45 protein-coding genes, 9 tRNA genes, 1 rRNA gene and 1 pseudogene (1 of these 56 running past the window's edge) are annotated in these 57,671 nt (G+C 45.7%); 5 read left to right on the top strand and 51 right to left on the bottom strand.

Going from position 1 to position 57,671, the window contains the following annotated elements; all coding sequences use genetic code 11:
- From eno to H509_RS0122820, 6 genes are all read right to left on the bottom strand, one after another.
- Nucleotides 1-1,274: the 5' portion of a phosphopyruvate hydratase gene (gene eno, locus H509_RS0122845; RefSeq protein WP_028547106.1), read on the bottom strand. 13 nt of this gene lie to the left of the window's left edge; the window shows 1,274 of its 1,287 coding nt (coding positions 1-1,274); it begins with the start codon at nt 1,272-1,274; its stop codon lies off the left edge, out of view.
- Between the two features lie 64 nt (nt 1,275-1,338).
- A complete protein-coding gene (gene gpmI / locus H509_RS0122840) occupies nt 1,339-2,877 on the bottom strand; it encodes a 2,3-bisphosphoglycerate-independent phosphoglycerate mutase (protein WP_028547105.1) in 1,539 nt (512 codons plus the stop codon).
- 1 nt (nt 2,878) lies between these two features.
- Entirely contained in the window at nt 2,879-3,631 is a 753-nt protein-coding gene (tpiA, locus tag H509_RS0122835) for a triose-phosphate isomerase (RefSeq protein WP_028547104.1), read from the bottom strand.
- Between the two features lie 44 nt (nt 3,632-3,675).
- The gene (locus H509_RS0122830) at nt 3,676-4,857 is read right to left on the bottom strand and encodes a phosphoglycerate kinase (RefSeq protein WP_028547103.1); all 1,182 of its coding nucleotides are present in this window, start codon (nt 4,855-4,857) and stop codon (nt 3,676-3,678) included.
- 368 nt (nt 4,858-5,225) lie between these two features.
- A complete protein-coding gene (gene gap / locus H509_RS0122825; protein WP_028547102.1) occupies nt 5,226-6,230 on the bottom strand; it encodes a type I glyceraldehyde-3-phosphate dehydrogenase in 1,005 nt (334 codons plus the stop codon).
- Nucleotides 6,231-6,270: 40 nt separating this feature from the next.
- Nucleotides 6,271-7,326 (bottom strand): sugar-binding transcriptional regulator, encoded by a 1,056-nt coding sequence (locus H509_RS0122820; RefSeq protein WP_028547101.1) that lies wholly within the window; start codon nt 7,324-7,326, stop codon nt 6,271-6,273.
- A gap of 539 nt (nt 7,327-7,865) precedes the next feature.
- Here H509_RS0122820 and H509_RS0122815 point away from each other — a divergent pair.
- Nucleotides 7,866-7,940, top strand: a tRNA-Arg gene (locus H509_RS0122815).
- A 440-nt stretch (nt 7,941-8,380) separates the two neighbouring features.
- Nucleotides 8,381-8,974 (top strand): ATP-dependent Clp endopeptidase proteolytic subunit ClpP, encoded by a 594-nt coding sequence (clpP, locus tag H509_RS0122810; protein ID WP_028547100.1) that lies wholly within the window; start codon nt 8,381-8,383, stop codon nt 8,972-8,974.
- A gap of 721 nt (nt 8,975-9,695) precedes the next feature.
- Here clpP and H509_RS28510 read toward each other — a convergent pair.
- From H509_RS28510 to H509_RS26405, 10 genes and pseudogenes are all read right to left on the bottom strand, one after another.
- Nucleotides 9,696-9,950, bottom strand: a pseudogene (locus H509_RS28510) (hypothetical protein); the annotation flags it as partial.
- Between the two features lie 269 nt (nt 9,951-10,219).
- Entirely contained in the window at nt 10,220-10,765 is a 546-nt protein-coding gene (locus H509_RS0122800) for an NADPH-dependent FMN reductase (RefSeq protein WP_036698733.1), read from the bottom strand.
- Nucleotides 10,766-10,969: 204 nt separating this feature from the next.
- Complete coding sequence (locus tag H509_RS0122795) at nt 10,970-12,370, bottom strand: MFS transporter (RefSeq protein ID WP_425414257.1); 1,401 nt, start codon at nt 12,368-12,370, stop codon at nt 10,970-10,972.
- A gap of 337 nt (nt 12,371-12,707) precedes the next feature.
- Nucleotides 12,708-13,754: an ABC transporter substrate-binding protein gene (locus H509_RS0122790; RefSeq protein WP_028547096.1), complete on the bottom strand. Its 1,047-nt coding sequence runs from the start codon at nt 13,752-13,754 to the stop codon at nt 12,708-12,710.
- 36 nt (nt 13,755-13,790) lie between these two features.
- Nucleotides 13,791-14,615, bottom strand: coding sequence for an ABC transporter permease (locus tag H509_RS0122785; RefSeq protein ID WP_028547095.1), 825 nt, complete (start codon nt 14,613-14,615; stop codon nt 13,791-13,793).
- Nucleotides 14,612-15,466 carry an ABC transporter permease gene (locus H509_RS0122780; RefSeq protein ID WP_028547094.1) on the bottom strand — a complete coding sequence of 285 codons (855 nt, stop codon included), beginning with the start codon at nt 15,464-15,466 and terminating at the stop codon, nt 14,612-14,614. Before H509_RS0122780 ends, H509_RS0122785 begins: the two co-directional genes overlap by 4 nt.
- On the bottom strand, nt 15,463-16,434 hold the full coding sequence (locus H509_RS0122775; RefSeq protein WP_028547093.1) for an ABC transporter ATP-binding protein: 972 nt from the start codon (nt 16,432-16,434) through the stop codon (nt 15,463-15,465). Before H509_RS0122775 ends, H509_RS0122780 begins: the two co-directional genes overlap by 4 nt.
- A gap of 414 nt (nt 16,435-16,848) precedes the next feature.
- Nucleotides 16,849-17,592, bottom strand: coding sequence for an SIMPL domain-containing protein (locus tag H509_RS0122770; RefSeq protein ID WP_028547092.1), 744 nt, complete (start codon nt 17,590-17,592; stop codon nt 16,849-16,851).
- 536 nt (nt 17,593-18,128) lie between these two features.
- Nucleotides 18,129-18,911: a hypothetical protein gene (locus tag H509_RS0122765; RefSeq protein ID WP_028547091.1), complete on the bottom strand. Its 783-nt coding sequence runs from the start codon at nt 18,909-18,911 to the stop codon at nt 18,129-18,131.
- A gap of 129 nt (nt 18,912-19,040) precedes the next feature.
- On the bottom strand, nt 19,041-21,872 hold the full coding sequence (locus tag H509_RS26405; protein ID WP_084159357.1) for an endo-beta-N-acetylglucosaminidase: 2,832 nt from the start codon (nt 21,870-21,872) through the stop codon (nt 19,041-19,043).
- 299 nt (nt 21,873-22,171) lie between these two features.
- Here H509_RS26405 and H509_RS28270 point away from each other — a divergent pair, with 299 nt between their 5' ends.
- Together H509_RS28270 and cls are read left to right on the top strand one after the other, a co-directional pair.
- Nucleotides 22,172-22,408 (top strand): hypothetical protein, encoded by a 237-nt coding sequence (locus H509_RS28270; RefSeq protein WP_157277911.1) that lies wholly within the window; start codon nt 22,172-22,174, stop codon nt 22,406-22,408.
- A 101-nt stretch (nt 22,409-22,509) separates the two neighbouring features.
- On the top strand, nt 22,510-24,075 hold the full coding sequence (cls, locus tag H509_RS0122755; RefSeq protein ID WP_028547090.1) for a cardiolipin synthase: 1,566 nt from the start codon (nt 22,510-22,512) through the stop codon (nt 24,073-24,075).
- Nucleotides 24,076-24,163: 88 nt separating this feature from the next.
- On the opposite strand, the gene H509_RS0122750 is transcribed toward cls, so the two are convergent.
- From H509_RS0122750 to hprK, 23 genes are all read right to left on the bottom strand, one after another.
- On the bottom strand, nt 24,164-24,430 hold the full coding sequence (locus H509_RS0122750) for an HPr family phosphocarrier protein (RefSeq protein WP_028547089.1): 267 nt from the start codon (nt 24,428-24,430) through the stop codon (nt 24,164-24,166).
- A 265-nt stretch (nt 24,431-24,695) separates the two neighbouring features.
- Nucleotides 24,696-25,628: a DNA-binding protein WhiA gene (whiA, locus tag H509_RS0122745; protein ID WP_028547088.1), complete on the bottom strand. Its 933-nt coding sequence runs from the start codon at nt 25,626-25,628 to the stop codon at nt 24,696-24,698.
- A 7-nt stretch (nt 25,629-25,635) separates the two neighbouring features.
- Entirely contained in the window at nt 25,636-26,622 is a 987-nt protein-coding gene (locus tag H509_RS0122740) for a gluconeogenesis factor YvcK family protein (protein WP_028547087.1), read from the bottom strand.
- 12 nt (nt 26,623-26,634) lie between these two features.
- Nucleotides 26,635-27,531, bottom strand: coding sequence for an RNase adapter RapZ (rapZ, locus tag H509_RS0122735; RefSeq protein ID WP_028547086.1), 897 nt, complete (start codon nt 27,529-27,531; stop codon nt 26,635-26,637).
- A 28-nt stretch (nt 27,532-27,559) separates the two neighbouring features.
- A complete protein-coding gene (locus H509_RS0122730; RefSeq protein WP_028547085.1) occupies nt 27,560-28,513 on the bottom strand; it encodes an ROK family glucokinase in 954 nt (317 codons plus the stop codon).
- Nucleotides 28,514-28,747: 234 nt separating this feature from the next.
- On the bottom strand, nt 28,748-29,704 hold the full coding sequence (gene trxB, locus H509_RS0122725; protein WP_028547084.1) for a thioredoxin-disulfide reductase: 957 nt from the start codon (nt 29,702-29,704) through the stop codon (nt 28,748-28,750).
- A 102-nt stretch (nt 29,705-29,806) separates the two neighbouring features.
- Complete coding sequence (locus tag H509_RS26400) at nt 29,807-31,840, bottom strand: tetratricopeptide repeat protein (protein ID WP_051287540.1); 2,034 nt, start codon at nt 31,838-31,840, stop codon at nt 29,807-29,809.
- 152 nt (nt 31,841-31,992) lie between these two features.
- Nucleotides 31,993-32,943 (bottom strand): ribose-phosphate diphosphokinase, encoded by a 951-nt coding sequence (locus H509_RS0122715; protein WP_028547083.1) that lies wholly within the window; start codon nt 32,941-32,943, stop codon nt 31,993-31,995.
- A gap of 316 nt (nt 32,944-33,259) precedes the next feature.
- Nucleotides 33,260-33,982, bottom strand: a complete 723-nt coding sequence (gene hisIE / locus H509_RS0122710; protein ID WP_028547082.1) for a bifunctional phosphoribosyl-AMP cyclohydrolase/phosphoribosyl-ATP diphosphatase HisIE — start codon at nt 33,980-33,982, stop codon at nt 33,260-33,262.
- Nucleotides 33,979-34,737, bottom strand: coding sequence for an imidazole glycerol phosphate synthase subunit HisF (gene hisF / locus H509_RS0122705; protein ID WP_028547081.1), 759 nt, complete (start codon nt 34,735-34,737; stop codon nt 33,979-33,981). The genes hisIE and hisF overlap by 4 nt, the downstream gene beginning before the upstream one ends.
- A 107-nt stretch (nt 34,738-34,844) precedes the next feature.
- Nucleotides 34,845-35,585: a 1-(5-phosphoribosyl)-5-[(5-phosphoribosylamino)methylideneamino]imidazole-4-carboxamide isomerase gene (gene hisA / locus H509_RS0122700; RefSeq protein ID WP_028547080.1), complete on the bottom strand. Its 741-nt coding sequence runs from the start codon at nt 35,583-35,585 to the stop codon at nt 34,845-34,847.
- Between the two features lie 79 nt (nt 35,586-35,664).
- A complete protein-coding gene (gene hisH, locus H509_RS0122695) occupies nt 35,665-36,276 on the bottom strand; it encodes an imidazole glycerol phosphate synthase subunit HisH (RefSeq protein WP_028547079.1) in 612 nt (203 codons plus the stop codon).
- Nucleotides 36,277-36,279: 3 nt separating this feature from the next.
- Nucleotides 36,280-36,891, bottom strand: a complete 612-nt coding sequence (gene hisB, locus H509_RS0122690; protein ID WP_028547078.1) for an imidazoleglycerol-phosphate dehydratase HisB — start codon at nt 36,889-36,891, stop codon at nt 36,280-36,282.
- Nucleotides 36,892-36,978: 87 nt separating this feature from the next.
- Nucleotides 36,979-38,265: a histidinol dehydrogenase gene (gene hisD, locus H509_RS0122685; protein WP_028547077.1), complete on the bottom strand. Its 1,287-nt coding sequence runs from the start codon at nt 38,263-38,265 to the stop codon at nt 36,979-36,981.
- 60 nt (nt 38,266-38,325) lie between these two features.
- Nucleotides 38,326-38,967 (bottom strand): ATP phosphoribosyltransferase, encoded by a 642-nt coding sequence (gene hisG, locus H509_RS0122680; protein ID WP_028547076.1) that lies wholly within the window; start codon nt 38,965-38,967, stop codon nt 38,326-38,328.
- 16 nt (nt 38,968-38,983) lie between these two features.
- The gene (locus H509_RS0122675) at nt 38,984-40,204 is read right to left on the bottom strand and encodes an ATP phosphoribosyltransferase regulatory subunit (protein WP_028547075.1); all 1,221 of its coding nucleotides are present in this window, start codon (nt 40,202-40,204) and stop codon (nt 38,984-38,986) included.
- 357 nt (nt 40,205-40,561) lie between these two features.
- Nucleotides 40,562-41,740, bottom strand: coding sequence for an acyltransferase (locus H509_RS26395; RefSeq protein WP_036698730.1), 1,179 nt, complete (start codon nt 41,738-41,740; stop codon nt 40,562-40,564).
- A gap of 124 nt (nt 41,741-41,864) precedes the next feature.
- Nucleotides 41,865-43,037 (bottom strand): acyltransferase, encoded by a 1,173-nt coding sequence (locus H509_RS0122665; RefSeq protein ID WP_028547074.1) that lies wholly within the window; start codon nt 43,035-43,037, stop codon nt 41,865-41,867.
- A 101-nt stretch (nt 43,038-43,138) separates the two neighbouring features.
- Complete coding sequence (locus H509_RS0122660) at nt 43,139-44,392, bottom strand: polysaccharide deacetylase family protein (protein WP_028547073.1); 1,254 nt, start codon at nt 44,390-44,392, stop codon at nt 43,139-43,141.
- A 227-nt stretch (nt 44,393-44,619) separates the two neighbouring features.
- A complete protein-coding gene (locus tag H509_RS0122655) occupies nt 44,620-45,138 on the bottom strand; it encodes an acyltransferase (RefSeq protein ID WP_028547072.1) in 519 nt (172 codons plus the stop codon).
- On the bottom strand, nt 45,131-45,787 hold the full coding sequence (gene ppaX, locus H509_RS0122650; protein WP_028547071.1) for a pyrophosphatase PpaX: 657 nt from the start codon (nt 45,785-45,787) through the stop codon (nt 45,131-45,133). The genes H509_RS0122655 and ppaX overlap by 8 nt, the downstream gene beginning before the upstream one ends.
- Before the next feature lie 2 nt (nt 45,788-45,789).
- Nucleotides 45,790-46,848 (bottom strand): prolipoprotein diacylglyceryl transferase, encoded by a 1,059-nt coding sequence (gene lgt, locus H509_RS26390; protein WP_051287539.1) that lies wholly within the window; start codon nt 46,846-46,848, stop codon nt 45,790-45,792.
- Nucleotides 46,849-47,029: 181 nt separating this feature from the next.
- Nucleotides 47,030-47,968 carry an HPr(Ser) kinase/phosphatase gene (hprK, locus tag H509_RS0122640; protein WP_028547070.1) on the bottom strand — a complete coding sequence of 313 codons (939 nt, stop codon included), beginning with the start codon at nt 47,966-47,968 and terminating at the stop codon, nt 47,030-47,032.
- A 407-nt stretch (nt 47,969-48,375) separates the two neighbouring features.
- On the opposite strand from hprK, the gene H509_RS0122635 reads away from it, so the two are divergent.
- A complete protein-coding gene (locus H509_RS0122635; protein ID WP_051287538.1) occupies nt 48,376-50,178 on the top strand; it encodes a fibronectin type III domain-containing protein in 1,803 nt (600 codons plus the stop codon).
- Nucleotides 50,179-50,358: 180 nt separating this feature from the next.
- Here H509_RS0122635 and H509_RS0122630 read toward each other — a convergent pair whose 3' ends face one another.
- The 12 genes from H509_RS0122630 to H509_RS0122575 form a co-directional block, all read right to left on the bottom strand.
- Complete coding sequence (locus tag H509_RS0122630; protein WP_028547068.1) at nt 50,359-51,480, bottom strand: ABC transporter ATP-binding protein; 1,122 nt, start codon at nt 51,478-51,480, stop codon at nt 50,359-50,361.
- A 111-nt stretch (nt 51,481-51,591) separates the two neighbouring features.
- Nucleotides 51,592-52,710: a PucR family transcriptional regulator gene (locus H509_RS0122625; protein ID WP_028547067.1), complete on the bottom strand. Its 1,119-nt coding sequence runs from the start codon at nt 52,708-52,710 to the stop codon at nt 51,592-51,594.
- Nucleotides 52,711-52,987: 277 nt separating this feature from the next.
- Nucleotides 52,988-56,176, bottom strand: a complete 3,189-nt coding sequence (locus tag H509_RS0122620; protein WP_028547066.1) for an FG-GAP-like repeat-containing protein — start codon at nt 56,174-56,176, stop codon at nt 52,988-52,990.
- 264 nt (nt 56,177-56,440) lie between these two features.
- Nucleotides 56,441-56,516, bottom strand: a tRNA-Lys gene (locus H509_RS0122615).
- Between the two features lie 5 nt (nt 56,517-56,521).
- Nucleotides 56,522-56,607 (bottom strand) — tRNA-Tyr (locus H509_RS0122610).
- 9 nt (nt 56,608-56,616) lie between these two features.
- A tRNA-Phe gene (locus tag H509_RS0122605) sits at nt 56,617-56,692 on the bottom strand.
- Between the two features lie 67 nt (nt 56,693-56,759).
- Nucleotides 56,760-56,836: transfer RNA gene (locus tag H509_RS0122600), tRNA-Asp, on the bottom strand.
- 15 nt (nt 56,837-56,851) lie between these two features.
- Nucleotides 56,852-56,927, bottom strand: a tRNA-Thr gene (locus H509_RS0122595).
- 6 nt (nt 56,928-56,933) lie between these two features.
- A tRNA-Val gene (locus tag H509_RS0122590) sits at nt 56,934-57,009 on the bottom strand.
- A gap of 25 nt (nt 57,010-57,034) precedes the next feature.
- Nucleotides 57,035-57,111: transfer RNA gene (locus H509_RS0122585), tRNA-Met, on the bottom strand.
- Nucleotides 57,112-57,148: 37 nt separating this feature from the next.
- Nucleotides 57,149-57,237: transfer RNA gene (locus H509_RS0122580), tRNA-Ser, on the bottom strand.
- Between the two features lie 118 nt (nt 57,238-57,355).
- Nucleotides 57,356-57,671, bottom strand: a 23S ribosomal RNA gene (locus H509_RS0122575); the annotation flags it as partial.

Below are 57,671 nucleotides of genomic sequence, written 5' to 3'. Positions count from 1 at the left end.
TTGTAGAAAGATTTCAAGCCGTCATAGCGAGCAACTTTACCCAACTCGTCTTCGATGCGAAGCAATTGGTTGTATTTCGCCACACGGTCCGTACGGGACGGAGCACCTGTTTTGATTTGGCCTGCATTTGTTGCAACAGCGATGTCAGCAATTGTGCTATCTTCGGACTCACCGGAACGGTGGGAGATAACTGCTGTGTAACCAGCGCGTTTAGCCATTTCGATAGCGTCAAATGTTTCAGTAAGTGTACCGATTTGGTTAACTTTAACCAAAATGGAGTTACCGATGCCTTTTTCGATACCTGTAGCAAGACGCTCTGTGTTTGTAACGAACAGGTCGTCACCAACCAATTGAACTTTGTCGCCCAATTTCTCAGTGAGCAATTTCCAACCATCCCAGTCATCTTCAGACATACCGTCTTCGATTGTAATGATTGGATATTTTTCAACCCAAGAAGCAAGCAGGTCAACATACTCAGCGGAAGTGTAGGATTTGCCTTCACCAGCAAGTGTATATTTACCGTCTTTGTAGAACTCAGTGGAAGCAACGTCCATACCCAAGAATACGTCTACACCTGGTTTGTAACCAGCTTTTTCGATCGCTTCGATAATTGTAGTGATAGCTTCTTCGTTAGAGCTCAAGTTCGGAGCGAAGCCACCTTCGTCACCTACAGCTGTGTTCAAGCCTTTGGATTGCAATACAGCTTTCAAGTTATGGAAGATTTCAGCGCCCATACGAAGTGCTTCTTTGAAGTTAGGAGCACCTACAGGAAGTACCATAAACTCTTGTACGTCGATGTTGTTGTCGGCATGCTCGCCACCGTTGATGATGTTCATCATTGGAACTGGCAATTGTTTTGCGTTGAATCCACCCAAGTAAGTGTACAAAGGTACATCCAGTGCGTGTGCAGCTGCACGAGCTACAGCCATAGATACTGCAAGAATTGCGTTTGCACCCAATTTGCCTTTGTTAGGCGTGCCATCCAATTCGATCATCAGACGGTCAATAGCTACTTGATCCAAAGCGTCCATACCGATTACTTCTGGTGCAATGATGTCGTTTACGTTTTTAACTGCGTTCTCAACACCTTTGCCCACATAGCGGCCTTTGTCGCCATCACGAAGCTCTACAGCTTCATGAGCGCCAGTGGATGCGCCGGAAGGTACGATAGCACGGCCAAAGCCGCCAGATTCCAATTTAACTTCAACTTCTACTGTAGGGTTGCCGCGGGAGTCCAGGACTTCGCGAGCGTATACGTCCATAATCATTGTCATGATCGATACATCTCCTTTTATACTAATGTAATCTATTATCCCACATGTCGGGTGGACATGTCTGTTACTTTTTCAACATCGACTTACCTGTCATCTCTTTTGGCTGCGGCAATTGCATCAAATCCAAAATGGTTGGTGCAATGTCAGCCAGGATGCCATCTTCGCGCAGCTCGATATCATTCGAAGTGACGATAAATGGTACAGGGTTCGTTGTATGTGCTGTGAACGGGCGACCTTGCTCGTCGAATACCATATCAGCGTTGCCGTGGTCCGCCGTAATCAAGCAGACGCCACCTTTCGCTAATACCGCTTCTACGACTTTGCCCATACATTCATCCGTCGCTTCAACCGCCTTGATAGTTGGTTCCAGCATACCGGAATGACCAACCATATCAGGGTTCGCAAAGTTCAGAATAATTGTATCGAACTGGTCAGAATTAATCTCGTTCACTGCTGCTTCCGCAACTTCATAAGCACTCATCTCAGGCTGCAAATCATAAGTAGCGACTTTAGGCGAGTTAATCAAGACACGTTTCTCACCTGGAAGCTCTACATCACGACCGCCGCTGAAGAAGAATGTAACGTGCGGGTACTTCTCAGTCTCTGCAATACGGAGTTGTTTCTTGCCATGTTGGACAAGAACTTCACCAAGCGTATTATCAAGTTCTTTCGGAGAGTAGGCTACATATCCGCCAACTGTCTCCGAGAAGAGCGTCAAGGCTACAAAGTGCAAGTTTCTAGGGAACTTAGGTCCACGGTCGAATCCACGGAAATCTTCGTTCGTAAATACTTGCCCCAATTGGATCGCGCGATCTGGACGGAAGTTCAAGAACACGACTGAGTCGCCGTCTTGCACCAGACCAACCGGTTGCTCATCCTCACCAACAATGACAGTCGGCATTACGAATTCATCGTATACCGAACGTTGATAGGATTCTTCTACAGCTGCGATTGGATCGTGGTATTTAGGTCCGTCACCGTACACCATGGCACGATAAGATTTCTCAACGCGTTCCCACCGTTTGTCGCGGTCCATTGCATAATAACGGCCTTGAACCGTTGCAATCTGACCCACACCAACTTCAGCAATCTTCGCTTGCAGCTTCTCAATGTAACCACGGGAGCTGTCAGGTGCAACGTCACGGCCATCCAGGAAGGCGTGAATGTACACTTCTTTCAGCTCTTCGCGTGCGCACAAATCAAGCATCGCAAGCGCATGATCAATATGGCTGTGAACCCCGCCATCAGACAACAAGCCGTAAATGTGCAGTGCCTTGTTGTTTTCTTTTGCATACTTAACAGCACCAAGAAGCGTTTCGTTGGAGAAGAAATCCCCTTCGCGAATCGATTTAGTAATTCGCGTCAAGTCTTGGTAAACGATGCGGCCGGCACCAATATTTAAGTGTCCAACCTCAGAATTCCCCATTTGCCCTTCTGGCAAACCTACAGCTTCACCGCAAGCGGTCAAAGTTGTATGCGGAAATGTGCTCATATAACGGTCGTAGTTCGGTTTGTTCGCTTGTGCAACGGCATTGCCAACAAATGTGTCGCGAAGTCCGAATCCATCCATGATGATAAGAGCTACAGGTCTAGGTGCGGACATCTTACTTCGCTCCTTCCACCAATGAGATGTAGGAAGCCGGTTGCAAACTTGCGCCGCCTACCAATGCGCCGTCAATATCACTTTCTGACATATATTCATGTACATTTTCAGGTTTAACGCTGCCGCCGTATTGAATACGAACCGCTTGTGCAACTTCTTCGTTGTACAGGCCAGCTACTACGCTGCGGATGTAGCTGATTGTCTCATTTGCATCCTTAGCTGTAGAAGATTTGCCTGTTCCGATCGCCCAAATCGGCTCATAAGCAATAACAACTTCGCGTGCTTGCTCAGCGGAGATGCCTTTGAATGCACCTTCTGTTTGAACTTTGCACACATCGTTTGTCTTGCCGGATTCACGCTCTTCCAGCGATTCGCCTACGCAAACGATTGGTGTAATACCATGACGGAATGCAGCGTGAACTTTCTTGTTCACGATCTCATCCGACTCTGCGAAGTAAGCGCGGCGCTCCGAGTGACCAATGATCACATAATGAACACCCAAGTCTTTTAACATAACGCCGCTAATTTCACCTGTGAAGGCGCCGTTATCTTCAAAGTGCAAGTTTTGCGCGCCAACTTTAATGGATGTGCCTTTGAACGCTTCAACAAGCGCAGGCAGGTTCGTGAAAGGTGCGCAAATTACACTCTCTACGCCTTCCACTTCCGCATGACCTTTGATTGCTGCTGCGAACTCAAGTGCTTCCGGCACAGTTTTAAACATTTTCCAGTTACCTGCGATGATCGGTTGTCTCACCTGATTCACTCCTTCGCACGGGGACAGTTTTACGCTGTCGACCTTTACTTATCGTTTAATGCCACTACGCCTGGCAATACTTTGCCTTCCATGAACTCAAGGGAAGCGCCGCCGCCTGTGGAGATGTGGTCCATTTTGTCTTTTAAGTTAAATTTCTCAACAGCCGCAGCAGAGTCGCCGCCACCGATAATTGTGTAAGCTGCTGTTTCCGCACAAGCATTAGCTACCGCACGAGTACCGTGGGAGAAAGGCTCGATCTCGAATACGCCCATAGGTCCGTTCCATACAACAAGCTTCGAGTTTTTAATAACATCGGCATAAATCTCACGTGTTTTCGGTCCGATGTCGATACCTTCCCAATCAGCAGGAATGCTGTCGATATCTACGTTCTTTGTGTTAGCTGTAGCGCTGAAATCGTCAGATACAACGATGTCAACTGGCAGATAAAGATTTTTTCCAAGCTCTTTTGCTTTCTCAATAAAGCCAAGGGATTCTTGCAATTTGCTTTCGTCCAGCAACGATTGACCAATCTCATGGCCTTGTGCTTTAAAGAACGTATAAGCCAAGCCGCCGCCAATAATGACATTGTCTGCGATCTCAAGCATTTTGTTGATGACATCAATCTTGTCTTTAACTTTAGAGCCACCTACGATAGCTGTGAATGGACGCTCTGGGTTAGAAAGTGCTCTGCCCAATACATCCAGTTCTTTCTCCATCAACAAGCCTGCAACTGCTGGCAGATGATGAGCGATACCTTCTGTAGAGGCATGTGCACGGTGAGCTGCACCAAATGCATCGTTAACAAATACATCAGCAAGCGCTGCAAATTGCTTCGCGAGTTCTGCATCGTTTTTCTCTTCGCCTTTATGGAAACGCACATTTTCCAAAACGACAACGTCGCCGTTGCTCATGTTGGCAATTTCCGCTTGCACACTTTCGCCGATGGACTCGTCAAGCTTCTTCACTGGCTTGCCAAGCAATTCACCAAGACGTGTTGCAGCTGGTGTAAGGCGCATGGAGTCAACCACTTCACCTTTAGGACGGCCCATATGGCTGGCCAAAATCACTTTCGCGCCTTTTTCCACCAAAAACTTGATAGTTGGCAGCGTTTCTTGAATACGTGTATCATCCGTAATTTGACCATTTTCCAATGGCACGTTAAAGTCTACACGCACAAATACACGTTTTCCGTTAACCTCAATGTCTCGTACACTCTTCTTGTTCATCCCCATGTTCCTCCTATCGAATATGGAAACCATTCAGTTCCGTTGAATTCTGATGTAATCGGTTAAAATTCGGTGTCATTCTGTGTCTGTTCGATGTTCTGTCAGGTTCTACAGCGCTGCTGCGCCGCTTTATTTATATCTCTGTATATATGAATCATGTTAAGACTCATATAGCAAAAAATAACGCTCTAGGTTCTATAGATATTCTATATATGAAATGGTGATGGAATCAACATTGTCTTGTTCTCTATTGGTTGTATGGTGTATGGTTTTCTCTCTATTTATAACTCATCCGTCCAATTATCGTCTGCAATCAGGCAAAGAGGAGACCCTTGCGGTTTCTCCTCTTTGATTGTCATGCTATATAATTACAGACCTTTTTTAGCGATGAAAGCTGCCAAGTCAACAACGCGGTTGGAATAGCCCCACTCGTTGTCGTACCAGGAAACAACTTTAACCATGTTGCCGCCGATTACCATCGTCGTCAAAGCGTCGATAGTGGAGGAAGCTGGGTCGCCGTTGTAGTCACTGGATACCAATGGCTCTTCGGAGTAGTTCAAGATGCCTTTCAAAGGACCTTCAGCTGCTTCTTTCAAAGCTGCGTTAACTTCTTCAACCGTAACGTTTTTCTCAAGTTCTACTACCAAGTCAGTAACAGAAACGTTAGGTGTAGGAACACGCATGGACATACCATTCAATTTGCCGCTCAATTCAGGCAATACAAGGGATACCGCTTTAGCAGCACCAGTTGTTGTAGGAATGATGTTTTGAGCTGCTGCACGAGCACGACGAAGGTCTTTGTGCGGCAAGTCAAGCACGTTTTGGTCGTTAGTGTAGGAGTGAATTGTGTTCATCATACCTTTAACGATACCGAATTTGTCGTTTAGTACTTTAGCAAATGGCGCCAAGCAGTTTGTTGTGCAAGAAGCGTTGGAGATGATTGTATGGCTAGCTGCATCATACTTATCTTCGTTAACGCCCATAACGATTGTGATATCTTCGTTAGTAGCAGGTGCGGAGATAATAACTTTCTTCGCGCCGCCTTTCAAGTGCATTTCAGCTTTGTCTTTAGCTGTGAAAATACCAGTGGACTCAACAACGATTTCTACTCCGTTAGCGCCCCAAGGCAAGTTCTCAGGGTTACGCTCTGCAAATACTTTAACTTCTTTGCCGTTAACGATAAGCGCGCCTTCTTTAGCTTCTACAGTAGCGTCCAAAACGCCATGAGTTGTGTCATATTTCAACAGGTGAGCGAGCGTTTTAACGTCAGTCAAGTCGTTGATTGCTACGATTTCAACCTCAGAGTTGCTCAAAGCTGCACGGAATACGTTACGTCCAATACGTCCAAAACCGTTAATACCAACTTTAACCATTGATGATTCCTCCCATTTCCTAAATAGAGAATTTTTTAATTTATTGCTCAAGACGGCCCATAGGCACATCCAGACCACAGATTTGTACGATTTCATTCGCCGCCACTTCATCCGTCACTAAAATATCCTCGTGTCCGAATCGAAGCACTGCTGTAATCGCTTCACCCTTGCCCTTACCACCGGCAACGGCAATGACAGCCTCCGCTTGGGAGATGTCCTCCATACGTAAACCTAAAGTAAGCATCGTATGTACCACTTGACCCTGACGGTCAAAGTAATAACTGTAAGCTTCGGCTATTGCCTCAACGTCCCGAAGCTGCTGCACGGTCGCTTGATCCACATGACGGCGTCTTGCCATCACAAGAGCATCTCCGATACCATGCACGACAATACGCGCTTGCCGGATCACGTGTAAAATATCCTTGATGTTAGGCTCCTGCTTCAGTGACTGGTATGCTTCTTCGCTAATAAGATCAGGCACATGGAGCAATCGATACTGGGCGCCAACGCGCTTGGCCATCATTGAGGCTATCGTATTGGCCTGGTATTCGAGACTCTCACCCAATCCGCCCCTTGCCGGCACGAACCAGTTGCCCTTACGTGATACAGAGCTTGTTAATTGATCAGCAACTGCAGCTAACGTAGATCCGCCAGTAACCGCAATGACGTCATCCTTGCCCATCACACGATCCAGCACTTCGCATGCTGCCTTGCCTAACTCTTGCTTCACGGCGCTTGATAACTCCGAATCGCCAGGAACGACGATCACTTGCTTCAAGCCGAACTCTTCGCGAATCGCATCCTCAAGGTGACGCATGCCAAGCAGTTCCCGCATCAGCGGTTCCAACTGTGTGACAAGCTTGCGTCCCTCTTCACTGATCCGCATGCCCGCTGTTTCCGTCTCGATAAGACCTTGTGCTTTCAGCAGATCGGTCTCGGCTCTCAGTACTCGCTCTGTCATCTGTAACGACGACGCTAGCGTCCTCCGGCCAATAATATCGGACATCATAATCTCATGCAGGATCGTATAGCGCTTCTTCAACAGTTCCAAGAGGTCGGGCAGAAGACGCTTATTTATCTCTAGCCATTCACGCATTTCTCTCCACTCCTGCACTCCTCAGAAACTGTATTCGAATATTATGTTGGACTCAATGTGTCCCAACAACACATTTTACGTCCCACCATCATTCTACCGAAATTTCCGTAAAGTTGCAAGTATCCCGCATCTATAATGGGCAATTGTCGCATATCTTATTCATTTGGCTCTACATCAACAATGAAAGCGCATCCCAAGTCTATACTTGTCCTATTTACTACAAATAAAAGATATTAATTTTCTGAAAAATTCATTAACAACTTGGTTTTCAGCATCCAAACGCTTGCAAATAAGGTTTATCGGTCTAATTTTGATCCAGCATAGAGATATAAAGGATACATTATGTACTCATTAGTTCTAACCACTTACCCCTTCTTTCCTCTTTTCAAACCACTTACATTCGAAATAGAACACCGACACTCCCGTCTTAATAACACCGTTTCTCGAGCCTAACGCTTATATACCTTTTATGAAATCCCACTTTTTGTTGCACTTTGTGTCAAAATACTCTATAATACATCTTGCATCATTTTTTTAATGCGCCCGTGGTCCAATGGATATGACGTAGGCCTCCGGAGCCTGAGATCAAGGTTCGATTCCTTGCGGGCGCGCCATAAATACCTTGATGATGCCTGATAATGAAGTTTACGTACATATGAATAGGCTACTTGAATCAAAGACATCCGAGTTCTCTCCTTCTCGCATAGGGAGTTGAAGGCGGATGTTTTTTCTATATCACCCCATATCTACTCTAATAGTCCCTGCGCAGCAGTCTTCAATAAGGAACATACTCGATGTGAAGCAACTCTCTAGCCCAGAATTTTATTATGTAGGATCTATCGTACACTTGTCCCGTTTTTGAAATAAGCACCGTCCATATAACGATAAATAAGCAGCGTATAATGCTCTGATCTGCTTGTTTGACCATCTTTGACTTTTGGCGAAAAATTAGATATGATATGGCTACAACTTCAAGCGCCTTATAACGTCATCACGTTTAAGGATACATCATTTGGTTTATATTTTAGCTATTGAGGATTAGGAGGGGTTATACGTGAGTTATGTACCTATGGTTGTCGAACAGACGAATCGCGGCGAACGTGCTTATGATATTTATTCTCGTCTGTTAAAAGATCGAATTATTTTCTTGGGTTCAGGAGTAAATGACCTTGTAGCGAATTCCATTATCGCTCAGTTGCTGTTCTTGGCTGCGGATGACCCGGACAAAGATATCCATTTATACATTAACAGCCCAGGCGGATCGATTACGGCGGGTATGGCTATATTTGATACGATGCAGCACATTAAGCCTGACGTATCTACGATCTGTGTTGGTATGGCAGCTTCGATGGGTGCATTTCTGTTAAACGCAGGAGCGAAGGGGAAACGATTTGCTCTGCCGAACAGCGAAGTTATGATTCACCAGCCGCTGGGTGGTGCGGAAGGTCAAGCGAGTGACATCGAGATTCGCGCCCGCCGTATTTTGAAAATGCGTGACAAGCTGAATCTGATCTTGTCAGAGCGTACAGGTCAGCCTTTGGAGCAGATCGAGAAAGATACGGACCGCGACAACTTTATGACGGCGTATGAAGCACAAGCGTACGGTCTCGTTGACAAGGTATTGGAAAAATCGCCGCTTATCCCTTAACAACAGATCATTATTAATGGGGCTGTCCGAAAAGCCCCAAAATAAAAAAGTTGGGCAGAAAACGTAATGTTTTCCGTCCAACTTTTTTTGTGTTTTTGCTTCTGCTGGAAATTGGCGAAACGGATGCCCGCCACCTTCAACTGAATTTCGGTCGCCATCTGCACATCGTAGCCAGTTTCTATTGACCGTTTTTCATGTTAGCAGGTGTATCTTAACAAGCTGTTCATTACTCCTAGAGGAAGTGTCCACTGCATAATATACTGTTCTGTATTAGTCATTTGATACGCATAAAACCGTCCTTTTGTGAAATGTCGGTGTCGTAATTTCCATTTTTCAGGGATAGGGTTCCTGTGTCTCCATTCGTTAAATTTCTACTCACACACTCTATTTATCGTCTGTCTGTAAAGAGCTAGGCCGATACGGTCATATCTCAACTAATCATTTTCAAACCATACAAAATGTCAATGTGCAGATCGTATTCCTCCCGTGCTTCCTTTTAACAGAAACTGATATGCGCACATTAAAAAACCCCGTTACAACTTAGGTACAAAGCGCGCGGATCATCGGCATGATGGCGCGGAATACGTGACCGGACGAGAGATCCGTTATGGGGTGGATGTAAGGCTATTTGGCCGCTTAGCGGACAGGAGGTACGCTATTTGCGAATTTCGTTCCCGTTTGGCGGTAGTTTGGAAACAATAGCGGATATTCTGTCCGGTAGCTACACCCAAAGTGTGTTTTTACCGCACGTAACGGATCGTCTGTCCACCAAAGCCAGACTATTCAACAAGATATCAATGCTCTGTGCACTCTCCTCTATAGATATCGATAAAAACTTATTCGCTGTAACGATACATTTTGAATTTAGTTAATGAGGTTTGTGCTGAAAGAAGCTCTTTTGCATGTTCTGTTATTTTTCTATTTCTTGCAATTACTTTTAACGATCCTCCGGCACTGTTCCTTTGGTGCCTGTTCTTCAAATCAGCATTAATGCGCAAAACAAAAAAAGGACCACATCGTTTCACGAGACGATGTGGTCTATATATGTTCTAGGGGTAAACTGTAAACCATGAGAAAGATGAAACGGATCCCTTGTGCATTCGGATGATTCCGGCTGTCCAAGGTCATGAAGTTGTGTGGCAACCCTCCTCGAAATAGTCATCTGTCATTCGGTCCATAATCAGAATAAAGCCCCTACATTAAGCGAATCTGAGCACAACCTTAAAATAACATAAAATGTCCTCGTTAATTCGTTTCGATTTTCTGTCGTTTAACCGCCTCTAACAAACTATCACTTAACAAAGATAGATTCGTCTTCACACGCTCATCAATAATCAGGCCCTCTTCGCTAAAGACAGGTGGGTCGGCAATCACTTGCATAGGCAGCACATTAACGTACAAGGAACGCATAACTGTCCGCAAGTTGTTGAGCGCATTGATGCCTCCTTTTCCACCACCAGCCGTAGCCGCAATGACACACGGTTTACCGCTGAAGTTTTTGCTGTTCAAGAAATCCAGTGCATTTTTCAAAGCGCCGCTCATTGCCCCATGATATTCCGGTGTGCAGATGATGTAGCCATCAGCTTGCTCTACTAACTGAACAAGCCTGCTCACGTTTACATCCTCATATTGATTACCTTCATTCCGATATAGAGGCAGCAAATCCTCTCGCAAATCAAATACGTGACAGTCAGTTCCCGACACTTCTAGCTGCTGTTTCAAATATGTAATGACACGGTTAGAGTTAGAGTTGGCACGGGGGCTCCCCGAAATTAATAAAATATTGTTCATCCTGATTCACTCCTTTAATTTGCTACGTATAAACCGTAAGCATATAAAATGATCACTCTACCTTTGGATGATTATACCATAAAATTGAATCGGTCATATTAAAGGACTGCGCCCTCAGCAGATACGTGATCTACTTCAGTTGCAGCCCTTTGTTATCTAATTCGTGTCTGTTGGGTCATTACACTTTTCGATCCAGACGCTTGTTTAAGAAGCTCTTGCGGCTTGTTTGGGGACACAGATCAACACGATGATTAATGCCAAGAACGCAATAAACACGTTGGCAAAAATGCCCCAGAACCCTGCTTTCGTATATGCAGATGGATCTACCAACAAAACGGCTGCATAAATGGCACCAGACACTGCTGTTCCGAAGCTGCCTCCTAAGGAGCTGGCCATCTTGTATAAGCCTGATGCTACTCCTACCTTATCCTTTGGCGCACCAGATACGGCCGTATCTGTAGATGGCGTAGCCGAAACACCAAGCCCCAAGCCCATAACGGCAAATCCAATTACTGTAAATACAAGATAAAGCACATCCGGTAAAAAGGTTAGCATCGGCAGTGCAATACCTATCGTCGTCAGGAAGCAGCCTAGTGCCATCGGTAGTCGTGGCCCTTTTGTCTTCAAAATACGCTCACCTACACGAATCATGATCAATGTTGTGACCAAGTAACCCATCGTTAGCAGACCCGCATGAAAAGAGGAGATCCCTTTTGATTCCTGCACAAAGGACGACATAACAAAAATCGCGCCTACCGCACAAAAATTTAACATAAAATTGGATATAGCTGCCCCATTATACGCTGTATTTTTGAAAAGACTCAAATCAATAAGCGGCTGGCTGACCCGTTTTTCCACCAACAAAAATAAAAAGAAGAGCATCACAAATCCCGCTGCCATCGTTAGCGTTAACAGGCTTGTCCAGCCCCATTCCGCACCTCGTGTAATAAACAGATTTAACATTACTAAACCTGCTACAAAGATGACTAGCCCGACGTAATCTACACGCTGCTTCCCTTCGCTAACTGCGACCTTGCTTTCAGGTGTACCTTGAATAAGAAACAAAGCAACAATCGCCACTGGAATGCTCAGCCAAAATATCCACTGCCAGCCTAGCAGTGAAGCAACAGCCCCTCCGAAGAAGCTGGCAATTCCGCCGCCGCCCCACGAAGAAATGGACCAGAAGCTAAGAGCGCGCTGGCGCTCAGCGCCTTCGTAGTAGTCGTTGATAAGTGCCAACGACGAAGGCATAATCAAAGCTGCCGATAGTCCTTGCAGCACACGACCAATCATTAGCAGCGACGTTGTTTCAGCCGTAGTCAACGCACAACATACACATCCAACGATGCTCAGCACGATGCCGATCTTAGTCATTTTTACACGACCAATGGCATCGGCTATTCCTCCAGCTACGACGATAGATACACCCGCGATCAGAGCTGCCATACTTACTGCCATATTTAATGTTGCCATCGGCAGTGCTAACGTCTGATTCATGACTGGAGTCACGACCATCATCGACATCGTAAACAGCCAGAATGTGGACACCGCCAAGCAGATACCTAGTATTAATCGATTGTCCCCTTTATACGTATACATCCTAATGAAGTCACTTCCTCTCAGACAATCCTGTAAAAATGTTACGCAATTCTCCACGCTCACATATTTATTTGCCAGTTTACGCGCTCGTTAGTTATGCGTCTGTACAAAAGCTTACACACTCAGCCACCTATCAGGTGCCATGCCCTTCTCTCACCATCTTGCCCTTCCTCTGTCAGGAAGTATGCGGAGTCAAATAATCGTACATTAATATGACAAACGCGTAGTTAATCCGCCTGCCCTGTTAACATCAGACTACCACGATACAAAAATCCCTTACCCATCCTCCATGAACATGAGGATCTTAGGTAAGGGATCTTATGCGTGCATGTTATCTATTGGCTTATCGGCCGCTCTTTAACTCGGTCCAGAGACGGTCGTATAATTGAATCTTGTCACCTACGTCAAGCAGCCATTCCGTGCGGCCCAGCTCATCTTCAGACAAGTTAATCATCTTGTTGTCATTATATTCTTTACTATGAAATGACTTAGCAGCCGTATTCGGATCGCTGTAACCAATCGATTCATAGTTCTTTGCGCTGTTTTCAGGGTCCAGCATAAAATTAATAAATTTCTCAGCCAGTGCCTTGTTCTTCGCGCCTTTAGGAATCGCATAGTTATCAGACCAGATTGTACCGCCTTCTTTTGGTACAACGTACTCCACGTCCGGATTTTCAGCTTTGACATAGGCTGCATCTCCAGACCACAGTGTACCAATCCAGCCCTCTTCTTGCATCATCTTCTGTTTAATGCTATCCGTATCAAATGCGAGCACATGAGGTACCAGCTTGCGCAAGTCGTCTACAGCGGCATTAATGTCCGCTTCATTAGTTGTACTGTTGGATTTGCCGGCTTTCTTTAGAGCCATCCCGATGACTTCACGATTATCTTCGAGCAACAGCACCTTGCCTTTATATTTCTCGCTCCACAAATCTGCCCAGCTAGTAATTGGCTCTTTGACGTACTTTGTGTTGTAAGCAATACCTGTAACTCCCGACGTATAAATAATTGAATGCTTATTGCCAGGATCAAACTCAGGGTTCTTGAAACGGTCCGCTACGTTTTTAAAATTCGGTATATTTTTTAAATCCAGCTCTGCCAACAAATCTTGCTTAATCATACTGGCAACCATATAGTCGGATGGCTGAATCAAATCATATTCCGAACCGCCAGCTTTAATCTTAGCCAGCAACTCCTCATTGTTGGCAAATATGGCGTAGTTCACTTTCACATTGTTCTCATCTTCAAATTTCTTGATGACGTCCATATCAAAGTTATCTGCCCAGCTATATAAGTTAAGCGTCTCCTGTGACTTAGAAGAACAACCTGCAAGTGCAGTCACTGCCAATAAACCGGCCAATATGACCGCGTACCATTTCAATTTTTTCAATTTCCTACCCCTCTCTGATCCTTCTTCAATAAAATATTAAAATGGCAGCAGCGAGCCGCCCTTTTCCTTATCGGATTTACCACGTCCAAGCAGCCATTGCGCCAAGATGATCAGCATAACGCTGACTACAATCATAATGGTACAAAGTGCATTAATTTCCGGCGAGATGCCGCGTTTGACCGATCCGTAAATGTAGATAGGCAACGTTGTCGAGTTAGGACCCGATACAAAGAAGCTAATCATAAAGTCGTCTATCGATAACGTAAAGGCGATCAAGGCACCTGCAATTACACCTGGCCAGATCGACGGCAGCGTAACAAAGCGGAACGTTTGCCAGGAACTAGCTCCCAGATCGTTAGCCGCTTCTTCCAACTGCTTGCCCATGTTAGCAAGCCTAGAAGATACGATAACATAAACATACGAAATACTAAACGTAATATGTGCAATAATAACTGTCATTTTGCCAAGGTCCATCTTTAATTGGCTGAACAAAATAAGCAAAGACAAGCCCATAATAATGTCCGGTACCACGATTGGCATATAAAGCAGTCCTATCACACCCTGCTTGCCGCGGTTTTGCATCTTGCGAATAGCAAGTGCAGCCATTGTCCCTAGCACGGTAGAAATAATCGTTGAGGTAAAGGCTATCGTCAAGCTGTTGCTAAGTGCCTCCATAACGGTACGATTGTCAAATAACGTGCTGTACCATTTCCACGTAAACCCGCTCCAACTGGTACTCATTCGTGAATCGTTAAACGAAAACACGATAATGAGCAGTACAGGGATGTAAATAAACGCCATCAACAGGAAGGAATGTATGGACAGCCAGGGATGTCGCTTGCTTGCTTGTGCCGTCTTCATGCTTTCGCCTCCTTAGATGAATCGTAACTCGAGCGAAGCGCACGATTAAACAACCCGATAATGACAAGCGAGCTGATGACAAAAATAACTGACAATGCAGAACCGAACGGCCAATCCCTTGCTCCTAGAAACTGATTCTGAATAATGTTACTAATCATCTGTGACTTAGCACCACCCAATATGTCTGCAACTACAAACATACCCGTCGTCGTTACAAACACAAGCACGCTGCCCGTCATCATGCCTGATTTGGTTTGCGGCAGCGTAATATGCCAGAAGGAGCGCCAACGTGATGCGCCAAGATCGCTAGACGCCTCGAGCAGTCGCTTATCCATCTGCTCCAACGACACGTAGATCGGCAGCACCATATAGGGGATGAACGTATACACCATCCCTAGCAGCACAGCTCCTTGCGTATACAGCATTTGAAGCGGCTCCGAAATGAGGCCGATATCCATCAGCAGTGAATTCACTACTCCTTGCGTGCGCAGTAAAATGATCCACGCGTAAGTTCGAATCAGGAAGTTAATCCAGAACGGCACAGTAATTCCGATTAACCAGAACTTCTGCGCCTTCGGTCCAAGCGTTGTCATATAATAAGCGAGCGGATAGCTCAATAATAGACAGAATACCGTCGTTAATACAGATAACCAAATCGTATCCCAATAAATACCCAGGTATAACGGCTCAAAAAAACGCGCATAATTGTCCAAGCTAAACGTCCACACGATGTTACCTAAGTTATCTCGCTGCATAAAGGATACAAAAATAACAGCAAGCATCGGGATAACCATAAAGAAAGACAGCCACAAGACGACAGGTGCCAAGACGCCGAAGGAACGTTTATTCATCGTCCGACCGTCACCTCATCCTGCAAGTTCCAATGAACACCGACCTTTTGCCCGATACTCCAGTCCCTCTGGTCCGTGAAGTCCAGCACACTGGTAACAGACGTCGGCTCATTTTCAAGATGAATGACAAGCTTATGCACATTTCCGAGATAGACGATATCTTGTATAATGCCGGTTTTGCGAGTGTCTGCCAGCTCTGGCGTCACTCGAACCTTCTCAGGGCGCACCGTAAACAAGCGCTCTTCATGGAAAATGTTATTTTCGCCGATAAACGTTGCTGCAAACAACGTCTCCGGGCGTTCGTAAACATCCCGTGGCGACCCGATCTGTTCGACTTTTCCTGTATTCATAATAACGATCCGATCGGACATCATCATAGCTTCTTCCTGATCGTGCGTAACATATACAAAAGTAATGCCCAGGCTGCGTTGAAGCTGCTTCAGCTCAGCTTGCAAGTTCTTGCGAAGCTGTAGATCCAGCGCACCAAGCGGCTCATCGAGCAGCAGCACCTTAGGCTTATTGGCAATTGCCCTTGCGATTGCGACACGTTGCTGCTGTCCGCCTGACAATTGATGCGGATAACGCTTGGCAAGTGCTGTGAGCTGCGTCAATCGGATCGCTTCATCAATGCGCTCCCGCTGCTCCTTGGCTGGAACTTTTTTCATTTTTAAACCAAATTGAATGTTCTGCTCCACCGTCATATGGGGAAACAAAGCATAGTGTTGGAATACAAGATTCAAATTCCGCTTGTTTGGCGGCAATTGGGTAACATCTTCGCCATCAAGGCGAATAATTCCAGTCGTCGGTTGTTCAAATCCTGCGATCATACGCAGTATGGTAGTCTTTCCGCAACCACTCGGTCCGAGCAGTGTTAGAAACTCCCCCTCATCGATTGTCAGAGACAAGGGATGCACTACGGGTTGTCCAGCGAAATGCTTTTCTACATTCTCCAGACGAATCATAAGCATCAACCCCTTCCCGTTATCCGTGGACAACGTCATTATAATGAGATAAACCTCTATCGAGGTCCGTTATTCAACGAGAGCGACCGCGTATAGAGGCATGTTATTGACGACTAGCGCAGCCATCCGAGACAAACTCCGATATCGTCATTAAAAAAAGCCATATCCATTGGTATGGCCTGATCATTCGTAGATTAATTTTGCATATTCAATATACATTGTTTTGCGAGGCGATACAACTAGTTTTGCGTAATTTCGACAGATACATACCTGCTAATTCACGGAATTAACGCATTTGTTCCATGTAAAGGAGCACTATCCACTATTTTAACGCAATTAGCAGCAAAATTAAAGGTCCCCGAATTTGACATTCGGGAACCTCTTATGTTATTTCCATATTCAGTATGAAATACGGTCGTACTATTTCAAAGCATATACGACTTGAATCGTCGCTTGCAGCTTCACTTGACCACCTTGCGGGGCTGATGACGGTGCAGCATCCATCTTCATCATCTCAGCCTGATAACGAACTGGTGAATAATCGTAACCGGACTCTGTTATGTTTACGACAACACCGAGCGTACGTCCTGATGCTTTAGCAAGCGCTTCGGCTTTTTTCTTCGCATGTGCTACAGCTTTCTCCAGCACCGTTGTTTCTACACTATCCTTGTTCTCTACGTCAAAGCTAATTTGATTGATTCGGTTAGCACCAGCCTTAGAAGCAGCGTCCACCATCTTGCCAAGCTTTGTCAGATCGCGGTAATTAACTAATACGTTATGTGTAGCTTGATAGCTCACGATCTTAGGTTCTTCGTTGTCTTTATATTGATATTGCGGCTGAACAGAAAATTCAACTGTCTTTAGATCTTTAGCCTGCACACCGTACGACTCCAAAGCCTTCTTCACCTTGTCAAATGCAGTTGCATTCAGTTCTTGCGCCACGCTAGCTTCTACCGCCTTCGTCACAACACCTAAGTTTACGTAAGCAATATCAGGCTCTACCTCCAGCTTGCCAACACCAGTTACCGAAATCAGATCACGCTGTTGTTCACTCGCTGCATAAGCAATAGATGATTGTGTCACATTACCAACTCCTAACACTCCAAATACTAAAGCGCCACTAACTACCATCGCCACTCCCGTACGTTTTAACCAATTATGCATCATCCATACCTCCATTTAAGTTATAGTTTGGTTATTATCTTCTCTTCTAAACGGTAGCTGGACAATTATTGTTGCAGGTAGGGATAACTTTTTTATTTTTAGTTCAAAAGCCATTTTGTAGAGCTGATTATTTTGAGTTATTGAACACACTAGATTATACTGCACAGTATAGAACTATAAAAAATGTAACTTCTCTTCTGTTGACCTCTCTGTCCACAAAATTCACACCAATTCATCAAACAGCAGTTTACTTGAAGACAATTTTTAAAAAATGGAGTTGATGTCATGTGTCAATACTCATCATTATTCTTCTATTAATAATTATAGGATTGTTATTGCATATTAACTATAAGATTCCACCACGTGATTGGGCAAAAGAAGCTTTAGAACGGGATCACAACAACCATAAATAAGCACGGACGGATCAAAGCTGCTCAAAAGTTTTTCTGCGGCCTATTCTTTAAAATAAACCCTACTTTACATGGGCGATGCACATTATAGCTTTAAGAGAAACGGATTCTCATAAGGATCGTAATCTACTCGATTTTAATTTTAATTGCTGCTTCTAAACGCTTTCTTTTAACTTCGTTGTTCTCTATATGTTCCTGTATTTCATTAGAGACACTATACTCAGCAAAAGCGCCAATCGTATAATCACCAGTTGGCAGGCGCAAAGGTCTGGCAACCTCCTGATGGAATAATTGTTCTCCATTTGGCTTGTCAAAATATCCATATTTAGCCCCTATATAATGGTGAGCCAGCATACCCCGCCAGACTGAGATCATTTGATCGTCAACATGCAAGGTACTTGTATGGAGCGATGCGGCTCTAGTTTCCGAAACAAACAAGCCATCCTCATCTATAAGAAAATAACTAACTAAAGGATTTCCATGCTTTATTGTGATACTTGCTGTGCTTATTACATCCAATGATGACCAAATGTCAAGATTCTCTCCCTCCTTGTAGCTTGTTTTACTACTATTGATTCGTAATTTAAAGAAATCATCTTCCTTTCGAGCGTATGCCTTAGAAACAGATGTAGGCTTGAACGTATCATAAGGATCGATATAAATATTTTTAGTTTTTGCATCATATCTCGTAAAGCCGATGCCTGATTTTTCGAACGAACGCACAGGTATGTACGCAACCCCTTCTTTCTGCAGAAATGGTGTAGTTGCACTATTTTCAAGTTCTTTGTCCATCCAATACACTTTGCCAGAATAGAGCTGGAGTTGCCAAACATCTGATGCCTTCACAGTTGTACCTACTAGCAGTAATACAAATGCTACAAGTACGATTCGATATCCCTTTCGATTCATCGTGTAACCCCCTCTACCTGTTTACGTCATTTTCCAAATAATGTCGCGAAAATAAACTTAATAAAAAAAAGAGTGCCGAAAAGTTCTTAGAACTGATCGACACTCCTTCTAATTGTAAAGGGGCTTTAATTATTGAAACTGCAACCAATCTACATCGACAATACCACTATCACGTACTGTCCAGTTGCGATAGTTAGGGTTCTTGAACGTGATATGCACCTGCTGCTTGCCCGTTACTGCCGCGGACAAATCAACCGAATAGTTTTTGTAAAATGGTGCCAACTGACGTGTATTTACAGGCAAGGCCACATCTGCCACAAGTTGGCCTGTCGCGCCGCCTAATCGGACTTCCATCCGAGTGTCTTTTGCTAACACAGCTGCACGAACCGTTAATTTCGTAGCACCCTTGTCACCGAAATCGACGTCCTTAAACGACATCCAGTCTGCAAAGTTCAAGTCGCGCACATTGACGTAACTGCTCTTTTTGAATAAACCGTTGGAATCGTCATATTTCTCTGCTTCCAGCACGACCCCGCCTTGTGCTTGAACAGGAGCTACTACCTTAACAGTTATATTACGCTTAATGCCTGGTTGGCCGTTTACAGGTCCTGTTTGTGCTGTTACAATTGCATCCCCTGCCCCAACCGCTGTCACTTTGCCACGTGCATCCACCTTAGCCACTGCTTCATTGCTTGATGTCCACGTTACATTCACATTAGCCGCTGTCGAAGGCATGACACGAATGTTAATCGTTTCTGTCCAGCCTGTTTCCATGTTGAGCTTGTCACCTGCCAAATGCATAGCTTCAATGGAAGTCGCCGCGATTGGCCCTTGTGTGAAGTTTACACGCTCGCCTGTGCCCCATTTCCATGCAATCGCTTGTGGCGCGCTTGCTGTACCATCCTTGCCCACTGCTGACAACTCTAACTTCACATCGTTTTCGTTGTTACGAGGCAAAGACTTCAAGTAATACACCTCGTCATAAATACGTCCGATTGACTCTCGTTTGCCATTCATAACTCGCATAAGATCGTAATACCAAACATCCTGCTGCTTATCGTTAAAGGCCCATTTCACATACATCGCCGCTTGCTGATCATCGAACATCGCCTTTTCAACTTGGAAACCTGTTGGCGCCGCTGGAGCTTGCGCTGTTTTCTTGTTCGTCAGCTTCAATTCGCCAATATTAGCTTTAAATGCTGTATCTTCGTTAGATTGTGACGTTACACGAAGGCTGATCGCCGCGATTGTTCGGCCTTCAAACGACTTCAAATCAGCTGTTGCCGTGCTCCACTGCTCGCTTAGTCCGCCGTTCAGGTTCACTGCCACAGGATGTTTCGGATCATCTTTAAAGGATAACAGCGCTTGAATAGCAGCATTCTGCTGCGCATTGCTGTTTGCTTTATACGTCAAAGACAATTGAACGTCTTTGGTGACAGGCAGATCCGTTTTGTACAAATGAATGTCAGTAGCATTATTTTTATTTAATGTACCTTCAATTTTAAGTGAAGAACCGCCGTTCCATGCGGTCGTATAATCATAACCTGCGGCAAGCGCTTTACCGGCAGATTTCGTCCACCACTGCCAAGTTGGCAAAATATCCTGCGCAGCCATGTTGTTCCACTCGGCATCGCTCGACTTCTGTCCGTTCATAAAGAAATCAAGACCATGACCATTATTAAAGCGCGTTACAAATGGATACGAGCCTACAACGGAGCGTTCCGCTATGTAATGCGCAATGCCTGGCCAGCTTTCGTATTCCGTCCCCACTGCTCTACCGCTCTCCGCAGGGTTGCCAAGAGGTCCAGACCAGTACGCCTGCTCTCGCTGTTCGACATACGACTGTGTATTTAAGTCAAATGGGTTCGGACCTTTGTTCCATACCATATCTGTCCCAAATAACGCTACACTGGTGCGCGCACTACGTGCGGCGTCATTACGGAAAATCGCTTCTAACTCCAAACCGCGATCAAAGCGGAACTTGTCATTTTCGATGCCGGCAAACACAGACGCATAAGGGTCAATGCCCAGCTTACGGGCATGGTCGGCGCTGCTTTCCAGACCTTCTGGCGTGTACGCATAGTTCATAAAGATGCTGTCATTGGCACGTTTGCCATCGCGTTCATCTTTTAACCAAGGGGAATTTTTCTCGTTAAAGCCATTGACATATGAAATTTTGCCGTCAATTGTCAAGCTGTCGTACCAGCTAAGATACATGCCCTGAGCGCGCATATATTTAAGCATTTCCATCAGTAAATCAGCATGAGCCTTGCTAATGGTCGCCTCTTGGTTAATAAAGTAACCATCAAAGCCGAAATACTTCGCCATCTCGATCATCTTGTCGGCGACCGGAAACTTGCCGTCGGCTGTCTTCTCCACTAGCTCAGCGAAATTAATATTACGAGGCCAGAACCATCCGCCAAGGCTAGTGACACCGTTGCGGTGTGCTGCGTCTGTATAGGCCGGATTCGGGATGTTAACGACACCATAATCTCGTCTGCCATCCTCAGTAGGCGAACCCGCTATCGGAAGCCCATGCCAGGAAGCATATATATCCTGGTACTGCCAATTTTTTAATACGTTGCGGCTGAAGCTATCGTTGTAGCGGTAGCCTTCGAACCACTCTTCTTTATCATAATCAGCGGACAAATTCATCACTTGTGCTGTAGTCGTCAATTCCGGATGCGCTTGTGTGGGCTGGAATGGCTGAATCCGTTGAGCCAACGGAACACGCGAGCGCATATATTTTGCATATGTGTCACTTTCCGGTGTCCACTCCTTCATCTGCTTAGCATTGTAGCCATGCAGAAAAGGCTGCTGCGGCCCGCGCGGCGTCTCCTGCGCTGAAGCAGGGCTTGGCCAGATCATCATGGTGGCTAATAGTGCGGTTATCGTACACAGGGATACCGCTTTGGATGCTTTACGAACGAGGGATTTTTTCTGTAACGTGTGTGTGGTCATGTTAACACCTCTCTAGTGGGGTTCGTATAATGATAATCGTTAATTTGGAAAAATTTAAGCTAGACGCGTCTATACCTTTACCGTAACTCCAATATGATCAACATAATAGTGTACTAATTAAAGAAATGGTGTATAAAACTCACAAATGTAACCGCATACATTTTAGAGTCGCTCATGCATCCCTTCTTAAGACTCATCTATTACACAAGCAAGGTTCATACGATTTGAATGACCTTAGGCCTATCGAACGTGAATTTCGACACTTTTTTTATTCTCTTTTTAAATGGTCACCCTACTAATTGGGCAAATTACGAAAGAAGTACCCTTTCTATTGGATACACTGGTTTACAGTATGTATTCAGCACCGGAATGAACGGATTGCCAAGCAAAACGAAACGATCCGATTCTACAAGCATACGGCATATGTGCCTCCATTCTTGGAAATTACTTTTGCACAATTTTTGCTGTTAGCCTTCTCACTGTCACTTCCATTCGTTATGATGAAGTACATAGGCAACCTGTTTAGTCGATGTTAACTACAGCTAGATTTACAGTTGTGGAATGAACGATGACGCTTGCTGGAATCGTGGTAATAACGATAACAGCTCGCTGTTAAATAGCAGCATGAGGAGACGATATGAAAAATAAATTTGCACGATTCCTTCTTGGAACAGCCATTGCCATTGCACTCACGTTACTTTTGAATTCAACGGTAGGCTCACTTTACACCATACTAAAATGGAGCGTATACGGGATAACGGCCACCATTGTTATAGTGGTTCTTATGGAGAATCGCTCTCCCCAAACAACGTTATCTTGGTTGTTTGTTCTCTTTTCGTACCCCACCTTAGGAATAATTCTGTACCTGCTGTTCGGGCGTAACAGCCGAAAGCGCAAGCATGTCCAAACCTATATTAACATCGCCAAGCAGGCCATACGGGATGCTGAAACAAAGAAGGCCGCATCTCCGATACATACAGACCCTACAGGGACGCAGACTTCTGAGCAACCCGAACTCGTCCCATATTCACAAGCAGTTGCTGATAGGATACGTCTCATTGGTGGCGACAGCTGTGCAGGAGGCAGCTCAGCAAACTTGCTGACGAACGGAGATGAGACATTCGATGCGATACGCGGAGCGATTGCCGAGGCTGTTCATCACATCCATGTCCAATATTATATTTATCGTTCCGATCGTCTCGGAACAGAACTGCGTGATTTGCTTATAGAGAAGGCACAGCAGGGCATTCAAGTTCGTTTTATGTATGACGGACTTGGCAGCCACGCCTTAAGAGACAAATTTTTAGCACCAATGAGGGAAGCCGGTATTAAAGTAGCGGCATTTGATCCGATATTTGCGTATTCACTGACCCAGTCGGCCAATTATCGGAATCACCGCAAAATCGTCGTTGTGGACGGACAGGTTGCCTTTACGGGCGGTCTGAACGTTGGGGATGAATATATGGGGCAATCCAAAATGGGCTTCTGGAGAGACAGTCACCTTCGTATCGAAGGCTACGCTGTGCATGATCTTCATCGCATATTTCTTCAGGACTGGATCTATGCAGTAAGTCGGACCTACAAGGAAACGTGGAAGCAGTTTATGTACAATGAAGATTACTTTCCCCATCCAGTGGCAGTTTCCACGGAGAGCAAAGGTGGCATCCAAATCGTTCCTGGCGGACCTAATTATAAAGAGGCCAAAATGCGTGATGTCTTCTTGTCCTTAATGGCTAGCGCCAAAGAGTCAATCTGGATCACAACACCTTACTTCGTACCTGATCAGGAAACACTTACGTTTCTGCAGCTCGCTGCTTCCTCGGGTATTGATGTTCGAATCTTGTATCCAGGCAAGAGCGATAGCCTGCTCAGCGATCAAGCCTCCCAGTCGTACTTCGCTGTGCTGCTGGCACATGGTGTGCAGATTTATCGCTACAAAGAGAACTTTACGCATGCCAAAATGATGCTGATTGACGGCAAAATTGCCTCTGTCGGCACCGCCAACATGGATATTCGCAGCTTCCATTTGAACTATGAAGTGACCGCTATCCTATACGACATGCCTGTTATAGACGATATTCTTTATAGCTTCTACAAAGACTTCAAATGCTCGACCCCCATTAACCCGCGTGAATTCGTCCATCGTAAAGTAAGCAAGCGTATCGTCGAATCGCTCACACGACTATTATCTCCATTACTCTAGGCCTAGCTGCCTCATATAGAAAAAAGGAACCGTAGAACGGTTCCTTTCACATCATAAAGTGCTATGTAGCGCGGTAATATACCGCGTCTTAGTTCTCTAACTCTTCTTTGCTGACAAGCGCTACTAAAGCGCTTACAGCCTGTTCTGCGTCTGCGCCTTCAGCCGTAATGCTAATTGTAGTGCCAGAGCTGATTGCGAGACTCATGATTCCCATGATGCTCTTCGCGTTAACTTTCTTATCTTCCTTCTCCACGAAGATATCCGAGGAATATTTGTTTGCCTCTTGAACGAACAGCGCTGCTGGACGTGCATGCAGTCCTGTCTTCAATCGTACGACAACTGGTTGTTGAGCCATGCGAATCATACCCCCTATATTTAATCCTTGTTTCATTAGTTGTGCTTACATCCATTTTACGTGAGTGCAGTGCAATTTACGATATGAGAATAACAAATTCATCTGCTTATGAATGAAAAAATAAGATCTGACCATCCTCTAGCCAAAGTTTCACAAGACCTAACTGTCTTCCTACTTCCGGCCTAATGTACAACGAACGACTTCGATCCAGCTTTTTCTCATCACATTATAGCATTATAACCGATATTAAACTAGCAAAAAAGTACTAGCTGTTACGAATTCGTTCCGCCATCTCATCCAATTTGCGCAAGCGATGGTTAACACCTGACTTGCTTACTTTACCCTTTAAAAGCTCGCCAACTTCTTTCAAATTAATATCTGGATGTGCCAGTCTAACTTCGGCAACCTCCTTTAATTTGTCAGGAAGTGTATCCAGACCAATTTCCTTCTGGATAAGCCTTATGTTATCGATTTGGCGAACCGCCGCACCGATCGTCTTATTTAAGTTCGCCGTCTCGCAGTTCACGATCCGGTTGACCGAATTACGCATATCACGCATAATTCGTACGTCTTCAAACTTAAATAAAGCTTGGTGAGCTCCAATAATATTAAGAAACTCAATAATCTTTTCGCCCTCTTTAATGTAGAACACAAAGCCTTTCTTACGTTCAATACAACGGGCGTTTAAGCCAAATTCATTGGCAAGATCCGCTAACGCCTTGCAATGCTCCTCATACATGGAAGAAATCTCCAAATGATAAGAGGACCCTTCCGGGTTGTTCACTGAGCCGCCAGCCATAAAAGCACCACGCAAATAAGCACGCTTACAGCAATTGTTTGCTACTGAGCCTTTATCTATTCCCTCTGTGAACAAAAAGCCCTCAGATACGATATGAAGCTCCGAGAGCATCTCCTGCACCTGAGTTGGAATCCGTACAATATATACATTATTTTTCTTTAATCGCATTTTCTTACGTACAAGCAGTTCTGTATGCACCTGAAAATGCTTCTTGACGAGTGTATAAATACGACGGGCGATTGCTGCGTTCTCCGTCGAGATATCCAATATGACTTTGCGATTAGAGGAGATCTGAACCGAACCGTTCATACGCATAAGCGCAGACAATTCTGCCTTTTCACAGCACGTATCCGATTCAATCAGCGTTAATTCCTTCTTGGTCTGTGCCGCAAAAGACATGGGTCATTCACCTCTTTCGTAACATCCAATCCTCAACCAATTGATAAATATGATAACTTAATTTGTCCGCATCGTGTCTTAAATAAGTACGGAACAAAACTAAGGAATCGGCAATGACCTTGTAGCCATGTCGTGTGACTTCGTCCAAATCCAGCTGAACCGCTTTGGCCCCCATCTCAGCGTACTTATCTTGTACTTGAGGAGGAATTTCTCCATCATTAACGATGACATAGTCAAATAACTGATGACCAACGTGCTCTTGAACAGCCTGAAGGTGATCACTTACCGTATAATTATCCGTTTCACCTGGTTGGGTCATTACATTACATACAAATAACTTCACCGCATTTGACTCTACAACTGCCTTGGCCAAGTCAGGCACAAGCAGATTAGGGATAATGCTAGTATATAAGCTGCCTGGTCCAATCAGAATCGCGTCAGCCTCACGGAGCGCTTCCACAGCTTCTGGCAAGGCCTCTACATCTTCAGGCTCCAAAAATACACGCTTAATGCGTTGGCCATACTTCGGAATATTGGACTCACCCTCGACAATTGTGCCATCTACCATCTCTGCCTTCAGCACTACTGCCTGCTCAGCGGCAGGAAGCACTTTGCCTCGAACAGCAAGTACACGACTCAATTCTCGAACACCCGCCACGAAGTCACCTGTAATATCAGTCATCGCTGCCAAAATCAAATTACCTAGACTATGGCCAGCAAGCCCGGTGCCCGCGTTAAAACGATACTTCAACATCTCCGACAGGGAAGGTTCTACATCTGCCAAAGCTGTAAGCACATTACGGATGTCTCCTGGTGGCGGCATGTTCAGCTCGCTGCGCAAAATACCTGAACTACCGCCATCATCTGCAACCGTCACAATAGCCGTAATATCAAGCGGCTTCTCCTTAAGCCCGCGCAGCATGACAGACAGCCCGGTGCCGCCTCCCATAACTACGATACGCGGACGCTCCCGCTCTTTTAACTTATGCCCCATAGCGACCTCCCGCTAGTGTCGATCTCTCTCCGCATCGCGGTGACTGACACGCACATTTTCCGTATCGCTTGCGCCAATCATACGACCTATATATTCAGCTACTGCTACTGATCGATGCTTGCCGCCCGTACAACCGATACCAATAACAACCTGGCTCTTGCCCTCCTTATAATACTGCGGAAGGAGAAAGTTCAACATATCAAGCAGCTTGGTCAGAAATTGTTGTGTCTCCGGCCACTTCATGACATAATCGTACACCTCTGCATCCTGCCCCGTCCGTGGACGAAGTTGCTCCACATAATGTGGATTCGGCAAAAAGCGTACGTCAAAGATTAAATCTGCATCAATTGGCACACCATATTTAAAGCCAAAGGAAGTGACGTTAACCGACATCAGATGCTGATTCGCATGCATAAAACGTGAAATAATACGTTCCTTTAACTGCGCAGGCTTCAAATTGCTGGTATCAATCACTTGTGTTGCCCAGCCCTTTAAGTCCTCTAGCAGCTTGCGCTCCATTCCGATCCCGTCCAACGGCATTCCGTCAGGAGCCAAAGGATGACGGCGTCTGCTTTCCTTATAACGCTGCACCAGCACACCGTCCGTTGCATCTAAAAATAAAATTTCATAACTAATAGTAAAATGTTCCCGAATATAATTAAGAGACTCGGACAGCGCCGTGAAAAATTCACGACCGCGCAAGTCAATTACTAGTGCAACTTTAGCGATCTTCCCTTTGGACTGCTCTATCAACTCTGCAAACTTAGGGATAAGAACAGGAGGCAAATTATCTACACAGAAAAACCCAAGATCCTCCAAGCTTTGTACAGCAATCGTCTTCCCGGCGCCAGACATTCCCGTAATAATAACCAGCTTCGAGACTGCTGCCGTTTCTGTCGATTCCATCATCGATTCGTCCTCTCCTTATACGAGCCGATTACGAACGCAAGAACAAGCCTGCCGCTCCGATCATGCCGGCATCATTGCCAAGTTCCGCCGCAACGATTGATACGCCGCGCGTAACCGGTTCTGGTGTTAACTTCAAGAACGTCTCTCGAATTTGCTCAAATAAAAATTCGCCCGCCTTCGATACGCCGCCTCCAATAATAAAGCGCTCTGGATTAAGTGACACAGCAACCGCTGCCATCGACTTACCCAAATAAAAAGCGGCACGGCTAACGATCCGAATAGCAACCTCGTCACCAGACTTGGCTGCATCGATAACATCTTTTGCCGTAATTCCGCTCTCCAGCAAAGAAAGAGATGTGCGGTCTCCACGTTCTACCGCATCATTTGCCATGCGGATAATTCCGGTTGCCGAAGACACCGTCTCCAGACATCCCATTTTGCCGCAGCCACATTGAATAGCTTCGAGGTCAGGAATAACAGCCATATGCCCAAGTTCCCCTGCTAATCCGGAAAATCCTTGCACTATTCTGCCCCCGATAATGATGCCGCCTCCGACACCTGTACCGAGCGTATAGCATACGCAATGATCTATTCCTTTACCTGCCCCGCTCCAGGCTTCTCCTAGTGCAGCAACGTTGGCGTCATTGTCTATTTTGATCGGCTTGCCTAGTCGTTCTTCTAATATGGAACGAATCGGCACATCCTTAAACCCTACGTTAGGGGCAAGAACGATAACGCCTTCCTTTACATTCGTGAATCCAGCTACACCAGTGCCGACTCCAGCCACCTGACTCCAATCATAAGGAGATTCCTCTACGATATGACGAACGTACTTCTCGATGTTATCGATTACCGCTTCGGGACCTTTGGGCACCTCTGTCGGTCCTTCATAGGTTTGCACCAAATTCCCTGCTGCATCCACTATACCGACTTTAATAGCCGTACCTCCCAAATCGACACCCACGTAGATTTGCTCAGACATGCGTCATCCACCTTTATTCATAATCGTATGTTACTTCAGTACCCACTATACGCGAACCCACTAGTCAGGTCAAGAGAAGTGGTCACTGCCTAAACATAGCGTTTCTGCTTGCGCTTTAAGCAGAAACGGAGCCCTGCGGCTCCGTTTCTGACATGTCTTAAATGTTATGAATATACTGTGAAACTTATATGAATTCGGACGTACCTATTAAGACTGGCACGTTTAGCCTACGAATTAATTACCGCTCCAGTCATGTACGGCACTTCCCTCAAGGAATTTCTCTGCATCAAGCGCTGCTTGGCAACCTGAACCTGCTGCTGTTATCGCTTGGCGGTACTTCTGGTCTTGTACGTCGCCTGCTGCAAATACACCTGGCACGTTTGTTTCTGTCGTCCCTGGATTCACTTGAATATATCCGTTATCTGTTAAGGCTACTTGCCCGCCAAGGAAGCCTGTATTAGGCGTATGTCCGATAGCTACAAATAAGCCGTCTGTTGGGATAAGTTCCTCTTCTCCCGTCTCATTGTTTAGCACCTTCAAGCCTGTAACACCCATACCTGTAGACTCTACATTAATTGGTGTACGATTGAGTGCCCACTTAATCTTCTCATTGGACTTCGCACGATCCTGCATAATTTTCGAAGCACGCAGTTCGTCGCGACGGTGAACCAGAGTCAACTCAGAAGCAAAACGCGTCAAGAAGTTAGCTTCTTCAAGAGCTGAATCTCCGCCCCCTACAACAACGATCTTCTTGTTGCGGAAGAAGAAGCCGTCACAAGTTGCGCAGGCGCTTACTCCTTTGCCCAAGTTGTCTTGCTCACCAGGAATGTTCAAGTATCTGGCAGAGGCACCCGTTGCAATAATTAGCGTCTCTGTCACGACTTCGCCGAGTCCATCCACTTGCAGCTTAAATGGACGCTCTGACAAGTCAACGCTCTGCACCATGCCTGTCTTAAACGTAGTGCAAAAACGTTCTGCTTGCTTACGCATGCTGTGCATCAATTCAGGACCTGTTATGCCTTCTGGAAAGCCTGGGAAGTTCTCAACGTCTGTCGTTGTTGTCAATTGGCCACCTGGTTGCGGACCTTCAATAACGAGCGGATTCAGATTGGCACGTGCCAAGTAAATCGCTGCCGTGTAGCCGGCAGGACCTGTCCCGATAACAACTGATTTATAAACTTTATGTTCCATAAATAACCCTCCTTGACGGTACCTGCGACCGTGATGTGTACATAGCTTCGTCTCTTCTATTACAAGCGTTAAATAACCAAGGATGAGCCTTGTTAATCTGAATTATTGTACTGGCTCGTGACCACTTGATGAATGTATCTTTTTCCAATTATGATGCACAGGGCACATCTCTTCAATACGCTTTGCATATTTGCTTACAGTGGCGGCCGTTACTTGATAACGATTCGCCACATCTTGGAACGACACCTTCTTGCCGTGCAGCTTGCCCGCCTTATATTCGATGGCGGCAGCCCAAGCATCGGGCTTCAACATTCGAGGGGTGTCAGGATACATGGCAGCGACAAACTCGGCCCACATCAGTTCCGCATCATGTATGATAAACAATTCATACTGATCGTCCATCTGCACACGCAGCATATGAATAACGGCTTGGCATTCAGGATGCCATTCCAGTGGTCCTTGCAGCAGATAAGGTGTGCTGACTTGGATGATGTCTTCACCAATCAGCACGTCTAGCGTTTCTTGCACTCCCATTCGTCGCAATACGTATAGGCTTAATTGCTTCACGTATGTCTCCTGTTCGCGATCAGTCAAAAGCGCTCGCAGTGCGCCCTTTGCCTCATCATCTCCAAGGAGACTCATGGCTTCCAGCGCTTGCAGCTTAACATTCAGTTCTGCGAAGCGAAGCGCCCAGAACAAGGACGAACGAACAAGTGGGTCTGTCTTCACCTGCTGTTCCCAACTTGCTTCTGTGCCATCACCGGCATCCTCAATCCTTGTGGAGGTTGCGTCAGCCGCTTGTGCAGCGTGACGATGTCTTCGACTCGCCTCATCATAAGGAAGTCGATAATGATAACTTGGCATCACCTGCCAAGCCTCACCGGGTCGAGCGCGTTGCAGCTGTTCCAAATAATACGTTGCAATTCCAGACTGCGGATCTAGGCGTCGACACGTTGCCCACCATCTGGCAGCCTCATCATAACGTTCCACATGACATGCCGCAACTGCTGCATAATGATATACACTTGGCTCGCGCATGCTGCTCTTGGTCACGATACGCTTCAAGTGACGATATGCTTCTGCGTGCTCACCGAGTATGCCCATCGTAGTGGCCAACTTAAACGCATGTTCACGGTGAAAAGGCTCTGTCTTTGTCAACATAGCTATTAACAGCTGCACTTTATCTTCATTGCCTGCATGACGTTCGAAAATGGCCAAGTTACATAAGGCATGCAGATTACCGCCGTCACGATCCAATACCCCTTCAAGCTCGCTTCTTGCTTCATCAAAACGTCCCATATAATAATACGCTAATGCCAAGTTGTTACGTGCCGCAAGAAACTCCGGATCAACCTGCAAAATGTGAAGCAGCAACTGCTCCGCCTCTGCAAACCTTCCTTCCTCCAACAACACGCGTGCCATGGAGTGGTCTCGTTCTTGTTCATCCATATCGTTGTCTTCTTCTGACATCAGGGGCTCCCCATTCATGTCTGCCTGTTCTTCCACGGTCTTATGTGATGATGCTGACACAGGGTCCTCTGCCTGGTTCCCCTTGAGTGAATTCCAGTTACCAGACTGCGTAACCGAACTGGGGTCAGCTTGCTCTAGGTCCTCTGTCATACGCTCCGCCTTGTCTCCAAGGTTCATACCCGCTTTGTGCGCAGAGCCGGTACGTCCTCGAGGGGATGAATGAGAGCTTCTCATTTCAAAGCGGAGCATTTCCAGCATCTCTTCTGCTTCTTCCGCATACATTCCATAAGGATCAAGCGTCAAGTATTGTTCCAACAGCACCTCTGCGAGGTTAAAGTTGTCCAGATAGGCCCAGTTGTTCGCCATATAGTAGTAGCATTCTGTCAAGTCAGGATCGAGTTGTTCGATCACATGCTCCAGAATGCGATTCGATTGTTCGAATTGTCCGGTTTCAGCAAGCGCGCCGGCCAAATTGCATTGGTGTACGGGGTTTGCGGGCTCACTATCCGCAGCTCTCCGGAAATATTTTAATGCCTTGTCGTAATGCAACCGCTCCAAAGCCTTCATGGCGCGATCAGCATAGGCTGTAGCATCGACCGGAAATGCAATAATTGCAGATTGAGTATTCAGTATAGGTCCGGCTGATTCAGATTTCTGTTCTGCCATCGCCAAGGCACCTCCTTACACGTCTTCGTTATACACATACCCTCAAGTATAACATAAGGACGCGCAAATCCCTCAACCCTTTCCACAAAGCGCTGTTAAAGGGACAATGTCCCTCACAATATCCTCTACAACAACCTAAGCAGAACTCTCGCTTATACGCCCTTATACTTAAACAGCGTGCTAATAGAGCCGCCATTCGTAATAATTCGGGTAGCTTCTGCTAACATAGGCGCAACGGACAGCACCTTGAAATGCTGCGGACAATCCTCTGGGAGCAAAATAGAGTCGGTTACGACCACTTCTTGGATATGAGTGTGATTCAGCTTGATCAAGGCATCCGCACTGAACAAGGGATGTGTCGCGCAGACGTACACATCCCTTGTTCCACGTTCCTTTAAACTGTCCACCACATTCACAATGGTCGTACCTGTATCGATCAAATCCTCAATAATGATTGGCGTACACCCTGCAACGTCACCGATAACGTGCGTAATGACCGATTCATTGTGCGCTGGGCGCTTCTTAATCATTATGGCAAACGGAGAATCCAATTGATCCGCCAGTTTCTCCGCCGTGGAGGCTCTGCCGGCATCTGGGGATACGATAACAGGGTTGACAATTCGCTTTGCACTCAAATATTCACTAATGAGGTCCAAAGCAGTCAAGTGATCTACCGGAATATTAAAAAAACCTTGGATAGCAGGTGCATGCAGATCAATCGTAATGACGCGGTTAGCCCCAGCTGTAGTGAGTACATCCGCTACCATTTTAGCCGAGATTGGCTCTCGTGGTGCGGCTTTGCGTTCTTGGCGGGCGTATCCGTAATATGGAACAATAATATTAACGGTGCGGGCTGAGGCTCTTTTAGCCGCGTCAATCATCACAAGCAGCTCAACAAAATGCTCGTTGATCGGATGTGAGAACGATTGGACGATAAAAACGTCGCAATTACGAAGCGTCTCCTCGTAGTGCACATAAATTTCGCCGCTCTTAAATGTAGACAGTGTGACATGACCGAGAGGCACGCCTAACTTCTGGCAAATCTGAAGAGCTAGTCTTGGATTCGATGAACCCGTGAACATGCGTAATTTACTGCTCTGCATACGTTACGGTTCCCCCTTATCAATGAGACAATCGATAGTGAAGTTTAACGCAATGAAAAATGTTTTTAAATAATAATAATTCTTATATTATTATAACTCGCACAATTAATTCTAGCAATCCCTTGATTAACTACTACAGTAGGACCAGCCCCTACTAGCATATGCAGAAATAAGCACAGCATGCTGGTTCTTGTACAGAGCTGGCCTATAAATCTGGATCAGCAGCGTTTACAACAAAAAAAGCAGTCCGTTGCTGCTGTGCGCTGCTCTATGCTGCGCACCTGCTTCAAAGCGTCCTGCCTCTTTTGTTCATCTGCTATTTAATTTTGCCAACCTCAGTATATTTATCGCGACGAGGTGATTGGTGCCGACGCTGTAGTTCTTCCAGTACTTGATCAAATGGCAATCCGCTAGCACGCATTAGCACAAGCATATGGAACAGTAAATCACCAAGCTCGCCTGTGAGCTCCGAAAGATCATTGTTCTTAGCCGCAATAATAACCTCGGCTGATTCTTCACCTATTTTTTTTAATATTTTATCAATGCCCTTATCAAATAAATAGGTGGTGTACGCATCAACAGGCCGCTCCCGTTGTCGTTCGGCAATCGTGTTCTCAAGTGCTGCTAACACCTCAAAACGTCCTCCATACTCAGACGGTTCTCCGCCGATGTTCTCAAAGAAACACGTCTCACTCCCTGTATGACAGGCTGGACCGTTAGGAACCACTTGGACTAGCAATGTATCCTTGTCACAATCTGTGGTCATTGCAACGACACGCTGCGTATGGCCAGAGGTCGCCCCTTTGTGCCAAATCGCTTGACGAGAGCGGCTCCAAAATACAGTCTCACCCAACTCGCAAGTAAGCTTTAGTGACTCCCGATTCATATAGGCCATCATCAATACTTTCTGATTGGACGCATCCTGCACGATAGTCGGAATAAGTCCTTGGTCATTCCAGTTTAAAGAGTCTGCTATTCGCTGAACCTCGGTATCCGACCAGCTCGCCCAAGGTGCAGATTGTAGTGTTCCTTCATTCATCGTATCGCAACTCCTCTCATGCGAAGGTCTTGCTTTACCTCATCTATGGCTATTTCCTTGTAATGGAAAATGGAAGCGGCCAGTGCCGCGTCTGCATTTCCTTCAAAAAATGCGGCTGCGAAATGCTCCACCTTACCCGCTCCACCAGAGGCGATGACTGGAATCGACACTGCATCTGTAACTGCACGTGTTAAACGTACATCAAATCCGTCCTTCGTTCCGTCCGCATCCATACTTGTAAGCAAAATCTCGCCTGCCCCCAAAGCCGCGGCTCGTTGTGCCCACTCCACAGCCTTTATGCCTGTTGCTGTGCGTCCGCCATGCGTATACACTTCCCATGTCTGCCATTCCGCGTTGTATCGGGCATCAATCGCTACAACGATGCATTGGCTGCCAAATCGTCTTGCTCCCTCTAGGATCAATTCCGGCTGTTTGACAGCTGCCGTATTGATGCCGATCTTGTCAGCCCCTGCCCGAAGCAGACGGCGCATATCATCAACATGACTGATTCCTCCGCCTACAGTGAAAGGAATCGAGATGTTTCCCGCCGTTTCACGCACCACTTCCACCATCGTTGCTCGTCCTTCAATAGAAGCTGATATATCAAGGAAAACGAGCTCGTCTGCGCCTTCACGGTCATACAGCGCTGCAAGTTCTACAGGGTCACCCGCATCCCGTAATTGAACAAAGTTGACACCCTTTACAACCCGACCGTCCTTGACGTCAAGGCAAGGAATAATCCGTTTGGCTAACATAAGTCACTCCCCAATCCTCACTCGCTGCACATAAGCTGCCGTCCATGCTGTGTACACTGCTATCGCCTTCTTACATGTCTCAAATTCAGACACTGCAAACCTTATAGTTACACTCGTGCAGTAAGCTGTAATGCTTCTACCAAGTCGATAGCCCCCGTGTAAAGGGCCTTACCCACAATTGCACCACCCACGCCCGAGTTGACGTAAGCTGACAACGCCGCCAAATCATCCAGCGTACTTACACCACCCGAAGCAATTACGGTGCGTCCTGATGCAGCAGCAAGCTGTACAATCGCTTCCACATTCGGCCCCTTCATCATGCCATCACGAGAGATGTCGGTAAAGATAAACGTCTCCGCCCCTTTATCCGCCAGTTCACGGGCTAATACATCTGCTTGAACCGTCGAAGTCTCCAACCAGCCACGTGTAGCTACATAGCCGTCGCGGGCATCAATGCCTATGGCAATTCTAGCTCCATAACGAGCCAACACCCGCTCTACGAAGGCACGATCTTCAATTGCTGCCGTCCCCAAAATTACACGAGCCACGCCAAGTTCAAGCAATTTCTCTACATCCCTCTCCGAACGCAAGCCACCTCCGACTTGAACAGGCACGTTAACGCTTGCCGCAATCTGGCCAATAACTTGATCATTGACAGGATGGCCTTCCTTGGCTCCATCAAGGTCAACCAAATGAATCCAGTCAGCACCACCTGCCTCCCACTGTTGAGCAGCTTCAACTGGGCTATCGTGGTACACCGTCTCCTGATCATAGTCCCCTTGAATAAGGCGCACACATTTTCCGCCACGAATGTCGATGGCCGGATATACGATAAATGATGGTGTCATGGTTTCCTTCCCCCTTGTAAGCAATCGATCTTCAGCTCCTAATTTAGTCCTTGCCGTGTTTCGTCTCCCTTATCTGATTCTAGGTTACCATCCTCAAAAATTGCTGTAGCAGTTGAAGCCCCAGCTCCCCGCTTTTTTCAGGGTGAAACTGCATCCCATATATAGATTTCCGTGCTACAATAGCTGTCACTTCCCGATCCGCATAGTCACATACGGCTATAAGATCCGCGCCATCCTCTGGCAATACATGATAAGAATGAACAAAATATACGTGGCCTGCTGCGAGTCCGTTAACCAATGCGTGCTGGGATTGCTTCCATCTCAGCTCATTCCATCCCATATGCGGCACTTTAGCCATTCCCTCTGCAAAACGTACTACCGTTCCTTTTAAAAGACCCAAACCTTCATGATCCCCATGCTCTGTACTGCGCTCAAACAACAGCTGCATCCCCAAGCATATGCCGAGCAATGGCTTGCCCAACGATGCCAACTCCTTCAAAACAACATCAAGGCCTGTTGTACGTAATGCATCCATCGCATCACCAAAAGCCCCGACACCTGGCAACAAGATAGCATTTGCAGCACCCAGCACATCACGATCGGCTGTAATGACGGCCGTTGATCCGAGCCGTTCTACCGCTTTGGCCACGCTGTGTAGATTTCCCATTCCGTAATCAACAATCGCAATCATCGGTTATAACACTCCCTTTGTCGAAGGGACTCCTTGTACACGTGGATCAATAGCAGTCGCCTCATCCAACGCTCGGCCGAGTGCCTTAAACACCGCCTCAATCATGTGGTGCGTATTTTGACCATAATGGACAATGACATGCAGCGTCATTCTAGCCTCTAACGCCAACTTCCACAGAAATTCATGCACAAGCTCCGTTTGGAAAGTACCTACCTGTGTGGACGGATACTGCGCTTTATACTCCAAATGCGGGCGATTGCTAATATCAATGACGACTTGCGCCAATGCTTCATCCATTGGAACAAACACGGAGGCATATCTCTTAATGCCGGATTTGTCACCTAACGCTTCGCGCAAGGCTTGGCCTAAACATATACCGATATCCTCAACCGTATGGTGATCATCAATATCGATATCCCCGTCAGCTTCTACTGTCAGGTTAAAATGACCATGCTTCGTAAATAGATCCAGCATATGATTTAAAAAAGGAACTCCTGTATTTAAGCTGCTCTTTCCTTGTCCATCTACCCCAAAAGAAAGCTGAATATCAGTCTCATTTGTCTTGCGTATAATCGTCGCCTCACGTACGGTTTTGTCATCGGTTGTCGTCGCCATCGTCCTGCCACCTCTCGTTCTAGTCAGTTATCAGGTGTATCCAATCGTTGCATTTCCAGCTATGAAAGCTTTCATTTCCTATATTCCCTATATGCGTTCCTGATCCAACCTTATTTCAATGGCCCTAGCGTGTGCCTCAAGCCCCTCATGACGGGCAAGCGCCATAATCGTATCACCATGTCTCAGCAACGCCTCCTTGCTGTAACGGATCAGACTTGATTTCTTCGTAAACATATCAACGTCCACCGGCGATGAAAAACGCGCCGTACCATTTGTCGGAATAATATGATTTGGACCAGCAAAATAATCGCCTACTGGTTCTGAGCTGTAGCTGCCAAGGAAGATTGCCCCTGCATTTTCAATACCAGCTAGCTCGTTCATTGGCTCCGCAGTGACAATCTCCAAATGCTCTGGTGCCATACGATTCACTAAGTCAATGCCTTCTGCCATCTGTTTTACGATAATAATAGCCCCATATCGCTCAATCGATTGTTGAGCGATATCCCGCCGCGGCAAACTCGCAAGCTGAAGTTCCACCTCTGCCTGCACCTTCAAAGCAAGCTCATTCGAATTGGTAATGAGCACAGCTGATGCCATCTCATCATGCTCAGCTTGGGAGAGTAAATCCGCTGCCACATAGGCAGGGTTGGCGGTCTCATCAGCCAGCACTACAATTTCGGATGGACCAGCTATGCTATCAATATCGACTACTCCGTACACTTCGCGTTTGGCGAGCGCCACGTAGATATTGCCTGGTCCGCATATTTTATCCACTGGTTTTATATTGTCCGTCCCATAGGCCAACGCCGCAATTGCCTGTGCCCCCCCGACACGGTACATTTCCTTTATCCCTGCTTCAGCTGCCGCCACACGTATGTAAGGATCAATACCCGCACGGCCGCTAGTGGCAGGTGGAGTTACCATCACAATCTCATCCACTCCCGCCACCTGCGCTGGAATCACATTCATCAGCACCGAGGAAGGGTAAGCTGCCTTGCCTCCTGGCACATACACACCAACTCGTTTCAACGGGCGAATAAGCTGACCTAGCAAAGTTCCGTCAGGCTGCACATCCATCCAGGAGCTGCGCTTCTGCTTCTCGTGGAAAGCTCGAATATTAGCTGCCGCCTCGCGAATGGCGATAACAAAGGAAGGCTCCACCTCTTCATAAGCCGCCATGATCTCACGCTCTTCCACCCGTAGAACATCAGCAGCAAGCGAGACGTTATCAAAATCCAACGTATACCGAATCAGGGCTGCATCCCCCTCATGGCGTACGTCGTTCAAAATACGTTTTACGGTTGCAATTTGATCAGGGGATCCGTAATCTACTTCACGATGCAGCTTGAAATCCTCCGCTCTTACGATTCGCATCATGCTCTCCTCCTCTTCACTAATTGAGCTATCTATGGCATCGATCCTTCATAATTTATCTCATTGCTTGATAGCAATATAAGTTTGCAATTGATCACAAAGCTGCTGAATCGTCTCATTTTTCATGCGATAGCTGACACGGTTCGCAATCAGTCGGCTTGTAATTCCAAACATCTCTTGCAGCTCTATTAAACCGTTCTCCCTTAGTGTCGTCCCCGTTTCCACCATATCCACAATACGATCAGCTAACCCGATTAGTGGAGCCAGTTCAATAGAACCGTTCAGCTTGATGACCTCCACCTGCTGACCTCGTTCACGAAAGTATTGCGACGCCACATTCGGATACTTGGTCGCTACCCGTGGGTGTGTTGCTGGTTTCCATTCAGGCAAGCCAATAACGGACATTCGACAACGAGCAATGCCAAGATCCAAGAGCTCATAAACATCTTTATTCTCTTCCATCAGCACATCCTTGCCCACTATGCCAATGTCAGCTACTCCATACTCCACATAAGTAGGTACATCCACTGGTTTTGCCATAATAAACTGCATGCGTGCCTCTGGAATATCGATGATCAGCTTTCGGGATTGATCCTCATCCTCTGGAACAGAAAGACCCGCGGCGCGGAACAACGCCGATGCCTGCTTATAGATTCGCCCCTTAGGCATAGCTACCTTTAGATAATTGTGCCAATCCTGCATTGATGTCACCTTCTCCTCATCCATGTTCCGTTACAAACTGCACAAATGTAATTACATCCTTAAACACAGGGCCGTTCCCTAACTTCACTGCATCCTCCAACCTGTGGACTTCAACAAGCTGTGACACATCATCGACCCGTCGTGTCACAACCCGCTCACCCGCAGTGCGGAGTCTTGTCGCTTCAGCCAAAGCTTCTACTCGCCTTGCAGCATCATACTGAACCAGAATGGATGGCTGCACGGCCACTAGCTCGCGCACACGAATCGCATCTAACATCCTGGTTGTTTTTAAGGCAAAGCCTGTCGCTGGCGCAGGTCTGCCGAATTGCTGCAAAAGATTGTCATAGCGACCGCCACTCATGACAGGGAAACCAAGCTCAGCCGAATAACCTTCAAAAATCGTTCCAGTGTAATAAGAGAAGTCGCCCACCAATGTCAAATCAAGCATCAGATGGTCAGAGACGCCGTAAGCTTCAAGCACCTCCCACACTCGCTCCAGATGGAACAAGGACAGGCGAGCATGCGGCTCATCAACAAGCGCTCTTGCCTCTTCGACGATACGTCTTCCACCTTGCAGCTGAAGGACAGCCTCAAGCCGTTCCATCTGTTCCTGCTCTATCGGCAGGGTACGAATCAGCTCACGGTAACCTACGACATCCCGCGCCACGAGCAGCTGCATTAAGCGCTGCTGATCCGCCTCACGATCTGGCAATGTATATCCAAAAAGACCTTGCAAAAAACCATGATGGCCTATAGCCACCTTAAACCGCTCTATCCCTGTAGATTGCAAACAAGCTATTGATAATGCAATTACTTCAGCATCAGCCTCTGGAGAAGCGTCACCAACTAGCTCAGCGCCTGTCTGATAAAATTCGGCCTCTCGTCCAGCTTCCTCTTCCATCGAACGAAATACATTTGCATGATAGGACAAACGTATCGGAAGCGATTCTTCGTATAATAGAGATGACACAACACGCGCGATCGGAGCTGTCATGTCTGAACGCAGCACCATCGCGGTGCCCCGCTGATTCAACAGCTTGAACAATTTATGATCGGAGGTGGAACTGGCCATCCCGACAGTATCGTAAAACTCCATCGTTGGTGTCACAATCTGCTCATAGCCCCATCGTGACATACAATTTAACGCTTGCCGCTCAATATATCGTAGTTTGGTGACTGCCTCCGGCAAGTAATCTCGTACACCCGAAGGCTTTTCGAACATTTTGGGTTTAGACATGCCGCTCTCTCCTTAGATCCGTCCCTAATTCTTTATTATATTAACGTACTACCAAATTACCTTATTAGCAAATGAAAGAAATTAGAAGTTATCTTACCACGACCGCCAACTGTCGTCAATCCTCATTGTCTATGAATAGCTTCGCTATAGGTAAACGGATATCGCTACACTGTTTACATTTGTTGCACTCCCCATTCCCTATAAAAAGAGCACCTGTTTGCACAGGTGCCTAACGTTTCTAAATATTGTCCATCCTGCATTTGTAACATAGAGCTTATTTGTTTCATTCACGAACACAAGGACTGCCTGATCAGTGGGATAAAACCCGCTTCTAGCTGACGTACACCACCATAGCCTCTACAACTTCAATGTTCGCTTACTTGGCGCTGGCTGATGTGCCGCCTCAGCCTTCCGACTACCAGCTGGAGGCGAGCCTAGCGCTATCCAAGCCCATGATATGTGCTTAAAGGACCATGATACGACGATCCAGGACAGGGCTATCGCTAATACGTAACCGCTCCCAATATAGAGCGCATACAAAAGTTCATTCCCCTGATGCCACGCCAGCTTACGATAGCCCGCAAGCCATAATGGGTGGAGCAAATAGATCCCAAAGGACAACTGCCCTAATCGATTCAAGACATGGAGACTTCGTTGCGAAAGCTTACGTATAAATAAGTGTCCCGTCTGTAACAATACGACTGCGGACAAGGCTGTGTGTACACACCACAATGCTTCGTACCAGAGCGAATTAAATTCATGGCCTGTCGAACGTGTGACGAACCAGATTTGGACGTGAGATAAGCTAACTAGCATCCAGCTTGCCCAAAGCAGCACATTCCAACGGCGGTAAACACGATAGCTAGTTGCACCCGCGTTACATACCGAATCCAGCCACGGCTGAATTCGGTCATAATGTAAACCGATATATGCTCCGAGCGCATACACGCCCATGTAGGAGAGAGAAATACTTCCCTTTTCCACAATATGAAGCTCATATTTATTCCATAGTACAAATCCCCACTGAATTAGAAAGCCTGTTGGTATAATCCAAGGGCCAACAGCTGGCCTGCGGCACATTTTCAGCAACAGCGGAAATAGCACATAAAATTGCAAGCTAATAAACACAAAATACAAATGGGTATAAGCGGAACCCGTTATCAGCTCTTTACCAAAGGATGTCCACGCCTCAAGCCAACTACGATCCTGTCTGACGGTTATTTGTACAAGTAAAAAATAACAAACGGAAGCAACGGCATAAGGCAGCAATATATATTTTAATCGATTGTGGTAAAAGACTTTCAGCCTCGCTGCGTCCATCTTTTTGTTCCCATAGTTATAGAAGAGCACTAAACTGCTCAACATAATAAAAACAGGAGTGCCAAACTTAAAAAAGATATTTAGCCACGTATACCCGTAAAATAAAGGCGATTGTGTCATCTCGATCGAAGCAAAGGAAGTTGCATGAACCAAGATAACCCCTAATATAGCTATGGCTCTTACGATTGGGAGTGCAGCAATCCATTTATTATTCAATGGGGCCTCCTAGCTCCAAGGCCAGTCACAACATGTACGGTGCACAGCCTTAGCTCCATAAGTATTAACAATACTAGTATCCATTTATAAACCTACATCTTCTCTCCTAAATCTGTTTTGGTGATTAGCCTTGCACAGATTGGGAAGAAGACTTCTGCTGCTGCGTCGTGTGCGCAGCCAATGGCTTCGGTAGCGATCCAAATAAGATCCATGACCAACTGAACCTACGAAAAGCAAATGCGACAACAAGCCATGAAAGCCCTAGTGCCAACACAAAACCTCCCCCAATATAAAGGGGATATGCCCACGCTTGTCCATGATGCCAAGGCCACTTGCGATATAACAACAGAATGATAGGATGCAGCAAGTACACACCAAATGTCACCTCGCCAAAGCGATGAATCATCGTCACAAGGCTTGATTTCCACTTCCGCTCAATATAAGAAGCGGCCTGAATCAGCACCAAGCATGACAAAATTGCATGCACATTCCATATCGCCTCATACCACAGCGTGTTCATTCGCCATTCACCCAGATTTGTCCAATACCAGATCTGAATCTGGAGCACTGCCATAAGGAACCAAACAGACCACAACAAGCGATTCCACCAAGAATACGAGACTGGACTCTCCTTATGACCTAGAGAATTAAACCACCCTTTAAGTGTGTCTGCTTTTAACCCTAGGTAAGCGCCCAGCATCCAATAACTCATATAGGAGAACATGACACTTCCCTTCTGAGGAAGAAGCAACTCGTATTTGTTCCAAATGACAAACCCCCACTGGAGAATTAAACCGATCAGTATAGCATATTTCACAACTAGTTTGGAACGGAATGCAAGTAATAATAGCGGAAACAATAAATAAAATTGAATCAGTAAAAATACGTAATATAAATGCGTGTATGCCGAGCCCGTCGCTAACTTCAAGACAAGTGACTCTAATGTATCCCAAAGCCCTCTACCCCGATAGGCCATCATATGTACAACAGCAAAATAACAAATGGAACTAATCAAATAAGGAACCAAAATGAGCTTGATCCGCTTACGATAGAAAGTTCCGACTCTAGCCCAATTGATATGATCAGACGCATAGTTATAAAACAATACGAAACTGGTTAGAGCAATAAAGGCAGGGACGGCAAATTTACTAAAAATATTAAGGAAGGTGTACACATAATACAAATCAGACTGCTGCGCTTTGGCAACAGCCTCTGATGTACTATGAATTAGCAATACGGCTAGCATAGCTAGTGCACGATAAATAGACAACGATGTAATTGTCTCTTTCTTACTCAATACGAAGCCCCCCTGGCCCGAGGACTACTGGGTGTCGAATCTAGGCTGTAAACTCGGAATTTGATCGTAAAATGTGGATTTCTCTATTGTCGGGTTATACGTTAATGCGGCTCTATTTTGTGGGCAGCATCATATTTCCCGGGAAACAGTTGGACAGTACGTGTGGCGGCATCTACTTGATAACGCACACCAAATGTTCGCTGCAAATCCTCCAACGACAAATACCATCTCCCTGATTGTTGAAATGGACTATGCTTAAACGCAACTCCAACCCCATTCCAAGTCACCTCATAAGACGGTTTTTGTTTTGATTTAACACCGCGATTGCGCAACTGTTCCATCAAGTCTTGAGTCTTAATATTCTGATTACCCCCGTTAATCCGGAAACCATTCCGCGTATCTCGGTCATTGATCCCTCGTTTGACGGTGAACGTAACGTTAATTCCTAGCCCTTTACAAATACGAAGCACATCTTTATTAAATGCACCATAAGGAAAAGCCAGCACGCTGTATGGATTTTGTAATTCTTCCTTTAGCCGTCGTTCAGCCATCGCCAAATCCCCATGCACACGGGCTAAATACTGTTCTCTCGATTCTGTCTGCTTTGTCTTATTGTTGTACAAATAACGGGTTAACATGGGTTTCATGACACCGCGACTATTAATCGGTGCATAAGAATGCGAATTGTACGTGTGGCTAAAAAAGCTGAAACCAGCTTGCTTCATCTCACGCATCTGCTCCCATGTTAGCTTACGTCTTCCGACATGTGCCCGATTGTCGATCGCTGAGACGATAACAAAATTGGTTGCCGTCAAATTATACTTTCTGAATAAAGGATACACATACGTATAAAATGTCTCGTAGCCGTCATCAAAAGTAAGCAGTACCGCATTGTCTGGTACTGGCTTGCCATTCAGCATATATTGCATGTAATCGTTCATGCTTATAACATTAAACCCATGCGCCAGCAGGTTTGTAATCTGATCCTCCAGTTGCTGAGGAGAGATAAACGTTACGTCCTTCGGATTCTGTTCAATATTATGGTACATAATTGTAATGACTTCATTTTCGTAATATTTCGGTTGAAATCGAAACGATGGATTCATTTGTACGGTGTCAGAAAGGTTAAGCACCTTTCCTTTGTGCGAAGTTTGTGCTTTAATGCCGTAAGCTTGCCCCAACGCTGTAACGGGAATGTACCACTCATTGTTGCGTTTGACAGCCTTTCCATTCTGCCACTGTTCTTTGCCCCATGAGATCGCGTATTCCGCTCCCTTGGCGTCTGAAGGCGTATAACCAATTGATGACAATAATAAAACCAATACCATACTTAATATTACATGACGCTTTTTCATCCTTAACCCTCTTTTGACTTATGAAGTTCATCCCATATTGAAATTAGCATAATTTCCTATAGTTGTCATTCATAATTTTTGTACTCCTATGATGTCCGTTTACAATAAAATAACCCTTCTGGCAATACAATCTCATTTCGCCAAAAGGATCATTTAAATGTCGGTCCTCTTCCATATATAACTTGAAAACGGGTTCAAATCTTACACACTAAGCCCTTGCTATAGTTTTAATGCAAATGTCTGTAACTCGGCTTTACGCCTTGATCCACATCACGAATAACTTGCAGCGGATTGCCCCCGACCATCTGACCGGGGAACACATCCTTATGTACAACGGAACCTGCCGCCACAATAGCACCATCTCCAATGGTAACCCCCGGGAGAATTGTACAATTCGCTCCAATCATGACCTCGTCCCCAATTCGAACGTCTCCGAGTCTGTACTCCTTAATTAGGTACTCATGTGCCAATATCGTTGTATTGTAACCAATAATCGAGTTGTTACCCACATGTATCCGCTCAGGGAAAAAGACATCTACCATCACCATAAGTCCAAAGGCGGTATGTTTCCCCACCTTCATTTTTAATATTCGGCGATAAATCCAATTTTTGAGCGGCAAATAGGGGCAGTACCGTGCAAGCTGGATAAAAATAAAATTACGAATCCCTTTCCAGGGACTGACCGTGCGATAGATGTGCCATAAACTATTCGGTCCCTCGACGGGGTACCGCTGTGTATTACGCACCTTCGTTTCGCTCCAATCCGACTATTGCGTATAGATCACGCATGTCATAAATGATATGGCGCGGATCATATTGGCGGAGCACCTGCTCACCTTTAAGTGACCAAGCGACACCGCAAGAGATCACGCCTGCCGCGTTCGCAGATTGAATGTCCGCCGGACTGTCTCCAACCATCAGCGTCGTTGCGGGATCTGCATTTAACGCTTTAACCGCCATCAACACCGGCTCCGGATGAGGCTTCGCATGTGTCACATCATCAACCGTGACAATCACACCCATCTGATCAAACAATTCGAACATGCCGAGGGCACGTTCAGTCGATTTTCTCACCTTTGTTGTTACAACTCCCAATTGAATACCCGCCGTCGCAAATCTATTAACAACCTCGTTGACATAAGGGAATGGCTGTACAAGCTCATCATGTCGTGTCAAGTTGTAAGCCCGATAGGCCGCTGCCAAATCATCCACGTTGTCCCGCTTCGTAAATATTCTGAACTGCTCCTGCAGTGTTAGACCCATGCTAGGGATAATATGCTCGCGTGTGAACGGAGACGGCACGATATCCTGTAGAACATGAAGAAATGTCTCAATGATTAACTCGTTCGTATCAATAATAGTACCATCCAAGTCAAACAATACCGTTCGAATCATAATTACTTATTCTCCTTCGTTTCCTTGCTGTCCACTTCACCCGATGTATGGGCTGACGCTTCTGTTTCTACACGTTCAGCTGGAGTTGCTTGATTAATGGAGTTGGATTGCTCCGTTGCTCCTCCATGAGCCGCAGCAGTCTGCACTACACGCGTACAGATGATCGGATCACTGTAACGCACGTTGGCTCTGCCTGTTAGTCGGCGCACTACAATAAGAATAATACCTGCAATGACTAATACGATAGCAAGCAGCTGTGAAATACGAACATTTCCGTATTCTGGGCTCAGAAACCCTGGCTCAAAGAGCACTGTCATCGGGGACCAGAGCGTATCAACAAACGATTGGACTGCACTGGAGCCTTGGTAAGCCAAACTATCCGTCCGCAACCCTTCAATAAAGAAACGGCCAAGTGAGTACCAGATCAAATAACCAATAAAGATCTCGCCCGCACGTATGTGACGCAAGCGCCGTATACCAAACAGCAGCAATATACCAACCAAATTCCATACGGATTCATATAAGAATGTAGGATGATGGAACGTTCCACTCACATTCATCTGATTTACGATAAAGTCAGGCAGATGCAGCGTATTTCTTAAAAACGTTTCGGAGACCGGACCGCCATAAGCTTCCTGATTGACAAAATTGCCCCAACGACCAATTGCTTGGCCGATTAATAACGAAGGCCCACAAATATCTGCGATCCGCCAAAATGTATACCCTTTATATTTAACAAATATGAGCGCAAAAATAACTGCCGCTATTAAAGCCCCGTATATCGCAATACCACCGTGCCATATTGCAAAAACTTCAAGTGGGTTATCCTTGTACTCATCCCACTTAAATGCAACATAATACGCCCGCGCACCAACAAGTGCAGACGGCACGCCTATCAAGAGCAGATCCATAAAGAAATCTTGCGAAATGCCAAAACGCTTTCCTTCCCGCATTGCAAACAGCAATCCAACAAGCGCCGCGGTTCCTAAAATAAGACCGTACCAATGCACACTTATTGGACCCAACTGAATCGCAATCGGATCAAGCAACAGGGTTGCCATGAAGTTGTTCTCCCCTTTTTAACGAACTACAATAAGATCACTATATAATGTAGGAAAAAATAGATTAATGGACATTGTCACGGTTTACACCTGCCTGTTGTGTTCGATCAAGCCTGACAAAATACAACTCAAAGTTACAGGCTCCGCAAAGCTAGGCTAGTGACATGTGCCCGTCCTGTCCTTAATCAAAATCTTCCGTGTCCTCATTGATTTGTTCAGTTAACTTATTTGTAAATTGTAACGCCGCGTTATACCCCATACGCTTTAGACGGAAGTTCATCGCCGCCACCTCGATAATAACAGCCAAGTTCCGCCCTGGACGAACAGGGATCGTAACCAATGGGATGTCGGTATCAATTATACGCGTAGTCTCCTCATCCAGCCCTAGTCGATCATACTGTTTATCCTGCTGCCAATTCTCCAAGCGAATAACTACGCTAATACGTTTATTGTTGCGGATTGCTCCCGCCCCAAACAAAGTCATAACATTAATAATACCGATTCCACGTATTTCCAACAAATGGCGAATTAGCTCAGGAGCTGATGCATGCAATTGATTGTCCGATGTCTGACGAATCTCAACCGCATCATCTGCGACTAGACGATGACCACGCTTGACCAGTTCTAGTGCTGTTTCACTTTTCCCGATGCCGCTGCCTCCTGTAATTAGCATGCCAACACCATATACATCAACAAGTACGCCATGAATGGTGGCCGTAGGCGCAAGCTTCTTCTCAAGAAAATTAGTAATTCTGCTCGATAATGTTGTCGTAGCAAGCGGTGAGCGAAGTAAAGGAACCTCGTGCTCTTGGCAAATTTGAATCAGTTCTTCAGGCACTTCAATTCCACGTGTGATGACAATACAAGGTATCTCATCAGCTACAAAGTGGCGCATCCGATCCAATCGTTCTTCTACAGGCAACGTTTCAAAAAACGTTAATTCTGTCTTGCCCAGCATTTGTACACGCTCAGTTGGATGATAGTCGAAGTATCCCGCCATCTCCAGGCCTGGTCGATGCAAGTCATCAACAGTAATGACACGTTTCATGCCTTGTTCCCCTGCGAGTATTTCGAGATGAAATTGCTCGACAAGTTCGGACACCTTCACCTTCTTGGCCATCTTCGTTCACTCCTTCTCATCTGCATATTACCGGATTGTTATGTATGTTTGTTGTCAATGACCGTAATCTTGCAGTTCTATCTCAATGTAACCATCGTAAATGAAATTCAGATCGAAATCAATGTATGCTCATTTTCCCAAAATGCCCTCCATTAAATATTTTAGTCCTACTATTATAGTCACTAAAATATTTTTTACATTTTATTGATATTGTTTTCAATAAGAGCAGGAATTCAGCCCTGTTCTACCGAATTGGTTTCTATGGCTGATCCATACAGGAGGTGATAGCAAGGATGGAAGCGCTTTAAACTTCTGTCCTAATCCTATAACTACGCTCCACTTCATCAATGTGATGCATGTTGGAGCCATAAGAGCAATATTCATATGACAAAGGAGGTAATTAATTTATGTACAGAACCGCATATCGCCCTTCAATTCGTTCTTTATCTACGCTGCTAATTGGGGTACTCGTATTCCTGCTTATCCCCGTTTCCGCATTCGGGGCAGCTCAATGGGTGCCAAACACCCCCTACTTGAAAGGCGACATCGTCACGTATCAAGCAGTTAACTATGAATGTATTCAGCCACATACCTCACTTACAGGCTGGGAACCACCGGCAGTTCAAGCACTCTGGAAAGTAAGCACACAGCCCTCAGACACCATCGCACCTTCCGTTCCTGCCTCACTGCAATCACCTGCTCACACATCCAACTCTGTGTCTCTTACTTGGCAAGCTTCGACCGATAATGTTGCCGTGACTGGATACAATGTATACAACGGCTCCTCTGTCGTAGGCACGACGACTAACCTCAACTATCAAGTTAACGGCTTGGCAAGTGATACACTTTACACGTTTAAAGTAGCTGCATTTGATGCTGCTGGTAATGTTTCTGCGCCAAGCGCTAACCTTGACGTTCGAACAGATGCGGCTCCGCCTGATGCAATTGCGCCAACCGCTCCTACTAACGTACGAAGCACCTCCATTACAGCCAACACAATTGCGTTAGCTTGGAATGCAAGCACTGACAATGTTGGTGTTACCCAGTACGAGATCGTTGTCAACGGGCAAGTAGCCTCTACAAGCGCAGCAACCGCTTGGACAGCAACAGGCTTAACTGCCAACACCGTGTATACTATTGTCGTGCGCGCGCTTGATGCAGCTGGCAATCGCTCAGCTGACAGTACGAGTTTAAGCGTTGCTACTTTATCGACAAACCCGCCACTTACAACAGCTAAAGTGTTAGTTGGGTACTGGCACAATTTCGACAACGGCTCCACCAATATTCGACTACGCGACGTTTCATCTAACTATGACGTCATCAACGTTTCCTTTGCAGAGCCTGTTGGTGACTATGCAACGATGGCCTTTACTCCTTACAACTCCACCAAAGAACAATTCAAAGCTGACATTTTGGAGTTGCAGGGCAAAGGTAAGAAAGTAAACATTTCACTCGGTGGGGCTAACGGAACGGTTGAACTCACAACTGCTGCTGCAAAACAAAGCTTTATTACAACGATGAACAATATTATTAATGAGTATGGTTTTAACGGGATCGATATCGACTTAGAGGGAAGTTCCTTATCCTTGAACGGGGGCGATACCGACTTCAGAAATCCAACCACCCCTAAGATTGTGAATTTGATCTCCGCAATCCAGACGATTCTTACTGCACAAGGCTCTAACTTTATGCTGACAATGGCACCTGAAACTGCTTATGTACAAGGTGGAATTACAGGATATGGTGGTCCTTGGGGCGCTTACTTGCCTGTTATTTATGCCTTTAAAGACCGAATGAACTTTATCCATGTCCAACACTACAACACAGGTGCCATGACAGCTCTTGATGGGCGCTCTTACAGCCAAGGCACAGCTGACTTCCAAGTCGCAATGGCGGAGATGCTACTGCAGGGCTTCCCGATTGCAGGCAATGCAAACAATAAGTTCCCTGCGCTCCGTGAAGATCAAGTTGCGATCGGACTTCCTTCTACACCAAATGCAGCAAGTGGTGGCTTTACTGCGGCGGCAGATATCGACAAAGCCGTTAAATATTTAACTAAGGGCATCGGGTATGGAGGCACTTATCAATTGATGAAGCCTGGCGGTTATACGAACTTCCGAGGAGTTATGACATGGTCCATTAACTGGGATAAAAAATCAAATCTTAGCTTTTCTAATCCCGTTCGCGCAACCCTTGACGGCTTAAAATAGCAGTTCCCATTCAACCCTTCCCAGAGATTTGAATTCAGGGCTGCTTATAATCCGCTTATATTGTGTAAACATCACTATTGTATACAAACTTCAACCTACTAAATCAGCCTATATTTATCTCCAATCAAGAAATAGAGAAGGGCCTGGTGCATGTGCACCAGGCCCTTCTTCGTATCGAGATTACAGTTCGAATACGTTTAGTTCGGAATCTTTATCAAATACATGGACTTTGTTCATGTCGATTGCTAATTTAACGTTTTGACCATCTTTAGAGTTAGAACGGCCATCTACACGAGCGATCACGTTCGCGTTGCCCAAGCCACCTAAGTACAAGAACATTTCATGACCCATATTCTCTGTAACTTCGATAGAAGCTGTGAAGATGCTGTTAGGGGATGCTTCCAAGAATACAGGCTCCTCATGGATATCCTCTGGACGCACGCCGAGAATTACTTCTTTACCTACATAGCCCTTCTCTTTCAACGCTTGTGCTTTGCCAGCTGGTACGATAACATCCAAGTTGCTGCCTTTGAAATGAAGATCGCCGCCCGCTTCTGTCAGTGTACCATTGATAAAGTTCATCGTAGGGGAACCAATAAATCCTGCAACGAACATATTAACCGGATGATTGTACAATTGATCTGGAGCAGCCGCTTGTTGAATGTAGCCGTCTTTCATAACGACGATACGGTCACCCATCGTCATCGCTTCAATCTGGTCATGCGTTACATAGATAACCGTAGTTTGAAGACGTTTAGCAAGCTTCGTAATCTCCGAACGCATTTGTCCGCGAAGTTTAGCATCCAAGTTGGAAAGTGGTTCATCCATCAAGAATACTTGTGGCTCACGTACGATAGCACGGCCGAGTGCAACACGCTGGCGTTGTCCACCAGACAAAGCTTTAGGCTTGCGATCCAACAAATGCTCAATATCGAGGATGCGCGCTGCTTCACGTACACGCTTGTCGATATCTTCTTTTTTGAACTTACGCAATTTCAGACCAAATGCCATATTTTGATACACGTTCATATGTGGATACAACGCGTAAGATTGGAATACCATCGCAATGTCGCGGTCTTTAGGAGCAACATCGTTCACGATGCGATCGCCGATAAACAATTTACCTTCAGAAATTTCTTCAAGACCTGCGATCATACGCAAAGTCGTTGACTTACCACAACCGGACGGACCTACAAGTACGAGGAATTCCTTGTCTTGAATGTCAAGATTGATATCAACAACAGTTGCCTTATCAGATCCTGGATATTTCTTGTATACATGTTCTAAGCGTACGCCTGCCATGAGTATTTCCCCCTTAACGTTGTCTTCTTGTAATCGGTTACTTCTTATATACTTATCTTACCTAAACCCTGTACAATTGACTATACACAAACCTCACAAAAAAGCGCTTACCTATTTTGTTACTTTGTACAATAGTAATATCAGTTTAACTAATACCGCATCCGAGAAAGAACGAACATCAAGTCCCGTTTCTTGTTTAATCTTATCTAGTCGATACAACAGCGTATTACGGTGAATGTACAAACGCTTAGCTGTCTCACTTACACTGCAATCGTACTGAAAGAACGTTTGTAGCGTGCCCATCGTCTCCGAATCGCCGAATTGCTCCGTCTTTGTCACAACCCTTTTCATGAATTGCTTACGGACTTCATCCGGTATACTGTATACAAGCTGCTCCAAATGGAGCTCCCACGGTAAATGAATATTTTCCGTGATGTGGAACGTACGTCCAAGATATATCGTCTCCCGCATACGCGATACAATGCTTGGTATTCCCTTCACTGGTGTAAACGGATAAGCAACCGTCAAATTGGACTCCCCAACCCACTCGGCAGCCAACAGCTCGTATAATCCCAAGCAGAAGGAGGTTAGCATTTCTTCCATCGTTTCTTTATTGTCGGGGTCCTCGTCTTGCTCCCCTGAGCTAGCAAGACTTTCAGGCACTAATATACACCATTCTTTATCTGACAACGGGAAAATAACAAGCTCTCCTCCAAAATAGGACTTTAGCAGCTTATAGAGGTGGGCATAGCTTGGACCTTCACGATGCGAATGCTCTGCAACAAGCAAGAACGGAATGACCGGAGCAAACATTTTTGTTTTCCAGGAAAACGAGTCCGGCACCTCCGCTTGCGTATCCTTTGCCTGAAGGCGTTCCACGATCCATTGACCGAATTGTACGGCCTGCTGCTCGTCTCCTCCTGTCGTTAAGGACGAGCTCTTTCGACTGCTTAAATCAAGCCACAACAACGTCTCCAGCCATTGGCGCTCACGCTCCGATAACAAATCAGATGCACAATGCAGCAAGTCCGTCTGGGATGATCCTTGCTTCCATAGCATATAACACTGATCCTCGTGCACGATTAAAGACGGCGGCATTACGTGGGTCGATTGACCGTCTGCTTGGGCGGATTTCACCCAATTTTTCCAAGTTGCTGTAGATATAGTCTTCTTATCTAAGGGTACATTGATGATCCGTTCGATTTGCTCACGCAGATTCTGCTTGTCCATCTTCTTCCTCAGCCCATTTCCTCAACTTTCTAGTCATACTGCCTTAATTGTAACATACGGACCTTCATGTATCATCTCAGACAAGGATTGTAGAGCTACAGGATCGTCATCACTCAGACTACAAACTTAAACAGGCAACCCTCCCCTGATCGGAGTTGAGGTTGCCTGCGTCTTCTTACTTATTTAACTACCTTATATCCACATAATGTTATCCCACCACAACATCATTTCATAATCCGGCTTTCTCAACTGACAAGATTGATTCAGCATACTGTCGCTATGGTAGCCGTGCTGTACGACTGCGCAGTGTAACCCCTGCAACACTTAAACTCCCCAGCTTCGCACCACGTGTAGGCTCACTCAACGCAAATGCGAATTGGAAGTCCCCTTCTTCTAAGCTATGTGTAATGATCGGAATTTTAATCGTTTTCTCCGTTTCACCGGCAGCGAACTTCAGCACCCCAGAGGAAGCCGCATAGTGCACCCCAGCAATAGCAGTTCCGTCCTGTGTACCGTAGACTACACTTGTGACTCCTTGACGATCACCAATCCGTTGTACTCGCAACTCAACATATCCAGCATCTTGGGAAATTACCTCCGATTGAGCAAACTGAAATGTTCCATTTGTTTGTGTATTAACATATATGGCTTGTTTCGGGTCTAAAAAGAATGGAAAAAAACTGATGTCAACCTTACCATCCCCTGTGAAGTCCCCAGCCAATAAGTTTAATTTTGTCCCTGTACCCCCTACAATAATAGTAGTTTCCGGACCGAAGCCTGCACCAGGAATGAAGTATCTTGCAGCAATATCATTACCCGAAATATTTACTATATCTAAAAATCCATCTTGATTCAGATCAACCAAGTTATCACGAGAACCAACTAGAGAAACTTGTTCAGGCAAAATGTCATTTATGCCTACATTGCTTCCATAATAAAGCCTCGCTCCAAAAGAACTGCTGGTCGTGAGTAAATCAGCATATCCATCCTTGTTGTAGTCATCTACATAAGCCTCATCACAGCCTACGATTTGCTTTTCATACGAAAATGTTCCGTCCGTTTGTTTATTAAAAACAACAAGTGACTTTTTACCCAAGGAGTCCCGTGTGATAAGAGCTATGTCCATTAACCCATCGCCATTCCAATCTCCGCCATATGCATGTACTATGGGATCTGACACTAGATCCTCTCTCATCGTCTCCAGATAAATATAATTTGAACTGCCTTGCAACAGAATAACGTTATTTGTGTTATCCACATATAAAATATCGACTACGCCATCATTTGTCACATCAGCCAGCTCATAAGAACGCTTATTGGGAACTGATATGTTAGCCTCCATAACAAAGTCGCCTTGGTTATTTTCGCCTACCACAATGAGATTATCCGTGCCACTTTTAATAATTTCATCTCGCTTATCGTTATCCAGATCGATAATACGATCAAAAGATTGAAGACCGATATCTTGATGTGTATACAACCCTTTCGCATAGTTCTTATAAACGGCTACCGGGTTATAAGAGTCTCCAGATCTCAAGAAATCCTCTATTTGATTGCCATCGAAATCACCTGTGTAAAGGCGGCTATCCATTATATGATCTACGTGGTCCATTCTTACATATAGTGGGACATTGGCAGGAACTTCGAAAGGATCGGGAAGGGTGACGCTCCCCCTCAGCACGTTACTTGATTTCCCATTAGCACTATTCGCTTTAACCTCCAACTGATACGTTTGCCCCGTAACAAGTGCTGTATTCCATTGATAACGATACACGTCACCTGACACAGTAACAGGCATAAGCTTTTGATTGAGCTCCTGAATTTCATAGCTCTGTACAGGTATCCCATTACTAATAGCAGCAGGCCAGGATAGAGTCATAGAAGTTGTGCTAACATCCCCAATTCCAAGGAATGCATCTTGAGGCCAGACTGGACTGCCTCCAACAGGGGTAGACTCATCGTCTTGAATTTGAATCGTTATCGTAGCCGGATCACCAATCTTAATACCCCGGTCTGGGTTGCTCAGGCTGATAGTAAATGAACGGGATATATCTGCTTTGTTATTATCATAAATAGGGATTGTCAACCATTTTGCTGTTTCCCCATGATCAAACTCAAGTATCCCCCTTGATCGGGCGTAATCTTTCCCAGCCTTAGCAGTACCATCAACTGTAGCATAATTTAAATACCCATACCCGTAACTCCCGTTAGTTCTTGTTATTTTAACTAAAAGAGACTTTTCATTTTCAAAAACGTCCTGCTGTGCTTGAACAAAATGTATACTACCTGCTGGCACTTGATTCTGATAAATGCTGATCTTGCTTGAAGTTGGCATATAATCGACAATATCAGGCTTGCCGTCCTGATTTACATCTTCAAATAGCTGTGTGCCCGTTGGTATCGACACATATAAGGAACCCTTAATATCTAAGCCATTCCCCTTCTGATTCCATCTGTAATACCAATCGCCGCCAAATGGAGTATAGACCAATTCAGGAAAAGTATCACCATTCAGATCCACTAGCTCAACTTGCTTGGGTAAATAACTCGTGTTAAAAAGTTGCCCAATTTCAAGCTCCATATACTGACTAAACTGTCCTGCTGCATCCCCATAATATATCGCAATCTTTTCATTGGGATAGTAACTATTAGCCTTAGGAGCAACAACATCAGCAAAGCCGTCACCGTTAACATCACCAATTGCAAACACAAACGTCATGCTGTCTGCAGCAGGAAAGCTCTTTACTTGCGTGAATGTCAGGTCCCCATTACCTTTTAGAATAATTGCGCCGCTGGAAAGTCCTTGATAGGCTAAATCTTGATTTCCATCTTGGTTCCAATCACCACTAACCAACTTAATGATCGGTGCATTTCCAGCTGCATTATAATCTTGATGACCAACTTCTGTGTAATTAAAGTTAGATGCGCCTTTATAATAGTTAATGCGCTTCGGCGTAACAACAATCAGATCGCAAATTCCATCGTTATCAAAGTCTCCTGTATCAATGTGTGCTACATCTTGGAGTATGATTTTACTTTTGTACATATAAGTGCCTGATGAAGTAAGTTCATATATTTGAACCTCCTTCTTACCTATTGCGATCACCTCTGAAGTACCATCACCATTCATATCTTTAATACGAACAGACACAAGCATAGGATCTGGATTTTTTGCTGTAAAAGGTTCTCGAATAAAAGTCCCGTTAGTCTGACCTTTATAAAGAACAATGGCATAATTAGAACTAACTATCGCGTAGTCCAACTCCCCTTGTCTATCCAAATCTCCTGACGTTATAAACTTTATGGAATCCTGGAAAGTATAGTCCCGAACCCACTCAAACACATTTCTTGACTTACCTGCAGATTCTGCGTGAGCAACAAAACTAAAGTAAGGTAATAACAGTGTCAACAACAAACAGATACAGGTCGTAACGGCAACATGGCGGCTTGAGAAAAAAGTGGTCATTGTCAATTCTCCTTTATCGTTCATTTAATAAGAGTAATCGCAAAGAGGTATCTTGATGGAGGATATTTGTATAACTATACAATATGTATCGTAACATAGTTAGCATTGTAAGAACATCTAATTATATACATCAATTACGTCATGTACATAACTTATTCAAATCGGTTATTGAAATAACATGTGGCCGATGCAGGCAAGTTCTGAAACTATCAATAAACAACAAAAAAGCTCCAAGGTTTCCCTTGAAGCTTGTACGTTCATAACTGGTGAGCCATGAAGGACTCGAACCTTCGACACCCTGATTAAAAGTCAGGTGCTCTACCAACTGAGCTAATGGCTCGTAAATGGTGGAGGATGATGGATTCGAACCACCGAACCCGGACGGGAGCAGATTTACAGTCTGATGCGTTTGGCCACTTCGCTAATCCTCCAAATTTACATGGTGGCTCGGGACGGAATCGAACCGCCGACACGAGGATTTTCAGTCCTCTGCTCTACCGACTGAGCTACCGAGCCATGTTATATGCAGTTATGAATACAAATAAGTATCGGAACTCTATCGTCAACTTCTTTGTAGAATAAATGGCGGAGCTGACGGGATTCGAACCCGCGGTCTCCTGCGTGACAGGCAGGCATGTTAGGCCTCTACACCACAGCTCCACACATTGGTAAAAATGGTGCCGGCGAAAGGAGTCGAACCCTCGACCTACTGATTACAAGTCAGCCGCTCTACCAACTGAGCTACACCGGCAAAATATGGTGGACGCTGACGGGATCGAACCGCCGACCCTCTGCTTGTAAGGCAGATGCTCTCCCAGCTGAGCTAAGCGTCCTGGTTTTGTTGCGATAAAAAAGATATGGTAGCGGCGAAGGGGATCGAACCCCCGACCTCACGGGTATGAACCGTACGCTCTAGCCAGCTGAGCTACACCGCCACATCAAAATATAACTTCTTTTCAGTTAAGAATACACTGGCGGAGAGAGAGGGATTCGAACCCTCGCGGCTGTAACACCCTAACGCTTTAGCAAAGCGTCCCCTTCGGCCTCTTGGGTATCTCCCCGTAACATTAGGCGAACGCTTCAAACTTGTCCACCGTATTATACGTGCTTCTTAGCCGAAACTCAAAGCTTGCACTTTGAAAACTGAATGCGAAGTGTACATGACTTACTTAGAATGATTAGGATAAGCCCTCGACCGATTAGTATTCGTCAGCTCCACACATTACTGTGCTTCCACCCCGAACCTATCTACCTCGTCGTCTTCAAGGGGTCTTACTAATTGGGAAATCTCATCTTGAGGGGGGCTTCACGCTTAGATGCTTTCAGCGCTTATCCCTTCCGTACTTGGCTACCCAGCTATGCCTCTGGCGAGACAACTGGTACACCAGCGGTACGTCCATCCCGGTCCTCTCGTACTAAGGACAGCTCCTCTCAAATTTCCTACGCCCGCGACAGATAGGGACCGAACTGTCTCACGACGTTCTGAACCCAGCTC

The organism is Paenibacillus taiwanensis DSM 18679, from assembly GCF_000425125.1.
Classification (GTDB): domain Bacteria; phylum Bacillota; class Bacilli; order Paenibacillales; family Paenibacillaceae; genus Paenibacillus_B; species Paenibacillus_B taiwanensis.
Note: the sequence above shows the minus strand (reverse complement) of the source record. Positions and strands in the feature narration are given on the sequence as shown.

What these genes read in the sequence shown, in the direction of transcription:
- gpmI (WP_028547105.1), bottom strand. Translation starts at nt 2,877, where the DNA reads ATGTCCGCACCTAGACCTGTAGCTCTTATCATCATGGATGGATTCGGA.
- H509_RS0122830 (WP_028547103.1), bottom strand. Translation starts at nt 4,857, where the DNA reads ATGAACAAGAAGAGTGTACGAGACATTGAGGTTAACGGAAAACGTGTA.
- gap (WP_028547102.1), bottom strand. Translation starts at nt 6,230, where the DNA reads ATGGTTAAAGTTGGTATTAACGGTTTTGGACGTATTGGACGTAACGTA.
- H509_RS0122820 (WP_028547101.1), bottom strand. Translation starts at nt 7,326, where the DNA reads ATGCGTGAATGGCTAGAGATAAATAAGCGTCTTCTGCCCGACCTCTTG.
- H509_RS0122800 (WP_036698733.1), bottom strand. Translation starts at nt 10,765, where the DNA reads ATGAACAATATTTTATTAATTTCGGGGAGCCCCCGTGCCAACTCTAAC.
- H509_RS0122785 (WP_028547095.1), bottom strand. Translation starts at nt 14,615, where the DNA reads ATGAAGACGGCACAAGCAAGCAAGCGACATCCCTGGCTGTCCATACAT.
- H509_RS0122780 (WP_028547094.1), bottom strand. Translation starts at nt 15,466, where the DNA reads ATGAATAAACGTTCCTTCGGCGTCTTGGCACCTGTCGTCTTGTGGCTG.
- H509_RS0122775 (WP_028547093.1), bottom strand. Translation starts at nt 16,434, where the DNA reads ATGCTTATGATTCGTCTGGAGAATGTAGAAAAGCATTTCGCTGGACAA.
- H509_RS0122770 (WP_028547092.1), bottom strand. Translation starts at nt 17,592, where the DNA reads ATGCATAATTGGTTAAAACGTACGGGAGTGGCGATGGTAGTTAGTGGC.
- H509_RS0122765 (WP_028547091.1), bottom strand. Translation starts at nt 18,911, where the DNA reads ATGAATCGAAAGGGATATCGAATCGTACTTGTAGCATTTGTATTACTG.
- H509_RS26405 (WP_084159357.1), bottom strand. Translation starts at nt 21,872, where the DNA reads ATGACCACACACACGTTACAGAAAAAATCCCTCGTTCGTAAAGCATCC.
- cls (WP_028547090.1), top strand. Translation starts at nt 22,510, where the DNA reads ATGAAAAATAAATTTGCACGATTCCTTCTTGGAACAGCCATTGCCATT.
- H509_RS0122750 (WP_028547089.1), bottom strand. Translation starts at nt 24,430, where the DNA reads ATGGCTCAACAACCAGTTGTCGTACGATTGAAGACAGGACTGCATGCA.
- whiA (WP_028547088.1), bottom strand. Translation starts at nt 25,628, where the DNA reads ATGTCTTTTGCGGCACAGACCAAGAAGGAATTAACGCTGATTGAATCG.
- H509_RS0122740 (WP_028547087.1), bottom strand. Translation starts at nt 26,622, where the DNA reads ATGGGGCATAAGTTAAAAGAGCGGGAGCGTCCGCGTATCGTAGTTATG.
- rapZ (WP_028547086.1), bottom strand. Translation starts at nt 27,531, where the DNA reads ATGATGGAATCGACAGAAACGGCAGCAGTCTCGAAGCTGGTTATTATT.
- H509_RS0122730 (WP_028547085.1), bottom strand. Translation starts at nt 28,513, where the DNA reads ATGTCTGAGCAAATCTACGTGGGTGTCGATTTGGGAGGTACGGCTATT.
- trxB (WP_028547084.1), bottom strand. Translation starts at nt 29,704, where the DNA reads ATGGAACATAAAGTTTATAAATCAGTTGTTATCGGGACAGGTCCTGCC.
- H509_RS26400 (WP_051287540.1), bottom strand. Translation starts at nt 31,840, where the DNA reads ATGGCAGAACAGAAATCTGAATCAGCCGGACCTATACTGAATACTCAA.
- H509_RS0122715 (WP_028547083.1), bottom strand. Translation starts at nt 32,943, where the DNA reads ATGCAGAGCAGTAAATTACGCATGTTCACGGGTTCATCGAATCCAAGA.
- hisIE (WP_028547082.1), bottom strand. Translation starts at nt 33,982, where the DNA reads ATGAATGAAGGAACACTACAATCTGCACCTTGGGCGAGCTGGTCGGAT.
- hisF (WP_028547081.1), bottom strand. Translation starts at nt 34,737, where the DNA reads ATGTTAGCCAAACGGATTATTCCTTGCCTTGACGTCAAGGACGGTCGG.
- hisA (WP_028547080.1), bottom strand. Translation starts at nt 35,585, where the DNA reads ATGACACCATCATTTATCGTATATCCGGCCATCGACATTCGTGGCGGA.
- hisH (WP_028547079.1), bottom strand. Translation starts at nt 36,276, where the DNA reads ATGATTGCGATTGTTGATTACGGAATGGGAAATCTACACAGCGTGGCC.
- hisB (WP_028547078.1), bottom strand. Translation starts at nt 36,891, where the DNA reads ATGGCGACGACAACCGATGACAAAACCGTACGTGAGGCGACGATTATA.
- hisD (WP_028547077.1), bottom strand. Translation starts at nt 38,265, where the DNA reads ATGCGAATCGTAAGAGCGGAGGATTTCAAGCTGCATCGTGAAGTAGAT.
- hisG (WP_028547076.1), bottom strand. Translation starts at nt 38,967, where the DNA reads ATGCAGGATTGGCACAATTATCTAAAGGTAGCTATGCCTAAGGGGCGA.
- H509_RS0122675 (WP_028547075.1), bottom strand. Translation starts at nt 40,204, where the DNA reads ATGTCTAAACCCAAAATGTTCGAAAAGCCTTCGGGTGTACGAGATTAC.
- H509_RS0122660 (WP_028547073.1), bottom strand. Translation starts at nt 44,392, where the DNA reads ATGAAAAAGCGTCATGTAATATTAAGTATGGTATTGGTTTTATTATTG.
- ppaX (WP_028547071.1), bottom strand. Translation starts at nt 45,787, where the DNA reads ATGATTCGAACGGTATTGTTTGACTTGGATGGTACTATTATTGATACG.
- lgt (WP_051287539.1), bottom strand. Translation starts at nt 46,848, where the DNA reads ATGGCAACCCTGTTGCTTGATCCGATTGCGATTCAGTTGGGTCCAATA.
- hprK (WP_028547070.1), bottom strand. Translation starts at nt 47,968, where the DNA reads ATGGCCAAGAAGGTGAAGGTGTCCGAACTTGTCGAGCAATTTCATCTC.
- H509_RS0122635 (WP_051287538.1), top strand. Translation starts at nt 48,376, where the DNA reads ATGTACAGAACCGCATATCGCCCTTCAATTCGTTCTTTATCTACGCTG.
- H509_RS0122630 (WP_028547068.1), bottom strand. Translation starts at nt 51,480, where the DNA reads ATGGCAGGCGTACGCTTAGAACATGTATACAAGAAATATCCAGGATCT.
- H509_RS0122625 (WP_028547067.1), bottom strand. Translation starts at nt 52,710, where the DNA reads ATGGACAAGCAGAATCTGCGTGAGCAAATCGAACGGATCATCAATGTA.
- H509_RS0122620 (WP_028547066.1), bottom strand. Translation starts at nt 56,176, where the DNA reads ATGACCACTTTTTTCTCAAGCCGCCATGTTGCCGTTACGACCTGTATC.